A 57,201-nucleotide genomic window follows, 5' to 3' on the forward strand; every position below is an offset into this window, starting at 1 on the left:
CACCAATCCATGAACTACGCATCCCGGACTTGACGAAAGACATAGAGGCACCCCCCGGCGGCGCGATCGAAGGGCCGACGGCCGGGCGGGAACCTCGCCCGCCCGTCGGCCGACTATCTCTCCATGGGCGGTGGACGGCGGTGACACGGGCCTGGCGTGGCCTCGCCCGCGCCCAACTCGCGCTGCTCATGGGCGGGTTCCTTGTCAACGTCGGCACCTTCGCCGTCTACCCGTATCTGGCCGTCCTGCTGCGCGAGCGGCTCGGCGCCGGGATGGCCCAGGTCGGCGTCGTCCTCGGCGCGGCCACGCTCCTCCAGTTCGCCAGCGCCCCCTTCACCGCAGCGTTCGCCGAACGCGTCGGGCTGAAGCGGGCGTTGTCGCTCGCCACGTGCCTCTACTGCCTGGGCGCGCTGACCTACCTCGGCGGCGCGGACCGCCCCGCGCTCATGGTGCTCGGCCTCTTCCTCAGCTGCGGCGCGGGCGCGCTCTACTCGCCCGCCTACCGCGGCTACCTGGTGCACGCGGCCACGGACGCGCAGCGCCCCCGGCTGGTGTCCGCGGGCAACGCCGCGGGCCAGCTCGGCATCGCCTGCGGCCCCGTGGTGGGCGCGCTGTTCCTGCACGAGCCGGGGCGGCTGTTCGCCGCCACCACCGCGCTCTACGCCCTGCTCGCGCTCGGCCACGCCGCTCTGCGGCCCGAGGAGCCCGTGCGGCCGGGCCTGAGCCCTCCCGCGGTCGAGCCGTTCTCGCGGGTGCTCCACGGCCTGGCGCGGGTGCCGTTCGCGGCGACCGTCCTCACCCACTACCTGTACATGCAGTTCTACCAATACCTGGCGGTCTACGCGGAGGGCCGCCTGCCAACGGCCGTCTACGGCCTGGCCATGACGGGGTACTCGCTCGGCCTCGCGGTGCTCCAGCCGCTGGTGGCCCGCCGCGTCGGGCGGGCGGGCCACCCGGCGGCGATGGCGGTCGGCTTCCCGGCCATGGCCGTCGGCATGGCGGCGTTCGCCACGGGCCACGCGGCAGGAGTGGCGTGCGGCGCGGCGGCGATGAGCGTCGGCACCGCGGTGCTGTTCCTCAAGAACGACCTGGAGGCGCTGGCGCTCTCGGAGCGGTCGGCCACCGTGACCTTCGGCCAGCAGCGCCTCGCCGTCGGCGTGGGCGCGTTGCTCAGCGGGGTGATCGGCGGCGCCGTGTACGGGATGTTCGAACGCGCCGACGCGCTCGGGGCGTTCTGGCTCGCCGTCGCCGCGCAGTGCGTCCTGCTGCCGCCCCTCGCGCTCGTGGCGGGACGCCTTGTCAGAGGAAGGAGGACAGCGCCACGATCAGCGCCACGACCAGGATGAGCGGCACGACCACCGCCGCCGCCACGAAGCCGGTCAGCCGCGGGCGCGCCTCGAAGAACGGCACGATCCCCGAGGAGGTCACGGCGAGTTGACGGGCGGTGACGGGCGCGGCGGGCCCGCTCACCGGGAGCCCCAGGTGAGCGGCCAGCCGGTCCAGGTCCTCCCCGGCGTAGGTGCCGCCGTTGAGCCTGACGACGCCACCGCCCTCGGCGTTGAGCACGAACACCGCGGGAAACGGCAGCCCCCGGGCCGGGACGAGCCTCGCCCGCACCGCGCGCGCCGCCTCAGCCCGCGCGTGGACGCGGCTCCGGAACACGCCGAAGGACTCGACGCGCCGCTCGGACACGACGACGCGGACCCGGGACACGCGCACCCACAGCAACGCGCACACCGCCGCCGAGACCACGGCGGTCACCAGCAGCGCGGGCGCCCCGCGGCCCCCGTGCCTCAGGAGGGCGGGCCCTTCGGCTTCTCGTAGACGGTGACATGGGTGCCCTCGGCGCGGAACGGCTCATGGCGCCAGCCGCCCCACCGCTCGCGCCGTTCGAGACCGGCGAGACGGGCCATCAGGTCGAGCTCGCTCGGCCACGCGTAGCGCATGAACGCGGGGGCCAGGCGGATCCCCTTCTCGGTGATCAGCACATGCTGGCCCTCGAAGCGCTGCTCGACGGGGTCGTGGCGCACGGCGGTGAGCCTGACGTGGCCCAGGCCCACCTGGTGCGCCGCCACGCGCTGGTTCCGCTCGTAGCGCCCCACGTCGGGCATCGGGCACTCCAGCACGAAACGGCCGCCCGGCAGCAGCCGCTCGGCGACGCGCGCGAAGCAGCGGACTTGGTCCTCCTGCGTCATCAGGAAGAAGAACGTGGAGAACACGACGAAGACCATGGCGAAGAGCTCGTCGGTGCCGGGGTCCACATCCGCCATGTCGCCGATGGCCACCGGGATCCGGTCGCCGCCCGGCTTGGCCCGCAGGCGGGCCACCATCGCCTCCGACGCGTCGATGCCCCTCAGGTCCACGCCGAGCGCGGCCAGCGGGAGCGTCACCCGCCCCGTGCCCACGGCCAGCTCGAGCACCGGGCCCTTCGGGCCCTCGTCGATCAGCTCGGCCAGGCACCGCACCGCGTCGGTGGGGTCGAGATCGGCGTGCCACTCGTCGTAGACGTCGGCGTTCAGCTCGCCATAGGTATGGGGACCGTAGTTCTCCATGCGGCGTCCTCCCCGAAGGTAAGTTCAGCGGTAGACGTGCGGTACACGGCGGAACAATGAAAGGGTCGGCCGCGAGCGTCGTGGAGTTCCGCGGAGGCCGGGCGCGTTTCGGATTTCCGTCGGCTTGAAAAGACGGACACATCGGTGGGAACTTTTCCGCACGTCCCCGCGACGGCGGGGACGTGCGGAAAAGTTCCCGCGGCGTCAGGCCCGGTCGGCCGACTCCTCCGCGCGGCCCTCCGCCGGGGTGGCGGGCCGCGACGCGGCGGTGGCCCGTGGCCGCAGGCGCAGGACGACCGCGACGACGGTGAGCGTGAACAGCAGCAGGCCGACCCAGATCACCCACTTCTCAGGCCAGGGCGCGAGCGAGCCAGCGTCGGGGGAGCGCCCGCCATCCACGCCGGTGACGACGACGGCCACGAGGCCGACGACCGTGGCCGCCGCGGCCAGCCTCCCGGCCACGCGCGCGCCGACCGGCAGCGCGTGTTCGCGGCGCCTAGGGCCGCGCGGCCTGAGCCGTTCGCCCGGGCGGGCCGGGGCCATCAGCCGGATCAGCAGCAGGGCGGCGAGCGGGATCTGGAGCACCCACAGCAGCGTGCGGAAGCTGCCGTCGTACCACGCCTGGCTGCTGAACAGCAGCGTGTGCCAGATGCTCAGCACATAGACCACGATCACGAAGCGGTGCAGCGCCAGCCACAGCCTCGACCCGGTCCTGTGCCGCAGATAGAACGCCAGGCCCAGCGGGATGGCCAGGTAGAACGCCAGCAGCCCGATCAGGATCGCGACACGGCCCGTGCCGGTGGCGTAGCCGCCCGGCACCCAGACGTCGACGAACGCGGTCCACACGCTGCGCCCGAACGACCACCTGGTCTGGTTGTCCCTGATCTGGTCGGTGAAGAAGAAGAACGCGTGCATGAACGTCAGCCCGATGGTGGTCAGGCTCGTGGTGCGGTGCCACTTCTCCAGGCGCGCCGCGGGCAGCCAGCCCCAGCGGGGTCGCGGACCCGAGCGCAACAGGCCGAATATCACCGTGATGTAGGCCCACAGCATCGCCGACCAGCCGAACGCCTGGCACATCCAGTACATCCAGAACTCGTCGGCGTCCGCGAGCATCGGCATGATCTTGACGGTCGCCGACGAGCCGTTCTCCACCCGCGCGTAGAGCAGCCAGTAGAGCAGCCCGGTGACCACGAGGGCCAGCGAGGCGTCGGGCACCGCGCCGCGCAGATCGGCGCGCAGCCCGGCCCAGTCGAAACGAGCGCGGCGTTGATCGCCCTGCCGGAAGGAAGGCGTCGTGGACCCGGAGACCTCTGCCATCACTCAACTCCACTTTTCGTATGGCGCGCCGACGGGCCATTCGAAGGGGAACGGCCCGCGGCGACGTTGTCGGTCCCGCGCTCCCGGACAAGAAGCGTAACGGCGATGTACCCGGGGCGGAAGATGTTGATCCGGTTCCGGAATCCACGGCAATCCCGAGAAAATCATGCCTGAATTGCGGGCATGGGCGGCCCGCGAAAAAAATGGCTCCGAACGGGAACTGATCGGCCGTTCCCGACGACGCGGGGGGACGGGCCCCGCTCCGCCGCGCGCCCAACCCGTGGTCGACGGGTGGTTGACAGAGGGCGGGTCCTTGCCCGAAATCTACTGCTGTCCCCCCACGACCGTCCGACAGCGGCAGAACGAACGAAACGCGAGGTGAGGGCCTTGGCCTCCGCTACCGAAAGGGCACTGGGCAGGCTGCTGAGCAAGCATCGGACCGACAACAGGCGCAGAGGCAGGGCGGCGCTGCGCGCGCTCGTCCCCGGCGCGCTCGCCGTGGGCGCGTCCGCCGTGGCACTCGCCGCGGGGCTCCCCGGATACGCCGCCGGGCTCCTGCTCGCGGCTGGCCTGGTGGGAGCGGTCCGCGGCACCCTTCTGGCCGTGGACCACCGGCGTCTTGGCGGCGAGGTGTTCGCGGTCCGCGAGCGCGGCGCCGTCCACCGCCGCGGGGGCAGGGTCACGGCCATCCCCTGGCGGGACATCGCGGCCGTCCGTATCAACGACCGGGCCCGCGCGCTGCGTTGGCTCTCAGGCCGCGACGTGGTCGCCCGCGTGGTGCTGGGCGGCGGCCGCTCGCTCGCCATCACCGGCTTCACGCACGACGCGCTGTCCCTGGCCCATGAGCTGGCCGCCCGCGCGGACGCGGGCGCCGACGCCGACACCAGAGCCGACGCCAGCGCCGACGCCGTCCCGCGGCGGTCCTGACCGCTCGCGCCAACGGCGTGCCAGCGGGATCAGCGCGCGCTCCCCGGCGAGGTCGCCAACTCCGGGATGCCCAGGGCTGTTTCGCAGCCGTAGAGCAGAACGCCCACCGACCAGGCGTGCGAGAGGGTCAGCAGCATGCCCTTCGCCTGGAAGCAGTCGGTCTGGTAGAAGCGCTCGCTGACCATCCCTCGGTAGGCGTTGAAGTCCCCGTCGGCGCGGGCGACGAACTGCCGGAAGCAGTCCAGGTTCTCCCGCGCCGAGCGCAGCAGATACGGGTCGCCGAGGTGCCGGGCCAGCCGGATGGTCTCGGGCAGGCACACGAGGCCGAACGCGTGCAGGTGCTGGTTGGACGGCGACGCGGTGTCGGCGCCCCTGGTGCGGAACCCGTAGTGGCCCAGCAGGGTGTGCGGGGCGAAGTGCACGTCGTAGGTGTAGCGGAAGGTGAGCGTCCAGTCGGCCGCGCGGCGGGCGAGGTCGAGCCAGCGCGGGTCGCCGGGGTCGGCCTCGTGGAGCAGCGTGTAGGCGATGATCGCGTTGTAGCCGTCCTCCGACGTGGGCGCCAGGGAGACGTCCTCGGGCGCCCCGCACAGGAACTCCGCGCGCACGTCCGCCGCGTGGGCCGCCCCGGCGTGCCGCGCCGCGGCCAGCGCCCCCGGGTCGCCGAACGCCTCGGCCGCCTCGACCAGCGGGGCGATCCAGGCCAGACCAGCGCTGCCCTCGTACGACAGCGGCGCGCCCGTCCGCGTGTGGTGCGCCGCCGCCATGCGGCCCGTGGCGGCGTCCTGGCCGCGCACGGCCACGGCCAGGTTGGAGCGGATGGCGCGCTCCCACGCCGGGTGGTCATGGCCACCGGCGCGTTCGGCGCGCAGGGCCCGCAGCAGGAACAGCGTGGCGTCGCCGAGGGTACGGGCGTGCAGCCGGGCCGGGTCGCCGGTCCAGCCCGCGTCCCAGCCGCGGTCCTCGGTCCACTGGCCCCAGAACGTGCCGCCCGGGGTGAGCCGCCCCGCGATGTGGTCGAGCACGGCCTTCGCCGCCCGCGCCTTCGGCCCGTCGCCCGTGCGGCGGGCGTGCAGGAGCAGCGCGTGCGCGTACGGGGTGCCGCTGACCCACGAGACGTGCATGGCGCGCCGGTCGCCCGCCGCGCCCAGCGCCTCGCGGTCGAACGCCGCCGTCTCAAGCAGCACAGGCGGGTCCGCCCTGTAGTGCCAGCGGTGCAGGCCGTGCGCCGCGAGTTCCGCGGCCCGCGCCACCCCGACCCATGCGGCGGGCGCGGCGGATGGGCCGTCCCCGGCGCGTTCGGCCAGCTCCCGCAGGACAGCGGCGTAAGCGTGCGGGTCGGCGTCCAGCAGGTGGACGGTGAAGCGCAGCGTGTGCGCGGCGCCCGGCTCCCAGTAGTGGAGCGGGGTGTCGGGCGGCAGCGGCGTCGCGGAGCCGTAGTAGGTGATGGGCTCCTCCCGGTAGGGCGCGTGCAGGCGCAGCGCGGGGCGGTCGCCTTCGAGCAGGGCGAACCCCACGCCCTGCCCGCCGAGTTCGCCCCGCTCGGCCAGCGCGAGCGCCGCGCCGCCCGCGCGGTCGCGGGCGAAGACCGCGGGGGTGGCGCAGCGGTCGGCGCGCAGCGACCAGGCGTCGGCGGTCATCGCGCCGGGGTCGTGGACGCCCCGCTCGTACCTGGGGTAGCGGCGGGTGCAGTGCGGGAGCCGGTTCTGCCCGTAGAACGCCCCCGGTATCAGCCAGCCGGGGTCGTCGGCGGGGCCGAGCCGCAGCTCGACGCGCAGCCCCGCGTCCACCGCGCCGCGCCCGGTCCGGCGCACCACGAGCTCGGCGTCGCGGGCCGACGCGCCCTCGGCGGGCGGCGGCCCGAGCAGCAGCCGGGCGGCGAACCCGTGGGCGGCGCCGGTGAGTTCGGCCGAGCCGTCGGCGCGGGTCGCCGCGCGCCCCACCGGGATCGGCAGGCACTCGCCCTCGCCGGTCAGCAGCGCGGCCACATAGGGCAGCACCGCCTCACCGCCGCCGCCCCGTTCGCGCAGCGCCACCGCGCCAGGCGCCCCGCTCACGCCTGGCCCGGCCTCTCCAGCAGGTCGGTCTCGACGACCGCGCGCTGCGGGTCGCGCGGGACGCGGAACGTCTTGATCTCGCACGGCCCGAACGCCGCCTCGATCACCCGCCCGCCGAGCATCGGCAGCGCGATGCGCGCCGTGGTCGCCCGCCCCGCCGACTCGTGGGCGCGCACCACGACGTCGCCCGCCCGGTCCTCGTCCTCCTTGACCACGGTGACGACCACGCTCCCCGCGCCGTCGTCGGCGTGCGCGGCGCGCTGCGGCAGCGGGCCCTCGTGGAACGACTCGAGCAGCGCGAACGCCGGCTGGTTCAGCTCGGCCGCGCGGCGCACCGGGTCGGCCGCGCGCCAGTCGCCGCCGTGCGGGATCAGCAGCAGCCTGAACTCCTGCCGCCCCTGGTCGAGGTACTCGTAGACGCCGTCGGGGTCGAGCTCCTTCGGCTCGTGCCAGGCGTAGGCGGGGCTGCGCAGCGCCGTCACCCCGATCTCGCCGCCGCGCACGTCGTGCCCGTGCTTGCCGTCGTTGGCCACGGTCAGCCCGGCCCGCCCGCCGCTTGGCAGGATGCCGCTGACGTCCACCCACGCCTGCGTGGGCTCCTCCGTGCCGTCGGGCACGCGCTCCAGGTGGCCATAGGGGATCTCATGGGTGGCGGTGACCTCCGCCAGCGCGGTCGGGAAGCGCAGCTTGAGCATCCTCAGCCGCTCGTGCCAGTCCACGGCGACGCGCACCTCGACCTGCCGCGACCCGGCGGAGAGCACCAGCTCCTCGGCGAGCGTGGAGCGTTCGAAGCGGCTCTCGACGCGCAGCACCGCCCGCACCGGGCCCGTTTCGACCAGGCGCACGCGCGTGCAGCGGAACGAGCCCGCGACCCGGTCGTAAGCCCGCACCCGGTGGCCCCAGGTGTCGGACGGGTCGTCGATGACGACGGCGTGCGGCCCGGGGCGCGGGGGCAGCAGCTCGGTGCCGCTCGCCTTGTCGTACAGCGAGGACAGCCAGCCGGTCGCGGGGTCGACCGCGAGGCGCACATGCTCGTTCTCCAGCGTGGTCGCCGTCGCCGACACAGGGCCCCGCGCGTCGGGGGCGTCTTGGGCGCCGCCCGGCAGCAGGTGGTAGACGCGGTGGCCAAGCGGCGGAACGGTGGCGCGGAAGGCCACGCGGCCCCGCGCGCCCGCCATGGTCGCCTCGGAGCGGGTGAGCTGCACGGGAACGGGCGCCCCCGCCTCGTCGGCGAGCCGGGCCCCCGCGGCGCGGCCGTACTCCACCTCCACATCGGCGTTCAGCTCCCACGGGTGCGGGTTGAACACCACAAGCGGCTCGGTCGCCTCGCGCAGGGGGATGTCGATGCGGCGGGCCACGGCCTGCGCCGAGCGGTTGAACACCTCGGCCGCGAGCGACCTGGCGCGGCCGTAGTCGTCGCGGGCGTCGTCGTAGGCGGAGCGGATGGCGGTGCCCGCGAGGATGTCGTGGAACTGGTTGAAAAGGACCAGCTTCCACGCCTCGGCGAACTGCCCGTGCGGATACGGCTCCCCGGCCACGGCGGCGGCGACCGCGGCCCACTTCTCGGCGCGTTGCAGCTCGTTCTCGGCGCGGCGGTTCCACGCCTTGACCCCGGAGTGCGAGGAGTAGCAGCCAGGCCCGTGGTGCTGGAGCTCCCCGGCGTGCACGGGTATGCCGTCGCGCCCGCGCAGGCGCGCGAAGTACGCCTCGGGGTGGCTCAGCGCCAGCCGCGGGAGCCCGCCGAGGCGGCGGATGGAGTCCAGGTTGGCCCTGGTCGGGCCGCCGCCGTGGTTGCCGACGCCGTAGAAGACCATCAGCTCGGGCTCGTCGGACGGCATGAGGGCCAGCGCCTTGTCCAAGTGGTGGCCGATGTCCTCGCCCGGGGCGCAGTACTCGTTGGGCAGCCGGTAGGCCAGGACGCGGGAGCCGTCGGGCGACTCCCAGTGGAAGAACTGCCCGGGCAGCGCCATCTCATGGGGCCCTGGGCGCAGGAACAGATAGCCTTCGAGGCCCGACTTGCGCAGCAGCTGCGGCAGCATCGCATGGTGCCCGAACGGGTCGACGTTGCAGCCGATCGTGGCGATCGCGCCGAACTTCTCCAGCAGGTAGCGCTGCCCGTACAGGGCCTGGCGGACGAACGACTCGCCCGACGGCACGTTGCAGTCGGGCTCGACCCACCAGCCGCCGACCATCCGCCAGCGGCCCTCGGCCACGCGCGCGCGGATGGCGGCGAACAGCTCGGGGTCGTGCCGCTCGATCCACTCCAGGTACATCACGGAGTCGCACGTGAAGACGAAGTCGGGGTACTCGTCCATGCGGTCGATCGCTGAGCGGAACGTGGCGCGGATCTCCTGAAGGCCCTCGGGCCAGCGCCACAGCCACACCGGGTCGATATGGGCGTTGCCCACCAGGTGCAGCGTGCGCCGCGTGGCGACGGGGCCGGGCGCGGCCGGCTCGGGCGTGGCGGGCTCGGGGGCGGCCGGGCCGGGGGCGGCCGGGGCGGGGGCGGCCGGGGCGGGGGCGGCGGGGTCGAGGGAGGTCATCTGGTCTCCAGCCGGTCGTGGTCGGTCGCGGCGGCCCACGCGTCCACCTGCTCGCTGAGCAGGTGCAGCAGCGTCAGGTGCATCTCCTGGACGCGGGCGGTGGCGGCCTCGGGAACGATCAGGGCGTGGTCGGCGTGCGCGGCGGCCGGGCCTCCGCCCTCGGTGCCGCCGCCGAACAGCACGGTGACGGCACCGGCGGCGCGCGCCGCGGCCAGGCCGCGCACGACATTGGGCGAACGGCCCGACGTGCTGAAGCCGATGACCATGTCGCCGGGCCGCGCCAGCGCCTCCACCTGCCGGGCGAAGACGTCGTCGAACGCGTGGTCGTTGCCGATGCAGCTCACCACGGACGGGTCCGTGGACAGCGAGACCGCGGGCAGCGGTCTGCGCTCGCGCAGATAGCGGCCGATCAGCTCGGCGGCGAGGTGCTGGGCGTCGGCGGCGCTGCCCCCGTTGCCGAACGTGTAGAGGCGCCCGTCGCCCTGGTAGACGGCGATCAGCCGGTGGGCCACCTCCTCGAGGGCGGGCAGCAGGGCGCGCGTGCGGGCGGCCGTCGCGAGGTGGTCGGCCAGCTGCCGGGACGGGGGAACGGGCGGGGTGGGCGGGGCGGACATGGAACTCCAGGGTGGCGCGTGGCGGTTCGGCGGGTCGGTACGACGGAGATCGGGGTCGGCGGGCTCATCGGGGCGGCAGGCGTTCGAAGGCGATGGCGGCGGCGCCCAGGACCCCGGCCTGGTCGCCCCCGGCAGCCGTGGTCAGGCGGACGGTGGCGGCGGCCGGGCCCATGGCCCGCTCGGCGACCCGGCGGCGCAGCGGCTCCATCAGCAGCTCACCGGCGCGGGTGACGCCCCCGCCGAGGACGACGAGCTCGGGCTCGAAGACGTTGACGAGGGAGACGAGCCCGGTGCCCAGGGCGTCCAGGGTCTCCTCCCACACCGCGGTGGCGACGCCGTCGCCCGCCCTGACCGCCGCCGTGACATCGGCGGCGGTCAGCGGGTCGCGGTCGGCGAGCGCCGTCGCCACGCCGCGCGCGCGGGCCTCGGCGACGGCGGCGCGGGCGCGTTCGGCTATCGACGTGCCCGAGGCGTACGCCTCCAGGCAGCCGGTCCGCCCGCAGCTGCGGCACGCGCGGTGGCCGTCGGAGCGCACGGTGAGGTGCCCGGGCTCGCCGCCGTTCCCCGCCGCGCCTCGGTAGGTGCGGCCGTCGAGCACCATGCCGCCGCCGATGCCCGTGGAGACCGTCAGATACACCAGGTGGCGGGTGCCGCGCCCGGCGCCGAAGCGCCACTCTCCCGCGGCGCCCGCGGTGCCGTCGTTGTCCAGGACGGCGGGCAACCCATGGGCGTCCTCGGCCAGTTGGACGATGGGCACATCCGTCCAGCCGGGCAGGTGGGGCGGGGCGAGCAGGACCCCGGCGGTGGAGTCCAGCGGCCCGCCGCAGCCGATGCCCGTGCCCCGCAGATCGCACGGCGCGGCGCCCGCCGTGCCGAGCACCGCGCGGCCGAGGTCGAAGAGCCGCTTGAGCACGGCCCGCGGGCCGTCCCGCACGGCGCTCGGGCACTGGGCGAACGCCAGCGTGGTGCCGTCAGCCGTGACGACCCCGGCCGCGAGCTTGGTGCCTCCGATGTCCAGGGCGAGGACCGCGTCGGCGGTGTGGGGGTGGTGGTGCGTCATCAACCCTTCCGTCCTGTGGTGGCGATGCCCGAGGTGAACTGCCGCTGGCACACGAGGAAGACCACGATCATCGGCACGGTGACCACGACGCTGGCCGCGCACACGATCTCCCACCGCATCTCGCCGCCCTCGCCGAACTGGTCGAGCACGGTCTTCAGCCCGCGCGGCACGGTGAACAGGTCGGGGTCGCGCAGATAGATCAGCGGCCTGACGAGGTCGGTCCAGGCGGCCTGCACCTCGAAGACGAACGTGACGACCAGCGCGGGTCGGCACAGCGGCACGGCGATGCGGCGGAACATCAGCCACCAGCCCGCCCCATCGATGCGGGCCGCGTCGAACAGCTCGCGCGGCAGGCCGAGGAAGAACTGCCGCAGCAGGAAGATGTAGAACGCGCTGCCGAAGAGGTTGGGCGCCCACAGCGGCACCTGGCTGCTGGCCAGGTGCAGCGAGTTCCACACGAGGTACTGCGGCACCATCAGCACGACGGCGGGCAGCATCATGGTGGCGATGACCAGGCCGAACAGCGCGTTCCTGCCGGGGAATCGGAAGTAGGCGAAGCCGAAGGCGACCAGCGCGCTGCTGATCGTCACGGCCACGGCGGCGGCCAGGGTGACGGTGACGCTGTTGACGATCCACGTGGCCAGGGGAACGGCGTCCCAGATCTCGGCGTAGTTGTCGAAGCGCCAGTCCCCGGGGAGCAGGGAGTTGTCGAAGACGGACTCCGAGGGCTTGAGCGAGGCGCTCACCAGCCAGAAGAACGGATACAGGAAGATCGCCGAGGCGCCGGTGAGGGCCAGCGCGCGCAGCGCCCCGCCGATCGGCCCCGCCTGGCGCCGCCCCGGCGCGTGGCCGCGGCGCCCTGGGCCGCGCCCGCGCGGCGCCCGGTGGCGGGCGGGCGGCGGCGGTGGCGGGGGAGTGGTGGACACCGGGGTCGTCGTCATCGCGTGTCCCCCTCGTACTCGTAGTGGACGAAGCGCTTGCTGAGCCGGGCCTGGAGGACGGTGATCACGAGGATGACCAGGAAGAGAAGCCAGGAGAGCGCGGACGCGTAGCCCATGTGCATGAACTGGAACGCCTGCTGGAAGAGGTAGACGACGTAGAAGAGCGCCGCGTCGCTGCTGTACGTCTGGGTGTTGCCGGTGCCGTAGAAGGCGGTGTACGCCTCGGTGAACGTCTGGAGCGAGGCGATCGTGTTGACGATCAGCGTGAAGAACAGCGCGCCCGATATCTGGGGCACCGTGACATGGACGAACGACGCCCAGCGGCCCGCGCCGTCGAGCTCGGACGCCTCGTACAGCTCCCTCGGCACGTTCTTGAGCGCGGCGAGATAGATGACGACGGTGGCGCCCACGGCCCACAGCGTGGTCAGGACGAGGCCGGGCTTGACCCACGAGCTGTCGGTCGTCCAGCTCGGGCCCGTGACGCCGATCAGTCCGAGGGCCTTGTTGACGACGCCCGCGTTGCCGTTGAACAGGAGCAGGAAGAGGATGCCGACGGCGACGGACGGGGTCATCACCGGCAGGTAGAAGACCGTGCGGAAGAAGCCGGAGGCGCGGCCGACGCGGAGCAGCAGCATCGCGAGGGCCAGCGCGAGCGCCATGGAGAGCGGCACGCGCAGAGCGGTGAAGACCAGGGTGTTGAGCAGCGAGGTGGCGACCGAGGGGTCGTCGAAGAGCTGCCGGTAGTTGTCGAGGCCGACGTTGCGGGTGGGGCCGATGCCATCGTAGTTGGTGAACGACAGGACCAGGCTGGCGATCATCGGGCCCGCCGTGAGCAGGGCGAAGCCAACGAGCCAGGGCAGGATGAACAGGTAGGCGGCGCGCGTGTCGCGGTGGCGCCACGAGGCGAGCCAGCGGCGGGCGCGTGCGCGGGCGCGGCGGTCAGGCGGCGCGGCGGGGGCGATCGGGTGGGCGGTCACGGCCGGTTCACCTCTCTCCCTGGTAGGCGAGGTCAAGGGCGGTCTGGGCGCGGTCCTGGGCCTCTTCAAGGGCCTGGCGCGGCTCCTTGTCGCCGGAGAGGACATGGTTGACCGCGCTCTGCCACGCCCTGCGGAACTCGGTGCCCGCGCCGTTGGCGGGGACGGAGAACGAGGCGTCCTGCACCGCGTCGATCAGGAGGCTGGCCTCGTCGAACGCCGCGCTGCCCGTGGGCTCCCAGATCTCCTCGCGGATGACGCGGTCGGCCTCGACATTCCCTGTGAAGTCGCCGATGTAGGGCGACCCGGCGGCCCTGATCTCCCCCGCCTTGGCGGTCGCGGCCTCGATCCAGGACTCGGCCGCGGTCATCGTCGTGATGAACTCGCACGCCTCGTCGGGGTGCGCGCTGCCCTTGGGGATGGCCCAGCTGGCGCCCGAGACGAAGTTGATCGGGCGCCCGTCGCGGCCCAGGAAGGGCTCGGTGCCCAGGGGCACGTCGGGGGACGCCCCGGCGAGGACATTGATGTACCAGTCCTCCATGGGGTAGGCGCCGATCTGGCCCTGGGCGATCTGGTTCTCCGCGCCGAACTGGTCGAACGAGTCCCGCAGCGACTTGAAGCGCCCCCAGCCGCCCTGGGCGTCGATCAGGCCCACGGTGTACTCGAGCGCTTCGACGACCTCGGGGCTGTCCAGGCGGGCGGTGCGGCCGTCGTCGCTGATGAGCGAGCCGCCGTTGGCCTCGACCCACAGCGGGAAGAACTCGGGGATCTTGGGGTCGAACCCGATGCGGGTGAGCAGCCCGCCGTCGCGGGTGTGCAGGTCGTCGGCGAGCCGCCGCAGGCCCTCCCAGTCGGAGGTGTCGACCTCGGTCCTGCCGTCGCCCGCCTCGGCGAGCACGTCCTGGTCGACCAGCAGCAGGCGGGTGTCGTAGGAGTCGGGCAGGCCGTAGACCGTGCCGTCGAGCGTGGCCTCGTCGATGGCGCCCGCGCGGTAGTCGGCGGGGTCGACGCCCTGGTCGTCGAGGCAGTCGGTGAGCGGCACGAGCGCGCCGCGGGCCGCGTAGCCGCCGATGAGGGCGCGGTCCATGCGGACGGCGTCGGGCGGGTCGTCGGCCGCGACGGACGAGAGGAACTGCTGCTCGTCGAACGCGCCTTGGTTGACCTGGACGTCCAGGGGATCGAGGGCGGCGGTGGCCAGCTCCACGCGGACGGCCGAGAGCGCGTCCCCCGCGGTGAAGCCCATGGTGCTGAACGTGTCGGGCTCGTCGGCGAACGTCACCCCGCCGCAGGCCGCGAGCGTCAGCATCCCGGTGGCCGCGGCCAGGGCCGGGAGGCTCCGGCGCGAACGCGGGCGCGGGCGCGAACGTCGTCGAGCGCGCCCCGAAGTGCGCCGGTGTGGTGGTACCGCCATGGTCACTCTCCCTTGAGCCGGGGTGACGGACGCCATATGGCATCGATCCCATGTGGGAACGTAGTCATATCGGGTCGCGGGCGTCAACAGCCGGGACACGGCGGATTGTCGGGGCGGATGGTGGGGATGGATCGTCGGGGCGGGAGGCGCGTCAGCTGGTGCCGACGTCGGCCCCGGGCGCGCAAGCGGGTGCCGCGGTGGAGCCACGCAGCACCAACTCCGGGCGCAGCGTGCGGGTTTCGGGGCGGCCATGGCCGCCGTCGACGCGCTCGATGAGCAGCTGGGCGGCGCGGTGGCCCATCTCGTACACCGGCTGGCGCACCGCGGTCAGCCCGGGCTCGACCACCCGCATCCACGTCAGGTCGTCGAAGGACACCATGGAGCAGCGCCCCGGCACCGCGGCACCGCGGCGCTTGAGCTCCTGCCAGACCGCCTCGGCCATGACGTTGTTCGCGGCGAAGACGGCGGTGACGTCGGGGTTGGCGTCGAGGAACGCCGCGACGTCGCGCCGCGGGTCCTCTGGGTGCAGGCCCAGGTCGAGCACCAGGCGGCGCGCCAGCGGGACCCCCGCGGCGCGGTGGGCCGCGCGATAGCCCTTGAGGCGGTTCCTGCCGGTGTCCCACACCGTCTCGTCCACCACGACGGCGATCCGCCGGTGGCCCAGGGCGAGCAGGTGGCCCACGGCCTCGCGGGCGCCGCTCTCGCTGTCGATGATGACCGCGTCGCAGCCGCGCGCGCCCGAGCGCCGGTCCACCTCGACCACGGGCGTGCCATGCCCGACCAGCAGATCCGTGGCCTCGCGGCCGACCGGCGCGAGCAGCACGCCCGCGGCGCGCATCGCCAGGAACGCCTTGGCCCCGCGCACCGCTTCGGCCTCGTCGCCGTGGTCGTCCACGAGCACCACCTGGTGCCCCGCCGCGGCCACGGTCTGCTCGACGCCCGCGGCGAGCTGGGCGTAGAACTGGTTGCGCAGGTCGGAGACCAGCAGGCCGATCAGCCCGCTGGAGTGGCCCTTGAGCGTGCGCGCCGAGATGTCGGGCACATAGCCGAGGCGGGCCGCGGCCTCCTCGATCCTGGCCTTCAACTCGGGCGCGACATAGCCGTGTCCGGCCAGCGCGCGGGACGCCGTGGACTGCGAGGTGCCGACCTCGTCGGCGATCTGGCGCAGGGTGACGCGCGCACGCCTGCCCCGCCCGCCGCCCGGCGCCTTCCCACCGGTCAACGCGGCTCCCCCCGCGCCTCTTTCCGCTCCTCGTCCCCGCCCGCCGCGCGCCCGGCCCGCCAGCGCGCCCAACCGGCGCGCAGGGCCGCGTAGTCGCTCTCCTCCAACGGCTCGCCCGTCCTGTCGACATGGGTGGCGGCATAGAGCGCGGGCACGCCCAACTCGTGCTTGACGGCGGCGTAACGGCGCCACTGGTCGCGGTCGGGCGCGCACCAGTCGTCGGTGTCGACGGGCGTGCCGGGGCAGGAAGCGGCGGCCACGGCGGCCCGGTAGCGCATCTGGGGAACGACGGGCGCCCAGGGCTCGGGATCGTCGAGGCGCAGCATGTCGTTGAGCCGGATCATGTCGGTCACCGCGGCGAACGCCGGGTGCGGGGTGTGGGTCACCACCAGCGCATCCCGTTTCGCCTCCTTCGCCGCACCGTGGATCACGGTGAGCTGATCGTACAGCAGCGCCACACCCCACCCCGTTCCATGGCCCGTGAGGCAGGCCCCCGACGGGGTGTCAGCGGTGAAGTCGATCTTGAGCCCATCGGCGTCGAGGCCATCGGGGGAGAGCATGCGGGCGACGTTCTCCGCGAGCCTGGCCGCGGCCCCGGGATGGCCCGGGTCGAGGGCGACGGGCCGCCCGTCCGGCGTGCGCACGCAGTGGGCCGCGGGCGCCCCCTCGGTGGCCCAGGCGCGCCACCACAGCAGCACCCGCTGGCCTGTGGCGTGCCGCTCGGCGATCCAGCCACGCAGATCGGGCCACTTGGCGGGGTCGGGGTGCCAGGAGGCATACACGCGCTGCCACTTGTCGTCGATGACGACCGTGCCGGGCACCAGGCCATGGGCGCCGAGGGCCGCGAGGTGGGCGTCGTACTCGGCCCGCGTGGACAGCTCGGGCGCGGGCCGTCCCGTCTCCGCCGCCCGGTGGCACTGCGCGCCCCAGCCGCAGAACATCGGCTCGAACCACCAGGCGGGGCGCTCGCCCCGGCCCTGCGCGCCGTCCGCCGCCTCGGGCGCCCACGCGCGGGCGGCGAGCCAGGCCCGGTGGGCGCGCAGCCCGGCGTAGGGGTCGCGGTGGCCGGGCGAGAGCAGCAGGGCCGGGGTGCGGAAGGAGCCGGAGACGCGCGTGTGGCCCTCGTAGGCGAGCCTGAGGTGCCAGCCCTGGTCGGATGGCACATAGTCGCAGGTGGTGAAGGTGAGTTCGCGGACGGGGGCGCCGAGGCCCGCGGTCAGCCAGGGCCGCGCGCCCGCGGTCTCGGGCGGGGCGTCGTCCGGCAGCGGCGTCGCGGTGAACGCGAGGCAGAGCGGCGCAGGGGTGAAGAACCAGTGGCCGCGCCCGGGGCCCGCGTCCCCGCACACGCCCAGGGTGGCGCTCTCGCCCGCGCCGCGCACCAGGCGGCGCGGCGGCCCTGGATTGGGCGTGAACAGCGTCGACCAGGCGTGGCCGCTGGGCCGCGGGCCCCCGCCGCGCCCGCCGAACGCGGCGCGGGTGGCCAGCAGCGCGACCTCGTCGAGCAGCCCCTCCCCCCGTACCTCCCACGTGAGTTCGGGCCCATCCGGCGTGCACACGACGCGGGTGGCGGCCGCCTCCCACGCGGTGCCGCGGCGGGTGACGGTGACGACCGGGTGCGGGCCCGCGGTGTCCAGCTGCGGTGGGTCGACGGACAGCGTCTCGTCGCGGACGCCGACGCGGTCGAGGGCGCCGCACAGCTGGAGTTCGAGCCGATGCCCCTCGGCGTCGAGCACGGCGGTGCGGCCATGGGGCGCGACGGTGAGCCGATAGCCGGGCCCGACGATGCGCAACGACCCGTCGTCGGCCCGGCGCGCGTCGCACGTCTGTTGTTTCCTCGCTTCTCCGCCCGCCGTGCGAGGAGCGGCTTCCGTGCCAGGCCGCCGCCCGTCGGCCCGGCCCGCGTCGCTCGTGCGCTGTCCCCTCAACGGACGTTCACCAGCGCCTCGGCCTGCTGCCCGAACCGCGTCCGCCCCACGGTCAGGTCCGCCGCCACGCGCAGCCGCTCGGCGGGGGGCGTTCCCATGGGCACCCGCAGCGTGAACTCCACGACCGCCTCGCCGCGCGGGCCCAGGTCCACGCGGGCGAGCGGCGGATCGGCGTGCCAGCCGTCGGGCAGCGCGAGGCGCACCTCGGCGCGCTCCCCGCGGGGGAAGGGATTGCGCACCTCGACCTCGAAGCGCGCCTTGCCACCGGGCGGAACGGTCGAACGGTACGGCGCGATCCTGGCCCCGAAGCCCTCGGCGCCGAAGTCGACATCGGCGGGCAGGATCTCGCGGTGCAGCCGGGCCAGCTGCTCGCCCTTGGCCAGCAGCATCTCGAGATAGGCGTCGGTGACCGCGCGCGGCGCCCAGTGGCCGCTGATCATCAGCTCGGGGCGCAGGCGCAGGTACAGCTCGGCGCTCCTGGTGAAGTCGTCGACGCGGAAACGGTTGCGGTACTGGTAGTTGAGCACCTCGGGCCGCAGGCCCGGCTCCCACTCGGTGGTCTGCTGGTCGCCCGTCGCGATGACGCGGCGGCCGTCCACCGTGAAGGAGTAGGCGGCGGCGTAGAGGGTGTGCCCCGGCAGGTCGTGCACGCCGATCTCGTACTCCCGCCAGCGCACGGGCGCGTCGAGCCGCAGCCCGCGGTCGACCGGGATCGGGTCGTACCACAGGCACGGCAGGTCCCAGTGCTCGGGCCGCGCCAGGACGGGCGCGATGTGGGCGGGCGCCCAGACCTCGGTGGAGTGGACCTCGCGCAGCAGGTTGAACCCGGCGACGTGGTCGTCGTGGTAATGCGTGGGCAGGGCCACCTCGACCCGGTCGACGCCGTGGTCGCGGCGCAGCGCCTCGATCGAGGCGAGCAACGGGCGGCGCGAGGCGCGGTCATGGCCGCCGGGCAGGCCCGTGGTGAGGTCGTAGCCGAAGTCGAGCAGCAGCGCCGCGCCCTGGTCGGAGAGCAGGGCGTAGGACGTGGCCACGCTGGTGGTGTTGCGCAGGAGGTGCGGCGTGACCTCGGCCCAGGGGTGGGCCAGGACGCGCTCGGGGTCCCATGGCGTGCGGCGGTTCATGTCGAGCAGTTCCGTCAGGCGCGAGCGGAGCCTGGCCACGGCCCCGGGCGGGTCGGTGACGGGCTCGCCATGGGAGGGGAGCAGCAGATCGGGCCCGTGGCCCAGGAGCTGGAGGCACGACAGAACGGTGGCGGCCACGCCCTCCTTGCCCTGGTTCTCGTGGAAGCCGGTGTACGCCCACTGCGTGGCGGCCAGCGACCACAGGCGCCCCTCGCCGTGGATCAGATCGCCGACGAACGCCAGGCGGCGCCCCTCGACGTCCACCAGGTAGCCGACGGAGCCCGGGGTGTGGCCGGGCAGCGGCAGCGTGTACACCTCGGCGTGCCCGTAGCGCGCGGTGCGGTACTCGGCCGCGGTGCCGGTGACCGGCACCTGGCGCAGCAGGGAGAAGCGGTCCTGGCGGACGTCGTAGTCGTTGTCCAGCGGGCGGGTGCGCCAGTGCTCGTCCACGCCGGCGATCAGGTCGCGCTCGACCGGCGGGACCCAGACGCGGATCCCCGCGGCGTGGGCGCGGGCGAGGCCCTGCACCTGGTCGCGGTGGTGGTGGGTGACGAGGACGTCGGTGACCTCGTCCACGCCGTAGTCGGCGAGCCGGTCGAGCACGGCGCCGTCGCCGAAGTCGATCAGTACGGCCCGCCGTCCGCTCCGCAGCACATAGACGTTGCAGGTGTCGCGGAAGCGGAAGACATCGGTGGCGACGCGCACGAAGAAGGCCCCTCCCTTGGCACTCCGGGGTCGGTCACCGTTATGGGATCGATCCCAGATGGGAACGATGTCATCTGCTTTCCACGCGCGTCAACAGGCCGCGAAGCGCGGCGGCGGGGCGTTGCGCGCCAGGGCTCCCGCCCCGAAGCTCAGACCCCGCGGTGTCCCTCGGCGTCGCGCAGAAGGTGGAAGAGCGTCGCGTCGAACGCGGCCTGCCCCGCGCCGACGGCCACCGGCACCGCCGCGGGTCCCTCGCTGGGGCGCGGGGGGCGCAGCAGGTCGCCGATGCTCGCCGCGAGGCTCATGGCCAGGCCCTCGTGCCCCTCGTCCCACGCCTGGTCGACGGCGGCGCTCAGCGCCGCGCGCTCCGTGTGGAACCACGCGAGCGGCGCGTCGATCAGCTCGTGCGGGTCGGCGGCGAACCGCGCCCCGCGCGCGGCGCCGTGCAGCCGCGCCCCGGCCTCGGTGGCCAGCGCGAGCCACGCCTCAAGCGCCCGCAGCACGGCCGAACGCCGCTGGGCCGCCGGGATCTCGGCCTCGGCCCGCTCCCTGGCGTACAGGCGCGCCAGCGGGTGGTAGCGGTAGCGGGGGTGCCCGGCGTGGTCCCAGCCCGCGATGGCGACGAGGTGGGCGTCGACCAGGCGCTCGATCCGTTCCTCCGCCTCGCCCTGGTCGGAGCCGAGCAGGGGCGCGGCGGCCCAGGCCGCGAAGTCGGGCGCGCGAAGCAGGCCGAGGAGGGCGAACGTCCGCCGCTCGCGCGGCGCCAGGTCGCGATAGCCGCTGGCAAGGGTGGCGCGGACGCCGAGGTCCCCTGCCTGGAGGACGTCCAGGCGCCGCCGCTCCTGGGCGAGGCGCCGGGTGAACCGCACCAGGTCCCCGCTGGTCTGCTGTGCGAAGCGGGCCGCCGCGATCCGCAGGGCCAGGGGCAGCCGCCCGCACAGGGCGGTGATCTCGCGGATCGCGCCGTGCAGGTCGGCCCGCTGGCCCGCGGGCATGACGCGCTCGAAGAAGACCACGGCGTCGTCCACGTCGAACGCGTCGAGCGTGAGGTGCTGGGCGGCCTCGAGACCGGCGAGGCGCCGCCTGCTGGTGACCAGCGTCGCGTTGCCGGGATGGCTCGGCAGCAGCGGGCGGACCTGGGCCTCGTCAAACGCGTCGTCCAGGACGATCACCAGGCGCCGCCCCGCGCACCCGGCGCGGAAGAGGTCGCCGCACTCCACGGTGTCGTCGGGGACGGCGTCCTCGGGGACATCGAGCGCGCGCAGGAAGCGTTGCAGGACGGCGAGCGGCGGAACGGGCCCGCCCTCGCCGTCGCGCAGCCTGGCGTAGAGGTGCCCGTCGGGGAACGCCTCGGCGACGCGCCGCGCGGCGTGCACCGCGAGCGTGGACTTCCCCACCCCCGGCATGCCCGAGACGACCAGGAGCGGGGGCGCGTCACCGCGCGCCGTGGTGAGCACGTCCCCGATCCGCGCGAGCTGGGCGGCCCGCCCCGTGAAGTCCGCGATGCCCGCGGGGAGTTGCGAGGTGGGCGGGGTGGCGCGGCGGGGCTCGGGCGCGCCGTCGTCGAGGTCGAGCCAGGGCTCCCTCGTCAGGATCGCCTCGTGCAGCCGCCGCAGGTCGGGACCCGGGTCGAGGCCCAGCTCGTCGGCCAGCAGCTCCCGCCCCTCGCGGTAGGCGCTCAGCGCCTCCGCTACGCGCCCCGACCGGTAGAGCGCCAGCATCAGCAGGCCGCGTAACTGCTCGCTCAAGGGGTGGTCGGCGACGAACGCCCGCAGCTCGCCGACGAGTTCGGCGCACCGCCCGAGGGCGAGCTCCGCCTCGGCCTTCCTGAGGAAGGCGTCGACCCTGCGCTCCTCGAGCGCCGGGGCCTCGCTCCTGATCAGCTCGTCGGTGCCGTCCGCCAGCGGCCGCCCCCGCCACAGCGCCAGGGCGGTGCCCAGGATCCGGACGGCCTCGGCCCGCCGCCCGGCCGCGACCGCCGACCTGGCCGCGGCGGTCAGCCGGTCGAACTCCGCGAGATCCGACTCGTGTTGGCGTAACGGCAGCAGATAGCCGCCGCCCCGCCGCGCGATGCGGTCGTGGCCGAGCCTGGCGCGCAACTGCGAGACATACTTGTGCACCTGCGACATGGCCGTCGGCGGCGGGTCCTCGCCCCACAGCACGGCCACCAGGTGCTCGGCGGGGACGACGCGGTCGGCGCGCAGCAGGAGCGCCGCGAGAACGGACCTGACCTTCCTGCCGCTGAGCCTGACGACGGCGCCCCCTCGGCGCACCTCGATGGGGCCGAGGATCCGGAAGCTCAATCTGTCTCTGGTCATCTCGATTCCGGCCGGGGGGGCACGGCGAAGTCCGGGGGAAGTCGGGGGACTTCCGGGAAATTCCGTGCCGACAATCTTCATGGATCCGCCGAGCCGCCACTTTATCCGCGCTCGGGGAACGCTACAAGTCCGCCGTGCGACAGGGGCGTTGCCGCGGAGGAAGCCACGCGTGCCACGGGCGCGGCGACTTCCGCGAACACCGGGCCCGACAGAAGCCGATGGGAAGGATATGGGTAGCCGCCGCGCCTAGGGTTGCCGTCGATCAATGGCGAACGCGCCCGTGCGCCGTCGTCCGCGCGGTCATCCGCGTGCGGGCGGGGGAGCGCGCCGCGGGCGTGTGACGGCGAAGGGGGATTGCGGGTGTCCAGGGTCGTGGTGGTCAGTGGAGGCGGAACGGGGATAGGCCGTGCCATCGCCGAGCGGTTCGCCGCGGGGGGCGACGAGGTCTTCGTCCTGGGGCGGCGCCCCGAGCCGTTGGAGGCGGTCGCGGCGGCACACCCGCAGTCCGCGGTGCGCGCCGTTCCCGTCGACCTGACGGACACCGACCAGGTGATCGAGGTCGGCAAGCGGCTGGGCGAGCGGACGGTCGACGTCCTGGTCAACAACGCGGGCGGGATCGTGCGCGACGAGGAGCCGGGCCTCGCGGGCGCGTTCGACGGCTTCCGCCGCACGCTGGAGCGCAACCTGCTGTCCGCCATGATGCTCACCGAGGCCGTGTGGCCCTCGGTGCGCCGCCCCGGCGGGCGCGTGATCAACATCAGCTCGATCGCCGGTCAGCGGGGCGGCGGCGACGCCTACGCCGCGGCCAAGGCCGGGATCATCGCGTGGGGCTACGACCTGGCGGCCAGGGGCGGCGGCGAGGGAATCACCGTCAACACCGTGTCACCCGGCTATGTGCAGGACACCGAGTTCTTCAACGCCAGGGGCCGCTCCGCGCGCCACGACGCGCTCGTCGGCCAGACCCTGCTCGGCCGCGCGGGCACGCCCGCGGATGTCGCGGGGGCCGTCCACTTCCTCGCCTCACCGGACGCCTCCTGGATCACAGGGCAGGTGCTCGGCGTGAACGGCGGCGCCCTGCTGGGCCGCTGAGATGACAGCTTCGGCGGCAACACGCGGCAATCCCGCGCAACGCATTCTCTATGTTTTCCCCGACCGCGGTTCACGGGCCGCGGGCGAATGGGAGCGGAACGAGTTCTGGCCCGTTTACCTGAGGGCCGCCGACGACGTCGGGCTCGGATTCGGCGTGGCCAATCCCGAGCACATCGTCCTCACCGGAGGAAAAGCCCTCTGGAATGGCGAGGAGCTGCGCCCCGAGCGCGATGTCATCGTCTACGACATCCGCTCGGAGCCCGCGCTCGACGTCGACCTGTGGACCAGTCTCACGCTGGTCTGCTCGCTGCGCGAGATGGGCTTCTGGCCCGCCATCCCCCTCTCCGCCGCGCTGCTGTTCAACGACAAGTTCGCCACCGCCGAGGCCCTCGCCGACTCCCCGGTCCCGCTCATCCCCTCGGTCAGGATCACCACGGGGCGGGACCTGGCGCGCGTCGACTACCAGGCGCTGGTCCCCGACGCGTGGTTCCCGGTCTTCGTCAAGCCCGCCTCGTGGGGGCGCGGCCTCGGCTGCGTCCGCTGCCCCGACCGCGCCACCCTCGACGCGGTGCTCGGCCTGGCGTCGGGCAGCGGCGCCGCCATGCTCGTCCAGCCCTCGCTCGGCGACCGGGTCGCCGACCTGCGGGTGGTCGCGGTCGAGGGCGAGATCGTCGCCCTCTACGACCGGGTCGGCGGCGGCGACTCGCACGTGGCCAATGTGAGCAGGGGCGGCTCGGTCCGGGTGCGCACCGCGGTCGAGCCGGGCGTGCGCGAGCTGGTCGAGCTGGTCCACCGGCGGTTCGACCTGCCCTATGTGTGCGTCGACCTGCTGCGCACCCCTTCGGGCGAGCTGTGGCTGTCCGAGCTCGAGCTCGACGGCGCGGTGTCGGCCCTCTTCGACTCCCCCCAGGCCGTCAGGCGCGTGGTCGGCGGCCGCTTCCTCGCCTATGCGGCGCGCCTGCGGGCCCATCGGCGCCGGACCGGTGAACCCGGTGCGTCCCTACGGCAGTTGGCACCCACAGGAAGGCACGAGCGATGAGCACGAGCATCGGTTCGGCCGGGACGCCCGACGTCCTGGCCGACGTGGACAAGGCCGCGCCCTGGAGCCACGCGGACCTGAGGGCGGCCACCGCGGAGCGGGCCCGCCGGGCGGGCGGGGTCTTCGTGGTGAGCGGCGGCACCAGCGGCGCCCCCAAGCTCACCGTCATGGCCCCCGACCTCGGCGTCCCCAAGGTGGTGGCGCACTGGCGGCCGCTCGGCCCGGGGGACTGCCTGCTCAACCTCTTCTCCACCGGCAAGATGTGGGGCGCCCACTACTTCTACAACGCCCTCGCCACGGCCTGCCACGCCACCGTGGCGCCCATGGGCGCGCTCCACCCCGAGGAGTTCCGCCAGTGGGTCGACGTGATCGTCGACATGGGCGTGAACGCGCTGGCGGGCGCCCCCAATGTGCTGGCGCGCTTCGCCGAGACCGCGGCCGAGGCCGGGGTGCGGCTGCCGGTCCGCGCGGTCATCTGGTCGGGCGAGCCGATGACCAGGGCCAGGGTCGCCACCCTGAAGGCCGTCTTCCCCGAGGCGGGCCTGTGGGGGAACTACGGCTCGATCGAGACGTTCGTCATCGGGACCAGCACGCCCGACTGCCGCCTCGGCGCCCTGCACCTGCTGCCAGGACAGCTCGTCGAGCCGCGGGACGAGGGCGCGCTGCTGACCCGCGTCGGCGAGGGCTGGCCCACCCCCGCGCGGCGGTTCAGGCTCGGCGACCGGCTGCGCGCGGCCGAGTGCCCCTGCGGCGCGGCCGACGCCTTCGAGGTGGTCAGCCGCGCCGACGACAACGTCAAGCTCCACGGCGGCATGGTCTCCATCGGCGAGGTACACGACCGCGCCTCGCGCCTCGACGGCGTGCGCGACACCCAGCTCCTGCTCTACCGCGACCCCGAGGTGCCATCGGCCGTCGTGGGGATGCGGCTGCGCTACACCGGCCACGGTGACGCCGCGGCCGTCCGCGCGGCGCTCGTGGGCGCCATGGAGGACCTTCAGCTGTGCGACCGGCACACGCCCGAGGCGTTCGCCGTCGAGCACGTGGCCGACGTGGAGCGGAGCCCCCGCACCCACAAGGTGCTTCCCGTGCTGTGGCGGTCGGCCGAGGACCTCGCCTCGGTGGTCGGGGGCGCGGTGTGAGCGCCGACCTCGTCGCGGAGAACGCGCCCACCCGCGCCTACCTCGCCGCCAGGACCGGCGGCGCCCACCCGCCGCTCGACCCCGAGCTGCCCGGCTACCGACGCTTCCGCTCGTGGTTCACCCGCCCCCTGCTCTCACGGCCCGCGATCCTCGACGCCGACCAGGCGCGGCGCCTCGACCACGACCTGCCGCTGCTGCTGCGCACCCTCCAGGCGCTCCCCGACCGGCTGTTCGGCGGCGACCAGGAGAGCTTCGCGCGGGCGCTCGGCTGGACCCAGCCGAGCGCGCGGGTCGCGCTGCGGAAGCTGTCGGGCCCACCGGTGCCGCTGGGCCGCGCCGACCTGGTGCGCGGCCCTGACGGCTTCCGCCTCGTGGAGTTCAACACCTCGAGCTCGCTGGGCTCGATGGAGTTCGGCGAGCTGTGCAGGGCGGTGCTCGGCGACCCCGGGTTCACCGGCTTCGCCGCCGCGCACGCGCTCGACTTCCACGACCCGATGCCCCTCATGGCCGCCACCCTGCTTGAGACGGCGGGCTGGCGCGCCGCCAAGCGGCCCACGATCGCCCTGGTGGACTGGGTGACCTCTCCGGTCACCGTGAACGCCTCCCTCTTCATCGACCTGCTCGCCGAGCTGGGCTTCCCGATCGTGGTCTGCACCGTCAAGGACCTGGAGTTCGGCGCCGGCGGGCTCACCGCGCGGGGCGAGCGGATCGACATCGTCTACCGGACGTTCCTCTTCAAGACCGTCGCCGAGGACCCGGCCGCCGACGAGCTGCTCGAACCCCTGGCCCAGGCGGTGGCGCACGGCGCGGCCCGGGTGTTCTCCCCGTTGAACGCCGACCTGTTCGGCTCCAAGCTCTGCCTGGCGATGCTCAGCGACACCGACGCCCACGCCACCGATCCGCTCACCCCAACGGAGCGCGAGGTGGTCGACCGGGTCTTGCCCTGGACCCGTTCGATGCGGGGCGCCGACGCCACCCCCGCCCCCGCCCCCGGCGGCGGCTCGCTGGCCGAGTACGTCCGCGCCCACCGCGGCGAGCTGGTGCTCAAGCCCAGCATCGGGCACGCGGGCCAGGGCGTCGTCGCCGGGTGGCTGACCGAGCAGGACGCGTGGGACGCGCTGGTCCGCGCCGCCTGCGCGGGCGACCACGTGGTGCAGCGGCGCGCCGAATCGGTCGCCGAGCGCTTCCACGCCCCGGGCGCCGCGGGGCCCGCCACCGCCACCTGCCATCTGCACTGGGGCCTGTTCGTCACCGCCGCGGGACTCAGCGGCGGCTTCGTCAAGGGGCTGCTCGACCGCGAGCAGGACATCCGCTTCCTGGGCGACGGCTCCCACGTGGGCTGCGTCTTCCACTCCGCCGTCCGACCGACGCGCCAGCAGTGAGGGATCCTCGTGATAGTCAACTCCAAGGAACGGCTCGAAACCGTGCTCGAGGCCGAGCGGCAGTTCCGCGAGGCACGCGGCTCCGTTCCCGCCGAAGGCTTCTACCGCGACAAGATCGCCCAGGCGTGGGGCCGGGCCAGCGGCGCCCCCGCCTACCGGGACATCGGCGACTTCAGCTGGCCCGCCTTCACCGCGCTGCCCGCCACCCCCAAGGAGCGGCTCAAGGCCGACCCGTGGAGCTTTGTCGCCACCACACTCCAGGAAAGCGCCAAGTACTACGAGACCACCGGTACCACGGGCAGTGCCACGCCCACCCCGCGGCTGGCCGAGGACATCCTGTGGAACGCCGTCTCCGTGGCGGGCGCCTGGCGCGACCCGCTGGGCGATGAGCCGCGCGTCCTGAGCCTGCTGCCTTCGGACATCGTGCCCGTCGGCGACCTGGTGGCGTCCGTGTGCGAGTACCTGGGCGTGCCGCACGCCCGTGCCTACCCGTTCGCCACCGGCATCTCCGACTGGGACCGCCTCGTCGGGCTGCTCACCGCCTTCCGCCCGACGGCGCTCTTCCTGGCCCCCGGCGTGGCCCTCCAGACCACGCGCCTGCTCCAGCAGCGCGGCCTGCTGGAGCGGGCGCGTGCCTCGGTCACCACCCTCATGCTGCTCGGCGAGGTCAGCGTGCCCGCCATGCGCGCGCGCCTTGGCGCCTGGTGGGGCGCGCGGGCCTACGACGCCAGCTACGGCAGCACCGAGACCGGGACCCTGGCCGCGGCCTGCCCGGCCGACGGGCTGCACCTGCTCGCCGCCGCCCACTACTGCGAACTCGCCGACGCCGAAGGCCGGGTGACCCCGTTGCGCCCCGGCGCCTCGGGCCGCCTCGTGGTGACGCCGCTCAACCTCCACGCGCGCCCCCTGCTGCGCTACGACACCGGCGACGAGGTCACGGTCGCCGACGGCTGCCCGTGCGGCCTGGCCACCCCCACGCTCACCGTGCACGGGCGGGCGGGCGACGCCGTGGTGATCGGCGGGGCGGCGCTCGACCCCAGGTCGGTCGAGGAGGTCGTCTACGGCGAGACGACCGCGACCGGCTATGTGCTCGAGGTGGACAGGGCCGCCGGGCGCCTCCGCGTCCTGCTCGAACGCCAGGTCGGCTCCGACCGGGCGGGGGAGGACGCGGTCGCCGCCGCGTTCAGGGGCGCCTTCGCCCGCCGCACCGGTCTTGCCTGCGACGACGTCGTCTTCGTCAACACGCTGCCCGCCGCCACCAAGAGCGGTGGCTCCCAGAAGAGCTGGAAGCGCTCCAACATCCGCTTTGTGGAGCCCCGGTGACGGCCCCCGCGGCCTCCCGGGCCACCGGGGCGCGGCTGCCCGTCTCCGGCGCGCCCGACCTGTGGTGCACCTACGCCGCGGTGCGCACGCTCGCCTGGCTCGGAGCAGCCGGGCGGACGCCCCACCGCGCGGCCACCGCCGCCTATGTGCGCGGGCGGCGCAACGCCGACGGCGGCTACGCCTGGAGCCGCGGCATGCCGTCCGACGCCTGGGCCACGTTCTACTGCGTGGCCACCCTGGCCGACCTCGGCGAGCCGCCCGAGGAACGCGAGAGGACCGCCTCCTGGGTGCGCGGCGTCTGGTCGGGCGAGGCATACGCCATGACCCCGGGCCAGCGCCCCGACGTGTGGGCGACCCACTTCGCCACCCGCACCGCCGTGGAGCTGTGCGACGACGACGTTCCCGACCGCTCCGGGCTGCTGGCCTGGCTCGGCGCGCTCCAGACCGGGGACGGTGGCCTGAGCTGGTCGCCCGAGCACGCCGAGGCCGGGGACGCCGACGCGCGGGCCTGCTTCTACGGGGTGGCCGCCTGGCGGGCGTTGAACGCCCGACGGCCCGCCGCCCCGCCGTGGGACGTGCCCGCGCTGGTCCGCTGGCTGCGCGGGCGGCAGACCCCGTCGGGCGGATTCACCTTCGCCCCCGACGCCGCCGTGCCCTGCCTGTGGGCCACGTACCGGGCCACCGGCGCCCTGGCGGCGCTCGGCGCGGCGCCCGACGCCGACCCCGCGCCCTGGGTGCTCGGCCAGCGGCTCGCCGACGGCGCGTTCACCCGCTGGCCCGGCTACCGGGTCGCCGACGTGTGGGCCTCCTTCAGCGCGGTCGGAACGCTGCGCACCGCGGGCGGCGTCACCCCCGAGGTCGCGGCGGCGGTCGAACGGCGGCTGGCCGAGCTCGCGTTGCCCACCGGGGGGTTCACCTACCGCGAGGCCGATCAGGCCGCCGACGCCCTGCACATCTCGGCCACCGCCCTGGCCGCCGAGCCCGACGCCCCCGAACTCCCCGCGCTGCGCCGCTGGTTGGAGGGCTGTCGGCTGCCCAACGAGGACGGCGTGATGTACATGCCTGGCCGGGGCGCCGAGATGCGCTGCACCCTGTGGGCCCTGGCCGCGGGGGCGTTCCGCGACGACCCCGCGGGCGCGGGCGCGATCAGCGCCTGGCTGACGCGCCTCCAGAACCCCGACGGCGGCTTCGGCTACTGGCACGGGCGCGGCTCCGACCTGATCTCCACCGCGTCGGCCGTCGAGATCCGGCGGCTCGTGGGCCGCCGGGGCGACCCCCCGCTCGACCTCGGCGGTCTCGCGGCGTTCGTCGACGGCTGCGACCGCGCCCGCCACGGGGAGCGGGGCCATGGCAACGTGCCCGGTGCCCCCGCCACCCTGCGCTCGGGGCTGCACGCCGCGCGCGTGCTCGACTTCATCGGCCGCGCCGACCGCGCCGCCGTGAGTGACACCCTCGACCGGCACCGGGTGCGCGGCGGCGGCTGGGCCAACCAGGGCGCCAGGCTGCCCGACCTGCTCTCCACCTACGAGGCCATGGCCACGGCCGACCGGCTCGGCATCGCGATCGACCCCGGCCACGTCCGCGCGTTCCTCGACCGCACCGCGTCCGAACGCGGCGCGTCCTGGTCGCCGCTGGCCCCCGCCGCCGGGGACCCGCTGGCCGACTGCCTCCACCGGCTGCTGCGCGGGCGCCTGGCCGCCCCGGCGGCCGCCCTTCCTGCCCTGACCCTGTCCTGAGAGCCACCATGCCCACCATCACGATCGACACCCCCGAGCTGCCCGTGCCCCGGCGCAGGGCCGTCGCGGTCCGCCTCACGCGCTGGCTCTCCCGGCACGGCGTCACCCCCGCGCACGTCGTGGTGCGCTTCGTCGACACCCCGCCCAACAGCGCCTTCAGCGGCGGCATGCCCCTGGACGCCCTGCCCCAGGGCGACAGCCAGGTGCGGCACGCCTCGGTCGTCTGCTGCGTCGGGCCCGAGCGCGACGAGCGCTTCAGGGAGGCCCTGGCCGACGAGGTGGCCCAGGCCCTCGGCACCACCGAGCAGACGCCGTTCCTGTACGTCGAGTTCCGCCCCACGCCGCCCGCCCAGGTGTACCTGGCCAGGGCGGGGCGGCTCACCAGGGCCGACGGGGCGCCCGTCGCCGACCGGCGGGACGTCACCGACCACCAGAGAGAAGGGGAACGATGAGCGAGACCGGCACGCGCGAGACCGGCGCGCCCGAGACCGTCGCCCGGGTACGCGAGGTGCTCGGCCCGTACCTCGGCGACGAGATCGCCGCCCTCGACGCCGAACGCGACCTCGCCGAGGCGTTCGGCGAGCGCTACGACAGCCTCACGGCCATGGAGTGCGTCACCGCGGTCGAGGCCGCATTCGGGATCGAGGTGGACTTCGTGGCGCACGACGTCCGCTACTGGTTCGCCTCCGTCGAGCGCATCGCGCGGTTCGTCGACGGCGAGCTCGAGGACCGCGTGCGCCTGGGGAGCCACGGATGAGACCCGGGGACGACAGGGCCGAGGCCGACGTGCCCTTCGCCACCTCGGGCCAGTCGGGCGCCCCCGTCGTCTGGCTGCGCTCCGTCGCCCAGCTGCGGGCCGAGGCCGCCGTGGTCGCCGACGCCGTGGTCGGCGACGTGGACCGCGTCGTCAGCTACGCGCCGCCACGGCACCTCTACGGCCGCGTCTTCGGCGAGGCCCTGCCGCGCCATCTGGGCGTGCCCGTCCAGGCGTTGTGGGAGAGCCCGTTCACCCCGCCCGACCTCGCGCCTGGCTCGCGCACTCTCGTCGTGTGCCTGCCGTCGACCTGGGAGCTGCTCGACCGCATCGTCGACCGGCTCAGGACCGCCACCGTGGTCGCCGTGCACAGCACCGCCCCGCTGCCGCCATCGGCGCACCGGGTCATCGCCGCGCTCGCGGGCAGCGCGTTCCGCGCGGTCGAGATCCTGGGCTCCACCGAGACCGGGGCCGTGGCCCACAGGACGCTCGCCCCCCGCCCGGCGCTCCCCGCGCTGTGGACGCTCTTCCCCGACTGCTCCCTCGTCAGAACGGTGGGCCCGGGCGACGAGCAGCCGCTGCGGGTGGCGGGGCCCCGGCTGGCCAGGATCAGGGAGGCGGCCGTGCCACCGGCCGCGCTCACCCTGGACGACCTGGTGCGCCCCGTGGGGGAGCGGTCCTTCGAACTCCTCGGGCGCGCCTCCCGGATGATCAAGATCAACGGGCGCCGCGTCGACCTGGCCGAGGTGGAGCGCGCGGTCTGCGAGGCGTTCCCCAGGACCGACATCGTCTGCGTGCCGCGCCGCGACCGGCTGCGCGCCGAGCACTACGACCTCTACTACGCCCAGGGCCCCGTCGAGGTGCGGCCCGCCGAGGTGCGGGACGTGCTGGCCGCCGCGTTCCCCGGCGTGCCGGCGCCGCGCGCGGTGCGCCGGGTCCCCGAGATCCCCCGCAGCGTCGCGGGCAAGGTGCGCGTCGACCGCCTCCCTGCCATCGGGGAGAGCGGGCCGCCGCCGCGCAGGGCACCGGGGGGAGCCGGCGGCCGTGCTCACTGAGACCGAGCCCGCCACCGTCGCGGGGATCCTCGCCGAGGCCGGCTGGGAGCGCCGCATCGAGCTGACCGACCGGCGGCGCCAAGCCCTCGCCCACGGGCGGGCGTTGCTGGCCAGGGCCGTCAGGCGGCGGCCCGTCTACGGCGTGAGCCGGGGCTTCGGGCCGCTCGCCGACCGCCCAGCCGACCCGGACGCCGCCGTCCAGGCCAGCGGCCTCATCGACCACCTCACCGTAGGCCAGGGCAGCCCCATGACGCCTGCGGTCACCCGGCTGATGGTCTGGCTGCGGCTGCGCGGCATGGCCCTTGGCCACTCCGGCGTCGAGCCGGAGACATGGGAGGCGCTGGCCGCCCAGTGGAACGCCGGGTTCACCCCGGTCGTGCCGCGCGACGGCAGCCTCAGCGCCAGCGGCGACCTGATCCCGCTCGCGCACGCCGCCGCGGCCGCCGCGGGGCGCGGCCAGGCATGGCTGCGCGCCGACGCCGACGCCGGTGCCGGTGCCGGTGCCGATGCTGACGGCGACCCGCGCCGCGAGCCCTCGGCCGCGGCCCTGGCCCGCCGTGGGCTGACCCCGGTGCGCTGGGAGGCGAGATCGGCCCTGGCCTTCGTCAACGGCACATCAGCCGCGCTCGCCACGTCCCTGGTCAACCACGCGCGGCTGCTCGGGCTCGCCCACGCGGCCGCGGCCGCCACGGGGCGCCTCGCGCTGCTGCTCGGCAGCGACCCCGTCCCGTTCAGCGACGCCCTGGCCGCCGTGCGCGGCCACCCGGGCCATCGCACCGCCGCCGCGCTGATCCGCAGACAGCTGTCGGGTGCCAGGGCCCCCGACCCGGACCGGCCGCTCCAGGAGCCCTACTCGCTGCGCTGCGCGCCCCAGGTCATCGGCGCGGTCATCGACCAACTGCGCCTCCAGGAGAAGGTGCTGCTCACCGAGGCCGCCGGCTGCACCGACAACCCCGTGCTGGTCGACGGCGAGCTGTACCACGGCGGCAACTTCCACGCCGCGCCCGTCGCGCTGGCCGCGGAGCAGCACGCCGTGTGCGTGCACCAGCTGGCCTACCTGCTGGAACGCCAACTCGCCCTCGCCGTCGACCCCCAGCGCAACGGAGGGCTGCCGCCGCTGCTCGCCGCGCGCCCCGGGCGCGACAGCGGGCTCGCCGGGGTGCAGATTGCCGCCACCTCCCACCTCGCCGCGATCCGCCAGCGCGCCTACCCGGCGTCCTGCACCCCGCTGCCCACCAACCTGGGCAACCAGGACCATGTGCCCATGGCGCTCAACGGCGCCAACGCGGTCGCCGACATGCTCGACCGCGCCTGGTGGGTGGCGTCGTCGCTGTGTCACGCCCTCGCCCAGATCCGCCGCCTCCAGCGGCTCACGCGCCTGTGGCCGCACACCGCGGAGGGCGGCCTGTGGGAGCGCCTTGCCGAGCACACCCCCCAGCTGACCACCGACCGGCCCATGGCGGACGCCGTGGCCACCCTCGCCGCGCGGCTTGAGGAGGAGTTCGTCCCCCGCGCGGCCCGTCCCCCCGGAGGGCCGCACCGATGACCCCACCGACGACCCCACCGACGACCCGACCCATGACCCCACCGAAGACCCCACCCCTGACCCCACCGAAGACCCCACCCCTGACCCCACCCCTGACCGATGTCGCGGGGGCGCCGCGCCCGCCCGCGCAGCAGCCGCGCTGGGCGGGCGGCGTTCCCCTCGCCGAGGTGGTCGGGGAGCTGGCGACCCGCCCGCCCCTCGTGTCCGCCGATTCCTGCTACGCCCTGCAACGCGAGCTGAGCCTGGCGGCCGCGGGCGGCGCCGTGGTCGTCCAGGCGGGCGACTGCGCCGAGCCGTTCGCGGACGCCGCCCCTGAGCGGATGACCCCCAAGGTGGAGCTGCTCGGCGCGATCGCCGACGCGGTGGAGTCGGTCACCGGCCTGCCCGCCGTCCGCGTCGGCCGCTTCGCCGGGCAGTACGCCAAGCCCAGGTCGCGCGCGACCGAACGGCTGCCCGACGGCCGCACCCTGCCCGTCTACCGCGGCGACGCGGTCAACGGCCCCGCCCCCGACGCCGGGGCCCGCACCCCCGACCCCGCCCGCCTGCTCGCCGCCTACGACCACGCCGCGCGGGCCCTCGACGCGCTCCACCTCGCCGACTACCTGCCGGTCTTCGACGGCCCTGCGCCGAGCCTGTGCCTCACCTACGCCAGCCACGAGGCGCTGCTGCTCGACTACGAGAACGCCCTCGTCCGCGACGACGAACGGCGGGGCCGCGACTACGGCTCATCGGGGCACCTCCTGTGGATCGGCGAGCGCACCCGGCAGGTCGACGGGCCGCACATCGCCTTCGCCGAGCGCGTCACCAACCCCGTCGGCGTCAAGGTGGGCCCCGACGCCGCGGGCGCCGACGTCGCGGCGCTGATCACCCGGCTCACCGAGGGCCACCCGCCGGGCCGCCTGTCCCTCATCGTCCGCATGGGCCCCCGCATCGTCGACGAACTGCCCCGACTGCTCGGCGAGTTGGGGGACCTGGCGGCGCGTGCGCTGTGGGTGTCCGACCCCATGCACGGCAACACCCGCCGCAACCGCCACGGGCAGAAGACCCGCCTGCTGCCCGACATCGAGCGCGAGATCAGGGCCTGCGGCGCCGCGCTGCGCGAGCACGGGCTCCCCCTGGGCGGCGTGCACCTGGAGACCACCCCCGAGCCCGTCGTCGAGTGCGTGGAGACCGAGGCCGACCTGGCGGCGCGCCTCGACCGCTACACCTCGACATGCGACCCGCGGCTCAACGCCGAGCAGGCCATCGCCGTCGCCCGCGTCGCCGCCGAGGTCCGCCGCGACTGCCCGCCCGCCCCCACTCCTCCCCTAAGGCCACCGACGTGCTGACCTCCCGTGACTCCGGCGCGAAGACCCCGCCCGCCGCCGAGGCGCCGCCAAGCCTGTGGCGGCACCGCGACTTCCTGCTCTACTGGTTTGGCCAGACCGTCTCGCGCGGCGGCACCCAGGTCGCCGAGCTGGTGCTCCCGCTGGCCGCGATCTACCTCTTCGAGGCGTCGGCGGGCCAGCTCGGGGTGATCAACGCCATCGCGTTCGCCCCCTATCTGCTGGTCACCCTGCTGGCCGGCGTCTGGATCGACCGGTCGACCAAGCGCGGCATCCTCGCCGTCGCCGAACTCGGCAGGATCGTCGCCCTCGGCTCGGTCGCCGCCCTCACCCTCGCCGACGGCCTTGAGCTGTACCACCTCTACCTGGTCGCCGCCGTCATGGGCGTGTGCGCCGTGCTCTTCGACGTGTCGGGAACGGCCTATCTGCCCTCGCTCATCGAGCGGGACCAGCTCCTGGACGGCAACAGCAGACTCCAGGGCAGCATCGTCGTCACCCAGGCGGGCGGCCCGGCCCTCGGCGGCGTGCTGGTCCACCTCGCCAGCGCCCCGGCCATCCTCGCGGCCAGCGTGATCAGCCCGATCGCCTCTCTGGCCGCGCTGTTCGGCATCCGCCACAGGGAACGCCCGCCCGAACGCCCCGAGCGCCGCGACACGTTCGCCGAGATCGGCGAGTCCCTGCGCTTCATCGCCCGGGACCGCTATCTGCGCTTCCTCGTGGTCAGGTCGGGCGTCAACAACCTCTTCTTCATGGCCAGAACCACCATCCTGCCGCTGTTCGTGCTCGATGTCCTCGGCATGAGCAGCGCGCTGCTCGGCCTGGTCCTGGCCGCGGGGGCGGTGGGCGCCCTCACCGGGGCGGCCCTCGCCAAGCGGACGGCCCTGCGCCTGGGCCCCGGCCGGGTGATCGCCTTCGGCTACGGGGGCGCGTCGCTCGTGCAGATCGTCCTGCCGCTGACCATGGGCCCCACCCCGCTGGCGCTCGCCATGCTGCTGACGATGTTCTTCGTCAGCGGCACGCTGATGACCATCGGCAACACCAATGTCGCCACCTTCCAGCAGATGGTCATCCCGCGGCGGAAGATCGGCCGGGTGGTCGCCGGGATGCGCACGGTGACCTGGGGCGCCATGCCGCTGGGCGCCCTGCTCGGCGGCTGGCTCGGCTCGACCGTCGGCATCCGCGAAACCCTCTTCGTCACCGCCACCGGATTCTGCCTCTCCGCGCTGTGGATCGCGCTCTCGCCCATCGCGAAGCTGCGCACCATGCCGGAGCCCCCCGAGGACTGAGGCGCACGGTGGACCGCCCCCGAGATTCCGACCGGAGGAGACAAGGTGGAGCACGATCACGAGCACGAGACAGGCGGGCGGCGGGCGCCGCAGGGGCCGACCGGGCCCACGGGGCCGTCTGAGCCGCGGGCGGCGTTCCTGCTGGCCGGTGCCTTCCGGGTGATCTGCCGCAACCCCCGCTTCGTCACCGAGCTGGCCGACCGCGGGCTGCGCGTCCTGGTGTTGACCCCCGAGTCGTCCAGGCCCGTGGTCGAGCGGGCCAGGGCTGTCGCGCCCGAGATCACCCGGAGAATCGGCGACATCCGCTACGCGTCGGGGGCGATGGACCGGGAGGCGTCGTTCAACGCGGACGCCTTCGCCGCGTTGCAGGAGTGGCGCGCCCACCACCGGATCGTCGGCGCCTACGCCATGGAGGAGATGCTCGTCGAGCCGACGGGGCTGATCTGTGACGCGCTCGGGCTCCCGGGCCCTGGGCTGCGCGCCAGCCGCGTGTGCCGGAGCAAATACCTCCAGCGGGCCTACGCCCGCACGTTCGGGCCCCTCTCCCTGACGGTGCCCCCGGGGCGCCGCGACCGCGTCGACCTGGCCTCGCTGGTCTGCCCCGTGGTGGTCAAGCCCGCGGCGCGGCACGCCAGTTCGGGCGTGGTGGCCTGTGCAACGCCCGACGAGGTCGCCAGGGCGCTGCGCGACTACCCCGCGCACGAGACGGTCCTGATCGAGCGTCAGGTGATCGGCGAGGAGTTCTCCGTGGAGTCCCTGGTCCAGGACGGCGAGATCCGCTTCGCCTCCGTGACGGGCAAGGAGACCACCGAGGAGGCGGCCAGGTCGTTCGTCGAGCTGGCCCACTCGGTCCCCGCGGGCCAGCGGCGGATCGGCGGCGTGGACGTGACCAGGGCCGTCACCGAGGCGAACCGGCGCGTCCTGGCCGCCCTGGCCTTCGAGAACGGCGTCGCCCACTCCGAGTGGCGGGTGACCGACACCGGGGAGACGCACCTGATGGAGATCGCGTGCCGCACCCCTGGCGACGGGCTGACCGCGCTCTACCAGCTGGCCTGCGGCGAGCCCCTGGAGTCCCAGATCATCCGCGTCGCCCTGGGCGAGCCCGCGGCGTTCCCCGCGCCGCGCCGCCGCGCCCGGCAGGTCTATCTCGACCATCCCCCCGGCGTCCTGCGCGACGTCACCGTCGACCTGCCGGGCGCGCGGGTCCACTGGGTGGGCGGGGGCGGCCTGTGGCCCGAGCCGGTCCCCGGCGCGCCCGGCGACCCGCCCGCGCTGCGCGCCGTGCTGGTCCTGAAGGAGCGCGGCGCCCCGCTCGGCCCGTTGCGCTCGTCCGACGACCGGGCCGTGACCTTCCTCATCGACGCGGACACCCCCGCGGAGCTCGACGCCCTGGAGAAGCGGGTGCGCGCCGCGATCGCCGTGCGGGTCGATCCCGTGGACCCTGTGGACCCCGTGGACCCCGTGGACCCCGTGGGCCCTGTGGACCCCGTGGGCCCCGACGCCCTGGAGGCGCCGTGCTGATCGGCACCGTGGTGGCCGACGCCTGGGGCACCAAGTGCTACTACGTGGCCCGCGGCCCGGGCCAGGAGTGCGTCGTCGTCGACCCCGGCATGGGCGTGACGGACCGGCTGAGGGAGGCCGTCGAGGCGCATGGCCTGCGCCCCAGGGCCGTGCTGCTCACCCATGGGCACCTCGACCACACCCACTCGGCGGCCGCCGTCTCGTCGGCGTTCGGGATCCCGGTCTACCTCCACCCGGCCGACCACGGCATGCTCGTCGACCCGATCCCCGGCCTCGGCGACGAGTTCGGGCCGCGGTTCGAGCGGCTGCTCGGGCCGCGCTGGAGGTGGCAGGAGCCCACCGATGTCCGCCCCCTCGTCGGCGGCTCGGTCCTCGAATGCGCCGGGCTCGCCCTCGGCGTCGACCACACCCCTGGCCACACCCCTGGATCCGTCATGTTCAACCTGTCGGGCGACGCCTCGATCCGCTCCTACTGCCTGGTGGGCGATGTCGTCTACGCCGGGAGCATCGGCCGCACGGACATGCCGGGCGGCAGCCGCGCGCAGACCCTCGCCTCGCTCCGCGGGCTGCTCGCCAAGCCGGACGACACCGTGCTGCTGACCGGCCACGAGGAGGACAGCACCGTCGGGGTGGAGCGCACCGCCAACCCGTTCATGCGCCAGGCCGCCGCCTCAGGCCCCGTCGGCTGAGCCGGGCGCCGCGGCGGCGGTGCGGCGGCCCTCCGCGTCGCGCCGGGTGACGCCCGCGGCGTCAAGCGCCTCAAGCAGGGGCAACGCCACCCTGCGGCTGGTGCCAAGCGCGCGGGCGCACTCGCCGACCGTGAACGGGCCGGGCAGCGCGCCGAGTCGGGCGGCGGCGCGGGCGGTGGCGCCGGGGGCGAGGTGGAGCGGCCCGATCCGCTCCAGGTGTCCGCGCCGCACCAGCAGGGCCAGGGCCTCGGCGGACAGGCCGAGCTCGTCGAGGCGGTGCCGGGTCGGGGCGTGGAACGGCGCCTCGCGCAGCTCGGCGAGCAGCGCGTCGAGCGCGGCGGCCACGGGCGCGGGCAGCCGCTCGGCGTCCGCCGCGCGATAGAGCCTGCCGTCCCGGACCACCAGCTCCTCCCCGGTCAGGGCGGTCGGCGGGGCGGCGTCCGGCAGGCCGAGGAGCCGCCCGGCCTCGGCGAGCGGCAGCCCGGGGTCGGCGGGGTGCGCGGCGGCGTGCCGCTCGACCGCGTCGCGCAGCGCGTCGCGCAGCCAGGCCGCGTGCTCGCCGTCGATCAGGCAGGGCCCTGCGACCAGCGCGCCGGGCACCTCGGTGCCCGACCGGTAGCCCATGGCGGCGAGTTCGGCGCGGTGGGCCAGCCCCGTGGCGCGCAGCCTGGCGGCCGGGTCGGCGGGGTCGGCGACGGAGGCGAGGAGGCGGGCCCGCGCCGCGGCGGCGCCCCTGCCGCGCAGCGCGGGCGGTGCCACGTCGAGCACGGTGGCGCCGAGCAGCAGCCGCGAGCCTGGGTCGCGCACCAGCAGCCGGTCCCCGACGTGCAGGTCGAGCGGCGTGCGCAGGGCGAGGCGCGCGGCGTCGGGGCCCAGCGGGCGGAGCCTGGCGCTGGTGGCGGCCGTGCCGCAGTGGACCAGCGGCTCCGCGGGCGGCCGCGGGGGGCGTTCGGCCGGCGCGGCGCCGCGCTCGAAGCGGACGTCCACGGTGGAGGCGCGCCACCAACGCCCGGGCGTGACCAAGGCGTTGCCCCTGCGGACCTCGGCGGCGGCCACGCGGCGGAGGTTGACCGCGACCCGGGCGGGCCCGGTCACCAGGGGAACGCGCCGCCCCAGGCACTGGAGGTCGCGCACGGCGGCAGGGGTCCCCGCGGGGGCCAGCTCCAGCACGTCGTCCACGGCGAGGGTGCCAGCCATGAGGGTCCCGGTGACAACGGTCCCCGCCCCGGCGACGGTGAACGCGCGGTCGAGCCACAGGCGCACGGGCGCGTCGGCGTCCGGCGCGGTATGGGCGTCCGCCAGCGCGTCGACGCGGCGCGCGAGATCGTCGAGCCCTTCGCCGGTGCGGGCGCTCACGGCTACGGCGGGGGCGCCTTCGAGGCCGGTGCCCGCGGTCCGCTCGCGCGCCTGCGCGAGGGCGGCGGCCGGGTCGGCGAGGTCGGAGCGGGTCACCACGAGCAGCCCGGCGCGCACGCCGAACGCCTCGATGGCGGCGAGGTGTTCGCCGGTCTGGGCGCGCCACCCCTCGTCGGCCGAGACCACGAGCAGCACGGCGGGCGCGGTGGCGACCCCGGCGAACGTGGTGGCCAGATAGCGGTGGTGGCCCGGCACGTCGACGAACGCGAGCCGCCGCCCGCTCGGCGCGGTGGTCCACACGAAGCCGAGGTCGAGCGTCAGGCCGCGCCGCCGCTCCTCGGCGAGCCGGTCGGGGTCGGTCCCGGTGAGCGCGCGCAGCAGCGTGGACTTGCCGTGGTCGACGTGCCCCGCGGTGGCGACCACGAACGTCCCGGGGCCCGTCATGGCCCCCCGGGCCGCGGCTCCGCCCCGGCGTGCGCGGCGAGAACGGCAGCCAGCAGGGCGCCGTCGTCCTCCTCGGGCACGGTGCGCAGGTCGAGCAGGAGCCGGTCCGCGTGGAGCCGCCCCACGAGGGCGGGGCGCCCGGCGCGCAGCGGCGCGGCCAGCCCCGCGGGCAGCGCGACGGCGGCGCTCGGCAGCACCGCCTCGGGCGCGCCACCGCCGCCGACCCGGGCCTCGGTCGGCAGCGGCAGGGCGTCGACGCCCCGGGCGCGCAGCGTGTCGGCGAGCCGTGAGGCGCGCGCGGCGAGGTCGGTGGGCCGGGCCGTGAGGGCGCGTTCGACGGGGGAGTCGGGGCCCCTGAGCGTGGCCTCGAGGGCGGCCAGGGTGAGCTTGTCGACGCGCAGGGCGCGGGCCAGCGGGTGGGTGGCGAGCCGGGTGACCAGGTCGCGGCGGCCCAGGAGCAGGCCGGCCTGGGGGCCGCCGAGCAGCTTGTCGGCGCTCGCGGTGACCAGGGCCGCGCCCTCGGCGAGCGAGGTCGCGGCATCCGGCTCGCCTGGCAGCGCGGGGTGGGGCCGCAGCAGCCCCGAGCCGACATCGTGGACCACGGGCACGTCCAGGGTTGCCAGTTGGGTGACAGGCACCGATGAGACAAAGCCGGTGGTGGCGAAGTTGGAGGGGTGGATCTTGAGGACGAACGCCGTCCCCGGGCCGATCGCGTCCCGGTAGTCGGCGAGGTGGGTGCGGTTGGTGGTGCCGACCTCGCGCAGCCTGGCCCCGGTGCTCGCGAGCAGGTCGGGCAGCCGGAACCCGTCGCCGATCTCCACCATCTCGCCGCGGCTGAGCACGATCTCGCGGCCCTGTGCGAGGGCGGTCGCGGCGAGGACGAGGGCGGCGGCGTTGTTGTTGGTGAGATGGACCGCCTCGGCCCCGGGGACGGCCTCGGCCAGGGCGGCGAGCGCGCTCGTGCCCCTGCGGGCCCGCCGCCCGGTGGCCAGGTCGAACTCCACGTCCGTGTGCCCCGACGCGGCGAGCAGCGCCTCGCGGGCCGCCTCGGAGAGCGGCGCCCTGCCGAGGTTGGTGTGGACGACCACGCCGGTGGCGTTGAGCACGGGCAGCAGCGCCGTCGCGGTCGGGGGCAGCGCGGCCACCGCGGCGTCGGCGGCCCGCTCGGGCGCCAACGCGCCACGCCGCACCCGCTCCTGGGCCCGCGCGACCGCCCCGCGGACCAGGCTGCGGCCCAACCGCCCGACGGCGGTGGCGAGTCGGGGGTCGCTCAGCAGCGCGTCGGTGCGTGGAACGCGCCGTCTGGCGTCCGTCATCAGCTGAACTCCCCGCGGAGGCGTATGGGAATCGAACCCACCCGGCCGGGATGCCCGACCGCATCGGTGTTGAAGACCGTGGGGGCCACCAGGCGCCCGCCCGCCTCCGCGGCGGAGTCTAGATGCGCGACGTCCCGATCCGCCAACCCCCCGTCCGCCACCCCCCGTCCGCCCCCCCCCCCGTCCGCCAACCCCTCTGTACCGACCGGCCCTTCGGCGGATACCTTCCCGTGGTGACCACGCTGCGCCTGACCCAGTACGCCGGTGGTGGCGGCTGCGCCTGCAAGATCCCGCCCGGTGAACTCGACGACCTCGTCGCCGCGTTGGCCCGGCCCAGGAGCGAACCCGTGGACTCCGCGGCCGAATTGCTCGTGGGCCTTGAAGGGGGCGGGGACGACGCCGCCGTGGTGCGCCTGGACGCCGAGCGGGCGCTCGTCACCACGGCGGACTTCTTCACCCCGGTCGTGGACGACCCCTACGACTGGGGGCGGATCGCGGCGGCCAACGCGCTCTCCGACGTGTACGCGATGGGCGGCACACCCTGGGCAGCCGTCAACCTCCTGGCGTGGCCGAGGGAGACACTGCCCATGGACGTGGCGGCCGAGGTGCTGCGCGGCGGGCGCGACGTGGCCCACGCGGCGGGCTGCCAGGTCTCGGGCGGGCACAGCGTCACCGACCCCGAGCCCAAGTACGGCATGTCGGTGGTCGGCGTCGTCCACCCCGACCGGATGCTGCGGCTCGACGCGGCCGAGCCGGGGCGCGCGCTGACGCTCACCAAGCCGCTGGGCAGCGGCGTGCTCAACGCCCGGCACAAGGCGACCGGCACCGTCTTCCCCGAGGCGGTGGCGGCGATGGCGGCGCTCAACCGGGACGCGTCGCACGCCGCCGTCGCCGCGGGGATCAGGGCGGGCACCGATGTCACCGGCTTCGGCCTGCTCGGGCACGCCTACAAGCTGGCCCGCGCCTCGGGCGTGACGGTGGCGATCGACGCGTCGGCGGTCCCGTTCCTCGCGGACGCGGCGCGGGCCGTGGACGACGGGTTCGTCAGCGGCGGCACCCGGCGCAACCTCGCCTGGGTCGCGCCGCACGTGGACTTCGGCGCGGCCCCCGAGGCCAGGCGGCTGCTGCTGGCCGACGCGCAGACCTCGGGCGGGCTGCTGCTCGCCGGTGAGGTGCCGGGGCACCCGGTGATCGGCGAGGTGCTGCCGCGCGGCGCCGCGCCCGTGGTGGTGCGCGCCTGAACGGCGTTCTCCCTGGACGTTTGACTGTACATTGACATGGCGAGCGGGTAGGGTGAACGCCCGTTAAGGGCAGTCGATATGGGGCACCGCCCTCCGGGAGGAACGCCGTGGCGCCATCCGCAAGCGTCGAGCACCGCGCGTTGGACGGTGTCGCCTACCATCTCGCGGGCGGCCTCGACCTGACCCGCGAGGCCACCTCGGTCGTCGAGATCGTCGCCGAAGGGCGCCTCCACGAGTTCACCTCGGGCCCCCTCGGCCTCGCCGACGCCGTCGCCGCCTCGCTGGGGATCACCGCGTTCGACTCCGAGCTCACGTTCCAGGGCGGCACCCTGCGCACCGTCACCACGAGCGAGTACGACCCGCAGGCCCGGCAGGTGGAGAGCCCGACCCTCGCCGTCTGGCAGGGCAGGCGCTTCAGCCTGGTCACGCGCCTGTACCGCGCCGCGCTCACCGACGTGCTGCTGCTGCTGCGCACGCTCGGCCTCGCCGAGCACGCCGACGGCATCACCTTGACGCCCGACAACGCCGTCGGCACCCGGTGGGCGAGGCCCGCCACCGTCGTCAAGGAGGTGCCGGGGCTCGGCCTGGTCGAGCTGTCCCGGCGGACGCGCGAGCACGCGGCCCAACTCCCGCCCTGGCAGGGCGCGTCGGTCGCCGCGGGCGAGCTGTTCCGCGACAGCCTCTCCGACGGCAGCCCGTTCTTCGTGGTCTCGGGCGCCGACGTGTGGGCCACGATCGTGCCGCTGGCCGACACCGACGTCGAACGGGTGCCCGGGCTTGTCGACGGGCTCGACCTGAGGGCCGCGGGGTGAGGCGCGGGTGACGACCCTCATCGCCGCCGTCGCCACCGGGGTGGTGCTGCTCGCCCTCGTCGCCGGCTGCGCCGCGCACCTCACCAGGCCCGCCGCCCTCCCCGCCGCGCTCACCGCCCATGGCGTGCTGCCCGCCCGCGCCGTGCCGCTGGCCGCCCGCGCGGCCACGCTGGCCGAGGGACTGCTCGGCGCGGCCGCAACAGCCGCCCTGCTCGCCCGCCACCGCGCCGCGCTCGCCGCGGCGCTGGCCGCCGTGGCGGCGCTGTTCGCCTGCTACGCGCTCTACGCGCGCCACACGCTCGCCACAGGCCGCGGAGGCCCCTGCGGCTGCTCGCGCGCCGAGGTGCCGCTGAGCGGCTGGATCGTCGGCAGGGCCTGGGCGTTCGCCCTGCTGGCGCTCGGCGCCGCCCTCCTGGTGCCGGGCCGGGCGGCGCCGCCCGACAGCGCGGCCGACGCGGCCACCGCGGCCCTGGCCGCGCTCGCCTTCGCCACCCTGCTGTGGGCGCTGCCGACGGCCATGGCACAGCCCGACGCCCCGCCACGCCCGACCCTCAGGGCGCGGCCCGACGGATCCATGGAAGGAGGCCACCTGCCGTGGACTTCATGACCAGCGCCCTGCTCGTCTCCTGGGTCGCCATCGCCCTGCTCGCCCTTGTGGTGTCCGGCCTGGTGCGGCAGGTCCACCAGCTCTCCAGGGGCGGGGTGGCCCGCATGAACGGCCGCCTCGGCGTCACCCCGGGAAGCGCGGCGCCGCACGCGGGGGAGCTGCTCGCCGAGGGGCGCGAGACGCTGCTGCTCTTCCTCAGCGCCGAGTGCGGCACGTGCGCCGACGTGCTCGCGGAGGCCGACCGGCTCGGCCAGCGCGGGTCGCCCGCGGCGCCCCAGGTGCGGGCGGTCTACGCGGGCGCCGCCCCCGCCACCGCGGCCGCCACCGTGCCGGTCGTCGACCACAGGCCCGACCTGTTCACCGCCTACGACGCGATCGCCACCCCGTTCGCCGTCGTCGTCGGCGCGACCGGCCGCGTCGTGCGCTCCGAGCCGCTCGGCTCACCGGCCGCGCTGCGCGAGCTGTTCGCCGCCCCCCACCCCAGCAGGCCGAGGAGCGCGTCATGACCCGTCTCGACGAGGTGCCCGAGCTGCGTCGCCCCGGCGCCGCCGACCGGCCCGCCAGGCGCGAAAGGGCCCGTGCCCTGCCGCGGTTCGCGCCCTCCCGGCGCACCGTCATCCAGTCCGCGACGGCCGTCGGCTTCGCGGCGCTCGGCGTCTTCGGGGCGGCCCGCGAGGCCTACGCCGACGGGTATGACATCTGGACCGGCGCGTGTCCCTCCTACGCCTCCGAGCACGACTGCTCGCCCGGCTGCGGCCCGAGCACCGTGTACGCCGCGTCGTGCGAGACCAGCGGCGCGAACGCGGGCTTCCACCGCAACGACGGCGTCACCTGGACCCTGCGCCCCAACCAGTGCTACTCGGGCTCCTACGACGGCTGGCTGTGGCGGTTCACCGGCGCGTGCGGCGCGTGCGGCTGCGGCATCGAGCGGCGCTGCCACGACGGCTACTACAACTCCGGCTCGGGCTGGGTGCGTTCGATCTGCCGCTGGACCACCGACTGCGGCTGCGAGGGGACCGTCACCTGGCCCACCGTGCGCTCGGGCGCCCGCGGGCCCGACGTGTACACGGTGCAGCACCTGGTCTCCCACCACGGCTTCCCCACCGACCCCGACGGCATCTTCGGGCCCGCCACCGAGGCGGCGGTGCGCGAGTTCCAGGGGGCCGAAGGGCTGGACGCGACCGGCGTCGCCGACCCGGTGACCTGGCCACGCCTCGTCGTCACGGTCCGCAGGGGCGACAGCGGCGAGGCGGTGAACGCGGCCCAGCGGCAGCTCGTCAAGCACGGCCACCCCCTCACCGTCGACGGCGCCTTCGGGCCGCTGACCGCCGAGGCCACCGTGGCGTTCCAGGAGACGGCCGGGCTCACCGCGGACGGCATCGTCGGCCCGCAGACCTGGCGCGCGCTGACCGGCGGGGCGTAGTGGCCGACGCGCGGACGGGCGCGGCCTGGCCGGTGTGGCGCGGCCGCCTGACGGACCCCGCGGTGCCGGTGCTCGCGCTCGTGTGCGGCGCCGTCGCCGCCGCCTGGTACACCCCTGTCCTGACCTGGGCGATCGTCGGCGGACTCGCCGGATACTCGCTCTCGGGATCCGTTTGAACGCGCAACAGCGCGCACGCGCTTGCCTCGCCAGGTTGGCGGGCGGTACATCGACAGACCACCGTGCTCGGGGTCTTCACGGCGGGACTGCTGCTCGGCGGCACCCTGTCGGCCACGGTCCTGTGGCTCGCCTCGGGCCTTGTCACGCCCGTACCCGAGGTCGTGCGGGCGCCCGCCGCGATCGGCGTCGCGCTGCTCGGGGTGGCGCGCGACGCGGGCCTGATCGCGCTGCCGCTGCCGCAGAACGCGCGCCAGGTGCCGCAGGACGTCCTGCAACGCGATCTCGTGCGCGGCGCCCTCCAGTTCGGCTTCGAGCTGGGCACGGGCGTGCGGACCTATGTGTCGGCGAGCCTGCCGTACGCCGCCGCTGCCGCCGTGCTGCTCGCGGGCGACGCGGGCGCGGCGCTGCTGACCGGCGTCGGATTCGCGCTCGGCCGGGCGGCCACGCCCGCGCTGCGGCTCGCCTCGGGCACGGGCGAGGAGTGGGACGGGCGGCTGCTCGACCGGCTGTGGCTGCTCTCGGTCGGCGGCGGAACGGCGCTGGCCGGAGCCCTGACCCTGCTGGCGCTGCGCGGGTGACGTCCGTCGCCGCGGCGTGTCGACGCCGCGGCGACGGACGGCGCGCGCCGACATGCCGCGCGCGGCGTAATGCGCCGATCGGCGGGTCGCTCGGGTCACGTTGTGCGCTGATGGTCCACGGGTGGTGACCGTGGGCGAGGGCGGCGAGGAGGCCAGGGCATGGACCAGGAGAACGTGGACAGGTCGGAAGGCTATGGCGAGCGGCTGCTCGGCCTGCTCCTCGACCGGGTGCGGCAGATGCCGCCGCAGCTGATCGCGCCGCTCGTGGCGGAGGAGGTGGGGCGGATGGGCGGCCGCGACGTCTCCATCCTGCTCCAGGACTACGCGCAGGAGACGCTGGTGCCGCTCCCCGGCAAGGGCCTGGTGGTCGGCCAGCCGGAGCCGGTGGCCGACTCACCGGCCTGGCGGTCCTTCCTGCGCGGCGAGGTCGTGGAGGTGCCTCAGCACCCCTCGGGCGTCCGCATGTACCTGCCGCTCCTCGACGGCAGCGACCAGGTGGGCGTGATGACCCTCACCCTCGACACGGTGCGCGACGACGACCGGCGCCTGCTGCGCAGGCTCGGCGGCCTGGTCGCCGACATGCTGGTCACCAAGAACGCCTACACCGACCAGTTCTTCCAGGCCAGGCGCCGGGAGCCGATGAGCGTGTCCGCGGAGATCCAGTGGAGCCTGCTGCCCCCGCTCTCGATGTCCATGCCGCAGATCGCGCTGGCCGGCATCCTGGAGCCCGCCTACCGCGTCGCGGGCGACAGCTTCGACTACGCCCTCAACGACACCATCCTGCACGTCGCCGTGATCGACGCGATGGGCCACGGCCTCGACGCCGCCACGATGGCCACCGTGGCCATCGGCGCCTACCGGCACGCCAGGCGCGTGTTCGTGAGCCTCGCCGAAAAGTACGGGTTCATGGACGACGCCATCTCCCGGCAGTTCGGGCCCGACCACTTCGTCACCGCCCAACTGATGCACCTCAACGTCACCACGGGCCGGATGGAGCTGGTCAACGCGGGCCACCCCGCCCCGCTGCTCATCCGGGAACGCCGCGTCGTACAGCAGTTGGAGAGCGCGACGACGCTGCCCGTCGGCTTCGGCGGCGAGGCGCCGCGCGTCAGCGAGCACATCCTCCGGCCCGGCGACCGGGTGCTCTTCTTCAGCGACGGCATCATCGAGGAGCACGTCTCGGGCGGCGCGTCGTTCGGCGAGGAGCGCCTCATCCGCTGCATCGACCACCTGGGGCGGCGGCCTTCCGAGGGCATCAGGGCGGACCTGCGGCGGCTCTCCCACACGCTCAAGCGCGAACGGGGCGGGCACACGAGCGACGATGCCACCCTCTTCATGATCGAGTGGCGCGGGGGCCCCGCCGACCCCCTCGGCGTCATCGACTGATCCGTGCTTCGGGAGGACCGTGAGCACGAGGCCGAACGCCTGCTCGCCGCGTCGGCGCGGCACTCCTGAGCGCCTGCGGCGCGCCGAAGCGGAGGAGGCGGCCGACGGGCGCGCGCCGGTAGTCCAGGTGCCGGAGGAGCGCGTGAACGGCCGGTCTCCACGGAGGCGTGAGTCGCCGGACGGTGTCGCCGACACACACCACCCGCGGTGAGGATCATCCCGCATCATGTGATCGCCACTCACGCGTGAAGAGGGTCACCTTGCTGAGCACGGTGGCGTGTTCGCCGGGGCCGATCGGGACGATCTCGTCGACCTCCCAGCCGCAGGCTTGGTAGAAGGTGACGGCATCTCCCCCCGTGGCCACGTAGATCCTGGCCGCACCGAGTCTCACCGCGTGACGCTCCAGATGGGTGAGCAGAAGAGCGCCGACACCGGCACGGCGGAAGGCCGGGTCGACAACGGTGCCCACGATCCACGGACCGCGATCACGACGTTGCGCGAGATCGTGGTCAGCGAGCCCAACGCCACCAAGCAGACCCTGATCGCCTGATGCGACAAACGTGACAGGCAGGCGATGGCGACCGGCCTCTCCGGCCGTGACCGTGACATAGTCCGACAGCCGTTCACGCCCTGGCTCAGGCCCCCACTCCCGGAACCGGAGTGTCGCCAGTGGTTCCACGAACTCCGGGTGATCCGCGAGCAGCCCCACACGCACACCGGCATCGGCCATGGCCCGATCATCGCCGACCACTTCCCGGCCAGCCACGGGATTTTGCGCCCACCGCACCGCACCACACCACGCCGCACGCAGCCACACGGACGCCGCTCCCCGCCTGACGGCCATGGCCTCCCCCAGGCCGTCTGCCCCGGCCCGCGCGCCGCCGCCCGACAGCTGCGATAGCGTACGGCGTTGAGCCAGGGGAAGCCGAAAACGGCGCGCACGGTGGGCCGTTGGCGCCGCCTCCGCCCCGGCGCGCGCGGCGGCGCGGCTGGCTCGCCGAGTGAGGGAGTGGTCGATGAGCCTGGCGCAGCTGCACTTGACCTCGGCCCTGCCCGCGCCCGACGGCAGCGGGTTCCGCCTCGTCGCCGCCTCGCCCGGTGTGCCCGAGGACGTGGTGCGCGAGGCCGGGCGGCTCGTCTCCTATGTGCCGCGCGCCGCCGCGCCCGCGCGGCCCACCAGCGCCGACCTGGCCGCCGAGCCCGTCGCGTTCAGCCACAGCCTGCTCGCCGACGGCGGGCGGCTGCTGGTCCGCGCGGTCCGCGCGGGCGCCGACCGCTACCACGCGCACGCCCTGCACGTGCCGCCCGGCGCCCAACTGCCAGGCGGCGCACCCCCGGTGGCGGCCTGGGACGCCCCCTGGTGGACGAGCGCCGCCCCGCCCACCGGGGCGCCCGACCCGCTCGGCGCCCCGCCGCCCGAGGGCTTCCGCGGGGACGCGCTGGCCAGGTTCGCCGCCTCGCGCGCCACCTGGCTGCCCGCGTTCTTCGCCGACGTGCGCCGGGCGAGCGAGGACGAGGACGCGCCGCGGGTCGTCGTCGTCGAGCGCGGCAGCGGCGACGTGGCCCGGTGGATCGCGCTGGCCACCGCGGCGCTGCCGGGCCCGCGCGCCCAGCGGCTGACGTTCACCACCTACGCGGGCCGCCCCTCCGACGCGCCCCAGCGGATCGTCGGCGCGCTGCCCGAGCACGCCCGCGCGTTGACCGGGCACCGGCACCGCATCAGGCTGCACGACGCGACGGGGAGCGCCGCCGCCGCGCCCGTCGACGACACGTGGGCGCGCACCGCGGCGCGCGTGTGGCGCGGCGCCGCGCCCCACCTGTTCGACGAGGCCGAGGCGCTGCCGGGCGGCGACTTCGCGGCCGGGCCGCTCGCCGCCCTCGCCCTCGCGGCCGGGATCGAGATCGACACCGACGGCAGGACGGCCGCCGCCGAGTGGGCCGCCGACCACGTGGACGCGCTCGACGCCGACCGGCTGCGCCGCCTCGTCGCCGCGCTCGGCGAGCCCACCGCCCACCGCGGCGCCGCCGCGACGGCCGCCCTCATCCGGCTGCTGCCGCGCCTCGCGCCCCGGCTGCGCGCCCCCGCCGTCGCCTCGCTCGCCGCCCTTGTGCTGCCCGACGCCGTCCGCGCGCCCGGCGGCTTGCTGGCCGCCGTCCTCGACGCGCTGCACGAGGCCGCCCCCGACGACCACAGGACCGGCAACCTGGCGGCCGAGCTCACCACCGAGCTGCGCGCGGGCATCGCCGACGCGGGGCACGGCGAGGTGCGCACGGTGGAGCTGGTCGGCGTCGCGGGACTCCTCGGCGTCGACTGCGCCGACCTGCTGCCCGCGGTCGCGCGCCGCCTCGCCCCCGCCCTGCTCGCCGCGCCCGACGCCGTGTGGACGCCCGCCGTGCGCCGCACGGTCGAGGACTCCTTCGACCTGAGGGTCCCGCTGCTCGGCGAGCTCGAGGAGCGGGCCAGGACCGATCCGGCCGCCGCGGCCGCGACGCTCGCCCGGGTCGGCCTGCGCTTCCCCGAGAGCCAGACGCTGCCGCACCTGCGGATGTGCGCCGCGGCCCGCGGCGCCGGGGGCGACCGGGTCGCCGAGGCCAACGCCCTGCTGCGCGCGGGACGCGTCTCACCCGTCGACGACCCGGCCGTGCTGCGGACCGCCATCCGCCTGGTGTGGCGGGGCGAAAGGCCGGGCGCGGCCGAGGCGGCGCGGCTGCTCGCCCAGACCGGCTCCGACCCGCACCGCGCCGCGGGCACCTGGGCGGAGCTGGTGCGCGCCGCGCTCGACGGGCACGCCGCCGACCCCGACGTGCCCGAGCTAGCCGCCCACCTGCTGCGCCACTTCTCCCTCGATCTCGACGCCCGCGCGCGGGGCGCGCTGCGGCTGCTGACGTTCGCCCGCGACCTGGAGACGGGAGAGGCGCCCCCCGGCTGGGTCGAGGAGGCGCGCGAGCGCAGGGCCGCCGCCGCACCCGTTGAACCCCCCGTGCTCGAACGGGCGTTCCTGGCGGTGGCGCACCGCGTGCTGGCCGACGACAGCCCGGACGACGAGCTGTTCGCGCTCATCCACAGCGACGACCGCGAGCTGCTCGCCGCCTACCGCGAGGCCGCGGCCTCGGCCCGGGTCCGCGAGCGGCTGCGCGCCTCGCCCGCCTATGTCGCCCGCTGCTTCGCCGCCTGGAACTCCTACCAGGACGCGGGCGCCGCGTGGCGGGAGACCTGCGCGGCGCTGCTCGACCAGGTGCTCTCCCCGGCCGTCCGCGATCTCTCGGGCGCGGACCTCGCCGCGGCGCGCGGCGTGCTCGGGGAGGCGAACGCCCGCCGCGCCGAGGAGTTCAGGGCGTTCTGCCGCAGAGGCGCGTTCGAACGCATAGGCCGCCGCCTCTCGCTCCGCGGCCGGGCCACGGGCGACCCCGCGCCCCCGCCCCCGCCGACCGATCCGCCGCCGGGTCCCGCGACTCCGCCGATGCCCCCGATGCCCACGGTGCCGCCCACGGCGCCGCCGCCCCCGCCCGCGCACCCGCCGCGCGGCGGCTGACGGCGCCGACGGCGCGGGTCGCGCGGCGCCGTGGGGCGGCCAGCGGGGCCGTAGGTGGTGGCGCGACCGGCGCCATCCCCGCCGCGAGACCGGAGCGTTCCCCGTGACCGTCCGCTGACCGGGACGCCGCCCTGCCACCCGAGCGGATCGACCGCCTCGGCCGCACCCTGACCGCGGCGGGCGTGCGCCACCGCGCCGGGGTCTACCCCGGCGCGGAGCACGGCTTCGCCCAGGCCGACACCATCTCCTACGACGTTGAGGCCGCCGGGCGCCACTGGGCCGCGCTGCTCGACCTGCTGCGCCGCGCCCTCTGACGGCGCAACGGGGGGAAGCCGCCCAGGAGTTCGAAATTTTCGACGCCATATCCCGGTGCCGCGCGCTCCATTGACGGAGCTGTGGCCCGCGCTTAACGTTTCCGTACGTTCAACGCTGGCTCTCCACCGAGCTGAACTTCGAAATTTTCGGGACCCTTTCGAGGCATGAGCCGCCTCAGCTCACCCCCCACAGCATTCGGAGAAGTCCATGGCCAAGACAACCGTGAGGCAACGCCGTTCGTTGATCGCCGCGACGGCCCTCGCCCTGAGCGCCCCGCTGCTCGCCGCCCCCGCCGCCGCCCAACCCGCCCCCACCGCACGGCCGTTCGCCGACGCGCCCGAGGGCTTCGCGGCCACCCAGGGCGGCACGACGGGCGGCGAGGGCGGGAGCACGGTCACCGTCACCACCTATGCTGACCTCGAGCGTTACGCCACCGCGTCCGAGCCGTATGTCATCAGGGTCGCGGGGACGATCAACGTGGACCCGTTCGGGCGCGAGCTCCGCGTCGCCTCCGACAAGACCATCGTCGGCGTCGGCACCCAGGGCCACATCGTCGGCGGCGGATTCTTCCTGGACGAGGTCTCCAACGTCATCATCCGCAACCTCACGATCCGCGACACCCGCATGCCCGACGACGACCCGGACGACGACGCGTACGACTACGACGGCATCCAGATGGACGGCGCCAGCCACGTCTGGATCGACCACAACCGCATCGAGCGGATGAACGACGGCCTGATCGACAGCCGCGAGGACACCACCAACCTGACCGTGTCATGGAACATCCTCAGCGAGGGCAACAAGTCCTTCGGCATCGGCTGGACCGACAACGTCACCGCCCGCATCACCATCCACCACAACTGGATCAGGGACACCAACTCCCGCAACCCCAGCATCGACAACGTCGCCCTGGCCCACCTCTACAACAACTACATGCAGGACATCACCGGCTACGGCAACTACTCGCGTGGCTCGACGCGCGCCGTCATCGAGAACGGCTACTTCGACAACGTCCGCGACCCCTACTACCGGGACTCCACCGCCACCCTCAGCGAGAGCGGCAGCATCCTCGTCGACTCCCAGGGCCGCCGCGAGGAGGGCGGCACCACGTTCAACCCCCGCGACCACTACTCCTACACCCTCGACCCGGCGAGCGAGGTCCCCGGCATCGTCGGCGCGGGCGCCGGGCCCCAGGCGTCCATCGGCCGGTGAGCCAGGAAGGACCGACGCAGCCATGAGCCGCACCCGCCGTCCCCGTCCGCCCCGCGTGGTGCCCCGCCGCACGGCCGCGCTCGCCGCGGGCCTCGCCCTGTCGGCCACCCGGGGCGCCTGGACCGCCGCCCCCGCCGAGGCGCACCAGCCCGCCAGGGCCCACCTGGTCGTGGACCGGGACGGCGGGGGCGACGGCACCTAGGGCACGAGCGGCAGCGCCACGTTCGCCGCCGACGCCGACGACTTCCACGCCGAGAACCTCACGTTCGCCAACGACTTCGACGAGGTCGCCCAGGGCGCCAGGTTCGCCGAGTACCGCAACACCGGGCCCGGCTCGGGGCCCGCGGGCGGTGAGCGCCCCCACCTCACCGACGCGGGGGCGGCGGCCCACGAGCCCGCCGACTGGCTCGGCGACTGGACCCCGCGGGCCCTCGACTGAAACGCCCCCCGAGCACGCCCCCCGAGCACGCCCCCCGAGCACGCCCCCCGAGCACGCCCCCCGAGCAGACCCGGGCACGACCCCGAGGAAAGGCGCTCACGTGAGCGATCGGTCGGCCGCACCCGGCTACCGCGCCCCCGTCCTGCCCGCGGACTGGTCCGACCCCGACGCCATCCGCGTCGGGGAGGACTTCTACCTCACCGCGTCCAGCTTAAGGCGTCCGTCATTCCTGCGGGCGGAGGGGAAAAAGCGCTCGGCGCGACCACCGTGCGGCGGACGACGTGCAGGGCCGAGTGAACGAGGTCCGCTCGGCGGTGCTGTGATGCGCTGGGTGGCCTCGGCCAGCAGATCGCGGGTGGCATGGTGCACGATCGGGTACGCGTAGACCTCCTGCCTCGCCCCGTCCGGCGTGTGTGATCTCAGCACCACCCGGCCGCGCTGATGGGTCTTGATCTCGTCGCGGACCAGCTCGATCTCCCAACGCTGGGCATAGAGAGTCACGAGTTCGGCGGCTGGGTACTTCTCGTGATCGGTGAGACTGGTGATCAGCCGGATGACGTCCGGCTGTCCGTCGACGCGGTACTCGATCACCCGGGCTCCGCCCTCGGCTTCCGGAACCTCACGAACTGCATCGCCGGTCACTGCTCGAAGCCGGCGGCTTCAGACCACTCCTACACCCTCAACTGCGAAGCCAGAGATTTTGACAGGTGCTTCAAGTTAACATAGGCTTCTTGACTATGAAGTCAAATAATGGAGTGGTCGAAGACCAGGCCACTGCCGAGCCCTCGTCCGCAGAGACGTCCGACGATGCCAATCAGACTCCTGCGCCGTTCGATTTCCTCTCCCCGGAGGAGACGTTCGGTGTGTGCGACATCAACGGAGTGTGTTCCTGATGAGCGGCGAAGCGTTCGGGCAGACACAGGACCGCCTCATGGTGGACGTGTGGAGCGACGTGATGTGCCCGTTCTGCTACATGGGCGACACCCTGCTCGGCCAGGCGCTGGAGAGCTTCCCCCATAAGGAGCATGTCGAGGTGCGGTACCACAGCTTCCTGCTGGTACCGGGCCTTCCTGACACCCCGGTCGACATCGACGAGGTGATGACCGGTCGGCGCAGCACACCTGGGGGCCAGGTCAATGCGACCTTCGCCAAGTACGCTGATCGCTTCCGTCGGATCGGGCTAGAATACCAGTACGAGCGGATCCAGGCCGTGCAGACGTACACCGCGCACGAGCTCAGCCACTTCGCCGCTTCCCATGGCAAGCAGCACGAGATGCTGAAGCGTCTGTTCAAGGCCTACTTCGTCGATGGTCTCAACGTCGCCGACCACCAGGTGCTCGCCGACCTGGCGACAGAAGTCGGGCTGGACCGTGACAGTGCGCTGGCCGCGCTGGCGAGCGGCGGGTTCACTGGTGCTGTCGACGCGGACCTGCAGCGGGCCCGGGACATGGGCATCAGCGGGGTGCCGTTCTTCGTGTTCGCCGGGAAGTACGCCGTCTCCGGCGCACAGTCGGTGGAAGCATTCGGTCAGGCGTTGGAGACCAGCTGGAACGAGACCGTCGGAGCGCCAGCCGGGGCGGAGCGATGACCGAGCCCGCCCCGCGTCTGCGAGCGGACGCCCGACGCAACGTCGAGGGCATCCGACAGGCTGCTCTCAAGGTGTTCCGCACGGGTGGGCTGAACAGCCCTCTCGAGGAGGTCGCACGCGCGGCAGGAGTCAGCAAAGGCACCATCTACCACCGATTCGGCGGCAGGCACGGCTTGATCGGCGCCGTCGTGGAAGACCTTGTCGCTGAGCGCATCATCGGAATCATTACCGCCGTGGATGCGATCGCCGACCCTGTGGAACGGTTTGAGGAATACCTGCGTCGCATCTGGCTGCTCCAGTACGACGAACCGGCTGCCAACGACGTGCTCCTGAGGACACTCCCCGGCTGCGAATCAGCGAACGTGCTCTGCAAGCGTGCCAGCGAAGCCGCCACGCGACTTCTGGTCGACGCTCAGGCAACCGGACGGATCCGTGGCGACCTCACCCCTGAGGATCTCCATCTGCTGATCTGGGAACGCGGGATCATCGCCAGAGCCTGCGGCCATCATCAGCCCCGCGAAGGCTACGAACGCCGACTCGAGTACACCCTCACCGGGCTCCGCACCGCTCGCGGCTGATTTTCAGGCGCCCTTGCTCGGGCTCGACAGCCATAGGTGGCTGCCTCCCCAGGGAGCGTCAGCGAGCCCATTCAGGCTTGAGCTCGGCCTCGGTCTTCGCCTGTCCAGTAGCGCGCGCATTGTCCTCACTCAGCCCCTTCTTCGCAGCGATTGCCTTCACCAGGATGTCGGCTCACTCAGGCCGCGTCGTCCACCTCCAGCCCATGACGTGGGACGACGACGGCTGGCCGGTCATCGGCGACGGCGGCGAGCCCGTCGAAAGGCACCGGCTCCCCGTCGCGGGCCAGCCGCGGTCGGCGCCCGCGACGGACGACGACTTCCCAGGCGGCGCGTTCGGACCCCAGTGGACCTGGCTCGCCAACCCGGGCCCCGACTGGGCGCCGCCGCACGGCGGCGCGGGCCCGCGCCTCGCCTGCCTGCCCACCCCAGGCGCCCACGACCCGCGCACCCTGCCGAACGTGCTGACCCAGCGCCTGCCCGCCGGCCCCCGCACCGCCGGGGTGGAGCTGCGGCTCGGCCCCGGGGTGCCGGGGGCCAGGGCAGGACTCGCCGTGGTGGGCGACGCGTTCGGCTGGATCGGCCTGGAGCGCGCGGCCGACGGCGGCGTGCGCCTGGCGCACCGCTTCGGCGAGCCCGTGGCCGAGCGCGAACGGGACGCCGCCCCCGCGCGCCCCGCGCCCGAAGGCCGCGCGCTGCTGTGCGTGCACATCACCGACGACGGCCGCTGCCGCTTCGCCGCCCGGCTGCCGGACGACGACGGATTCCGGCCCTCCGGGCCGGAGTTCGCCGAGCGGAACGCCACCCGCGGCCAGTGCGGCAGCCGCCCGTCGAGCGCCAGCGCGAGCGCCAGGGCGAGACCGATCTGGAGCGTCACCGCGAGCGCCATGAACAGCAGCGTGTTGGTGAACGACACCAGCACCGTCGAATCGGCGAACACGTCGCGGTAGTTGTCGGCCCCGGCCCAGCGCGGCGGGTCGATCACGTTCCAGTGGAAGAAGCTCAGCAGCACCGAGCCCACGATCGGCACCACCGTGAACACCAGCACCCCGACCACCGTCGGCGCCAGGAACGCCGCGGCGAGCAGCCTGGCCGCGCGGCGCTCCCCGCGGCGGGTCCGACCGCGCTCCCGCGCCCGGCTCACGGCTCGCGCTCCATTGGTACTCCGTCGACGGCGGGCGCTCGTTCGCCCCGTACGGCACGGACCCCGTGCTCGCCGACCCCGGCGTCAGGGACTTCCGCGACCCCAAGGTGATCAGGGACGCCGAACGCGGCCGCTGGGTCCAACTCCTCGCCGAGAATGACAAGATCGGGATCTACACCTCGCCCGACCTCAAGGCGTGGACCTTCGCGAGCGGCTTCGTCCGCGGCGGCATCGGCGTGCTCGAGTGCCCCGACCTGTTCCGCATCGAGATGGCCGATGGCGAGGCCCGCTGGGTCCTCGGCGTGAGCGCCAACGGCAAGGCGTCGGGGCTGCCCAACACCTACGCCTCCTGGATCGGCGACTTCGACGGCGCGACGTTCACCGCCGAGACCGAGCAGCCGCGTTGGCTCGATCACGGCTTCGACTGGTACGGGGCGGTGACGTTCGAGCGGCACACCGACCTCGCCACCGGGGCCGTCGACCCCGCCACCCGGTATGCCATCGCCTGGATGAACAACTGGGACTACCCGCACACCACCCCGACCCTTGAGGCGGACGGCTTCAACGGCACGGACTCCCTCGTCCGCGAGATCACCCTGGGCCGTGAGGCATCGGGTGAATGGGCTCTGTTCTCCCGGCCTCTGGCCGCGCTCGCGGACCGGGTGACGCGCACGGTGCGGATGGGCGACGTGGTGGTCGACGGCCTGCTGGTCCTCGAATACACCGGCGTGGCCTACGAGTTGGCCACCACCGCGCGCTGGGACGCCCCCACCACGCTGGGCGCCCAGGTGCGCCGCTCGGCCGATGGCGCCCGGCACGTCGATGTCGGGGTGCACGGTGACTATTCCTTCCTCGACCGCGGCGGCGTCCCGGGGCCGGACGCCTCGGGCGCCTGGCAGGAGAGCCGCACCCCGTTCGACCCGGCGCGCCGCGAGGTGTCGCTGCGGGTCTTCGTGGACCGGGTCAGCGTCGAGGTGTTCTTCGACGACGGCCTTCATGCGCACTCGCACCTGGCGTTCCCCGAACCGGACGACGCGGGGATCGCGCTGTTCACGGTGGGCGCGGCGGCGACGTTCGGGGACGTGGTGATCCATGAGTTCGGCCTCGCCTGACGGCGGCCCTGCCCACGCCACGACGGCGGCTCCCGCCCCCCTCCGGCGGGACGCGGGGGCACGCCCGCTAGGGTGTTAAGAACGCGTCAAGACGCGTGGTGTGCCGGGAAGTCTGGTCGGCGTCGCAGGGCCGGTGTGCCCGTACGTCGATCTCCCGGAGGCCCCCCTTGTCCCTCGGCCCGAGCGAGCGCCCACCCCACGGCGGCACGCCGTTCCCGCCCGCGGAGGGGCAGGGCGTGCGCGCCCGTGACCTCGCCGAGCCCTTCCCCGCCGTGACCACCGACGACGCCGCGATCGACGCCGCGCGCCTGCTGGCCGAACGCTCGCTTCCCGCGCTCCTGGTGCTCGACGCCGACGGCCGCCCCGACGCCG

48 protein-coding genes, 1 tRNA gene and 5 pseudogenes (1 of these 54 only partly in view) are annotated in these 57,201 nt (G+C 74.7%); 34 read left to right on the forward strand and 20 right to left on the reverse strand.

The features are described from left to right. Positions 1 to 140: 140 nt before the first annotated feature. Positions 141 to 1,346, forward strand: a complete 1,206-nt coding sequence (locus DEH69_RS10670) for an MFS transporter (protein WP_220131220.1) — start codon at positions 141 to 143, stop codon at positions 1,344 to 1,346. Here DEH69_RS10670 and DEH69_RS10675 read toward each other — a convergent pair. The 3 genes from DEH69_RS10675 to DEH69_RS10685 form a co-directional block, all read right to left on the reverse strand. Then, positions 1,300 to 1,761: a hypothetical protein gene (locus DEH69_RS10675; RefSeq protein ID WP_113686704.1), complete on the reverse strand. Its 462-nt coding sequence runs from the start codon at positions 1,759 to 1,761 to the stop codon at positions 1,300 to 1,302. The two genes, DEH69_RS10670 and DEH69_RS10675, sit on opposite strands and share 47 nt — an antisense overlap. Before the next feature lie 32 nt (positions 1,762 to 1,793). Continuing rightward, the gene (locus DEH69_RS10680) at positions 1,794 to 2,552 is read right to left on the reverse strand and encodes a class I SAM-dependent methyltransferase (RefSeq protein WP_113686705.1); all 759 of its coding nucleotides are present in this window, start codon (positions 2,550 to 2,552) and stop codon (positions 1,794 to 1,796) included. Between the two features lie 204 nt (positions 2,553 to 2,756). Then, positions 2,757 to 3,869: a ferric reductase-like transmembrane domain-containing protein gene (locus DEH69_RS10685; protein WP_113686706.1), complete on the reverse strand. Its 1,113-nt coding sequence runs from the start codon at positions 3,867 to 3,869 to the stop codon at positions 2,757 to 2,759. Between the two features lie 387 nt (positions 3,870 to 4,256). Here DEH69_RS10685 and DEH69_RS10690 point away from each other — a divergent pair, with 387 nt between their 5' ends. Continuing rightward, entirely contained in the window at positions 4,257 to 4,796 is a 540-nt protein-coding gene (locus DEH69_RS10690) for a hypothetical protein (RefSeq protein WP_147255513.1), read from the forward strand. A 29-nt stretch (positions 4,797 to 4,825) separates the two neighbouring features. Here DEH69_RS10690 and DEH69_RS10695 read toward each other — a convergent pair whose 3' ends face one another. From DEH69_RS10695 to DEH69_RS10745, 11 genes are all read right to left on the reverse strand, one after another. After that, positions 4,826 to 6,850 (reverse strand): hypothetical protein, encoded by a 2,025-nt coding sequence (locus tag DEH69_RS10695; protein ID WP_147255515.1) that lies wholly within the window; start codon positions 6,848 to 6,850, stop codon positions 4,826 to 4,828. Next, positions 6,847 to 9,393, reverse strand: a complete 2,547-nt coding sequence (locus tag DEH69_RS10700; protein WP_113686709.1) for an alpha-mannosidase — start codon at positions 9,391 to 9,393, stop codon at positions 6,847 to 6,849. Before DEH69_RS10700 ends, DEH69_RS10695 begins: the two co-directional genes overlap by 4 nt. Further along, complete coding sequence (locus DEH69_RS10705) at positions 9,390 to 10,007, reverse strand: SIS domain-containing protein (protein ID WP_113686710.1); 618 nt, start codon at positions 10,005 to 10,007, stop codon at positions 9,390 to 9,392. Before DEH69_RS10705 ends, DEH69_RS10700 begins: the two co-directional genes overlap by 4 nt. A gap of 64 nt (positions 10,008 to 10,071) precedes the next feature. After that, positions 10,072 to 11,067, reverse strand: a complete 996-nt coding sequence (locus tag DEH69_RS10710) for an ROK family protein (protein ID WP_113686711.1) — start codon at positions 11,065 to 11,067, stop codon at positions 10,072 to 10,074. Continuing rightward, entirely contained in the window at positions 11,067 to 12,008 is a 942-nt protein-coding gene (locus tag DEH69_RS10715) for a carbohydrate ABC transporter permease (RefSeq protein ID WP_113686712.1), read from the reverse strand. Before DEH69_RS10715 ends, DEH69_RS10710 begins: the two co-directional genes overlap by 1 nt. Beyond that, positions 12,005 to 12,985: a carbohydrate ABC transporter permease gene (locus tag DEH69_RS10720; RefSeq protein ID WP_220131221.1), complete on the reverse strand. Its 981-nt coding sequence runs from the start codon at positions 12,983 to 12,985 to the stop codon at positions 12,005 to 12,007. Before DEH69_RS10720 ends, DEH69_RS10715 begins: the two co-directional genes overlap by 4 nt. A 7-nt stretch (positions 12,986 to 12,992) precedes the next feature. After that, positions 12,993 to 14,393, reverse strand: a complete 1,401-nt coding sequence (locus DEH69_RS10725; protein WP_113686714.1) for an extracellular solute-binding protein — start codon at positions 14,391 to 14,393, stop codon at positions 12,993 to 12,995. Positions 14,394 to 14,544: 151 nt separating this feature from the next. Next, a complete protein-coding gene (locus tag DEH69_RS10730) occupies positions 14,545 to 15,615 on the reverse strand; it encodes a LacI family DNA-binding transcriptional regulator (protein WP_258534581.1) in 1,071 nt (356 codons plus the stop codon). After that, on the reverse strand, positions 15,612 to 17,540 hold the full coding sequence (locus DEH69_RS10735; RefSeq protein WP_220131222.1) for a hypothetical protein: 1,929 nt from the start codon (positions 17,538 to 17,540) through the stop codon (positions 15,612 to 15,614). The genes DEH69_RS10730 and DEH69_RS10735 overlap by 4 nt, the downstream gene beginning before the upstream one ends. Beyond that, positions 17,537 to 19,369 carry an MBL fold metallo-hydrolase gene (locus DEH69_RS10740; RefSeq protein ID WP_113686717.1) on the reverse strand — a complete coding sequence of 611 codons (1,833 nt, stop codon included), beginning with the start codon at positions 19,367 to 19,369 and terminating at the stop codon, positions 17,537 to 17,539. Before DEH69_RS10740 ends, DEH69_RS10735 begins: the two co-directional genes overlap by 4 nt. Before the next feature lie 149 nt (positions 19,370 to 19,518). Continuing rightward, complete coding sequence (locus DEH69_RS10745; RefSeq protein WP_181727362.1) at positions 19,519 to 21,687, reverse strand: AfsR/SARP family transcriptional regulator; 2,169 nt, start codon at positions 21,685 to 21,687, stop codon at positions 19,519 to 19,521. A gap of 360 nt (positions 21,688 to 22,047) precedes the next feature. Between DEH69_RS10745 and DEH69_RS10750 the strand changes: the two genes are divergently transcribed. The 14 genes from DEH69_RS10750 to DEH69_RS10815 all read left to right on the forward strand — a co-directional run bounded on the left by DEH69_RS10750 (position 22,048) and on the right by DEH69_RS10815 (position 37,571). Next, entirely contained in the window at positions 22,048 to 22,776 is a 729-nt protein-coding gene (locus tag DEH69_RS10750; protein ID WP_220131223.1) for an SDR family NAD(P)-dependent oxidoreductase, read from the forward strand. A gap of 154 nt (positions 22,777 to 22,930) precedes the next feature. Further along, entirely contained in the window at positions 22,931 to 23,815 is an 885-nt protein-coding gene (locus tag DEH69_RS10755; protein ID WP_181727363.1) for a RimK family alpha-L-glutamate ligase, read from the forward strand. Continuing rightward, entirely contained in the window at positions 23,812 to 24,954 is a 1,143-nt protein-coding gene (locus tag DEH69_RS10760; RefSeq protein WP_113686720.1) for an AMP-binding protein, read from the forward strand. The genes DEH69_RS10755 and DEH69_RS10760 overlap by 4 nt, the downstream gene beginning before the upstream one ends. Further along, positions 24,951 to 26,336, forward strand: a complete 1,386-nt coding sequence (locus DEH69_RS10765; protein WP_113686721.1) for a hypothetical protein — start codon at positions 24,951 to 24,953, stop codon at positions 26,334 to 26,336. The genes DEH69_RS10760 and DEH69_RS10765 overlap by 4 nt, the downstream gene beginning before the upstream one ends. Before the next feature lie 9 nt (positions 26,337 to 26,345). Then, entirely contained in the window at positions 26,346 to 27,659 is a 1,314-nt protein-coding gene (locus tag DEH69_RS10770; protein WP_113686722.1) for a phenylacetate--CoA ligase family protein, read from the forward strand. After that, positions 27,656 to 29,395, forward strand: coding sequence for a prenyltransferase/squalene oxidase repeat-containing protein (locus DEH69_RS10775; RefSeq protein ID WP_113686723.1), 1,740 nt, complete (start codon positions 27,656 to 27,658; stop codon positions 29,393 to 29,395). Before DEH69_RS10770 ends, DEH69_RS10775 begins: the two co-directional genes overlap by 4 nt. A gap of 8 nt (positions 29,396 to 29,403) precedes the next feature. Beyond that, positions 29,404 to 29,847: a hypothetical protein gene (locus tag DEH69_RS10780; protein ID WP_113686724.1), complete on the forward strand. Its 444-nt coding sequence runs from the start codon at positions 29,404 to 29,406 to the stop codon at positions 29,845 to 29,847. Beyond that, positions 29,844 to 30,152 (forward strand): acyl carrier protein, encoded by a 309-nt coding sequence (locus DEH69_RS10785; protein ID WP_113686725.1) that lies wholly within the window; start codon positions 29,844 to 29,846, stop codon positions 30,150 to 30,152. The genes DEH69_RS10780 and DEH69_RS10785 overlap by 4 nt, the downstream gene beginning before the upstream one ends. Then, positions 30,149 to 31,204, forward strand: coding sequence for an acyl-CoA synthetase (locus DEH69_RS10790; RefSeq protein ID WP_181727364.1), 1,056 nt, complete (start codon positions 30,149 to 30,151; stop codon positions 31,202 to 31,204). The genes DEH69_RS10785 and DEH69_RS10790 overlap by 4 nt, the downstream gene beginning before the upstream one ends. Further along, on the forward strand, positions 31,194 to 32,750 hold the full coding sequence (locus DEH69_RS10795; RefSeq protein WP_181727365.1) for an aromatic amino acid ammonia-lyase: 1,557 nt from the start codon (positions 31,194 to 31,196) through the stop codon (positions 32,748 to 32,750). Before DEH69_RS10790 ends, DEH69_RS10795 begins: the two co-directional genes overlap by 11 nt. Before the next feature lie 32 nt (positions 32,751 to 32,782). Beyond that, a complete protein-coding gene (locus tag DEH69_RS10800; protein ID WP_113686750.1) occupies positions 32,783 to 34,078 on the forward strand; it encodes a 3-deoxy-7-phosphoheptulonate synthase in 1,296 nt (431 codons plus the stop codon). After that, positions 34,072 to 35,361, forward strand: coding sequence for an MFS transporter (locus DEH69_RS10805; RefSeq protein WP_181727366.1), 1,290 nt, complete (start codon positions 34,072 to 34,074; stop codon positions 35,359 to 35,361). Before DEH69_RS10800 ends, DEH69_RS10805 begins: the two co-directional genes overlap by 7 nt. Positions 35,362 to 35,406: 45 nt before the next feature. After that, positions 35,407 to 36,882: an ATP-grasp domain-containing protein gene (locus tag DEH69_RS33385; protein ID WP_181727367.1), complete on the forward strand. Its 1,476-nt coding sequence runs from the start codon at positions 35,407 to 35,409 to the stop codon at positions 36,880 to 36,882. After that, the gene (locus tag DEH69_RS10815) at positions 36,876 to 37,571 is read left to right on the forward strand and encodes an MBL fold metallo-hydrolase (protein WP_113686728.1); all 696 of its coding nucleotides are present in this window, start codon (positions 36,876 to 36,878) and stop codon (positions 37,569 to 37,571) included. Before DEH69_RS33385 ends, DEH69_RS10815 begins: the two co-directional genes overlap by 7 nt. Here DEH69_RS10815 and selB read toward each other — a convergent pair. The 3 genes from selB to DEH69_RS31410 all read right to left on the reverse strand — a co-directional run bounded on the left by selB (position 37,554) and on the right by DEH69_RS31410 (position 40,795). Further along, positions 37,554 to 39,371 carry a selenocysteine-specific translation elongation factor gene (selB, locus tag DEH69_RS10820; protein WP_113686729.1) on the reverse strand — a complete coding sequence of 606 codons (1,818 nt, stop codon included), beginning with the start codon at positions 39,369 to 39,371 and terminating at the stop codon, positions 37,554 to 37,556. The two genes, DEH69_RS10815 and selB, sit on opposite strands and share 18 nt — an antisense overlap. Beyond that, the gene (gene selA, locus DEH69_RS10825; protein ID WP_113686730.1) at positions 39,368 to 40,687 is read right to left on the reverse strand and encodes an L-seryl-tRNA(Sec) selenium transferase; all 1,320 of its coding nucleotides are present in this window, start codon (positions 40,685 to 40,687) and stop codon (positions 39,368 to 39,370) included. Before selA ends, selB begins: the two co-directional genes overlap by 4 nt. Positions 40,688 to 40,701: 14 nt before the next feature. Continuing rightward, positions 40,702 to 40,795 (reverse strand) — tRNA-Sec (locus tag DEH69_RS31410). A 125-nt stretch (positions 40,796 to 40,920) separates the two neighbouring features. Between DEH69_RS31410 and selD the strand changes: the two genes are divergently transcribed. The 8 genes from selD (at position 40,921) to DEH69_RS10860 (ending at position 46,911) form a co-directional block, all read left to right on the forward strand. Further along, the gene (selD, locus tag DEH69_RS10830) at positions 40,921 to 41,928 is read left to right on the forward strand and encodes a selenide, water dikinase SelD (protein ID WP_258534582.1); all 1,008 of its coding nucleotides are present in this window, start codon (positions 40,921 to 40,923) and stop codon (positions 41,926 to 41,928) included. A gap of 107 nt (positions 41,929 to 42,035) precedes the next feature. Continuing rightward, positions 42,036 to 42,740 carry a hypothetical protein gene (locus tag DEH69_RS10835; RefSeq protein ID WP_113686732.1) on the forward strand — a complete coding sequence of 235 codons (705 nt, stop codon included), beginning with the start codon at positions 42,036 to 42,038 and terminating at the stop codon, positions 42,738 to 42,740. 7 nt (positions 42,741 to 42,747) lie between these two features. Then, on the forward strand, positions 42,748 to 43,347 hold the full coding sequence (locus tag DEH69_RS10840; protein WP_258534583.1) for a MauE/DoxX family redox-associated membrane protein: 600 nt from the start codon (positions 42,748 to 42,750) through the stop codon (positions 43,345 to 43,347). Then, positions 43,344 to 43,853, forward strand: coding sequence for a hypothetical protein (locus DEH69_RS10845; RefSeq protein WP_258534586.1), 510 nt, complete (start codon positions 43,344 to 43,346; stop codon positions 43,851 to 43,853). The genes DEH69_RS10840 and DEH69_RS10845 overlap by 4 nt, the downstream gene beginning before the upstream one ends. Continuing rightward, positions 43,850 to 44,770, forward strand: coding sequence for a peptidoglycan-binding protein (locus DEH69_RS10850; protein ID WP_113686734.1), 921 nt, complete (start codon positions 43,850 to 43,852; stop codon positions 44,768 to 44,770). Before DEH69_RS10845 ends, DEH69_RS10850 begins: the two co-directional genes overlap by 4 nt. Next, complete coding sequence (locus DEH69_RS31415) at positions 44,770 to 44,946, forward strand: hypothetical protein (RefSeq protein ID WP_181727368.1); 177 nt, start codon at positions 44,770 to 44,772, stop codon at positions 44,944 to 44,946. Before DEH69_RS10850 ends, DEH69_RS31415 begins: the two co-directional genes overlap by 1 nt. A 63-nt stretch (positions 44,947 to 45,009) precedes the next feature. Further along, the gene (locus DEH69_RS10855; RefSeq protein WP_113686735.1) at positions 45,010 to 45,525 is read left to right on the forward strand and encodes a hypothetical protein; all 516 of its coding nucleotides are present in this window, start codon (positions 45,010 to 45,012) and stop codon (positions 45,523 to 45,525) included. A 159-nt stretch (positions 45,526 to 45,684) separates the two neighbouring features. Further along, positions 45,685 to 46,911: a PP2C family protein-serine/threonine phosphatase gene (locus DEH69_RS10860; protein ID WP_113686736.1), complete on the forward strand. Its 1,227-nt coding sequence runs from the start codon at positions 45,685 to 45,687 to the stop codon at positions 46,909 to 46,911. Between the two features lie 214 nt (positions 46,912 to 47,125). Here the strand turns inward: DEH69_RS10860 and DEH69_RS10870 are convergent, their stop codons facing one another. Beyond that, the gene (locus tag DEH69_RS10870) at positions 47,126 to 47,641 is read right to left on the reverse strand and encodes a GNAT family N-acetyltransferase (protein WP_181727369.1); all 516 of its coding nucleotides are present in this window, start codon (positions 47,639 to 47,641) and stop codon (positions 47,126 to 47,128) included. Positions 47,642 to 47,927: 286 nt separating this feature from the next. Here DEH69_RS10870 and DEH69_RS31420 point away from each other — a divergent pair, with 286 nt between their 5' ends. The 5 genes and pseudogenes from DEH69_RS31420 to DEH69_RS32535 form a co-directional block, all read left to right on the forward strand. Then, positions 47,928 to 50,444: a GTPase-associated protein 1-related protein gene (locus tag DEH69_RS31420; RefSeq protein WP_113686738.1), complete on the forward strand. Its 2,517-nt coding sequence runs from the start codon at positions 47,928 to 47,930 to the stop codon at positions 50,442 to 50,444. A 125-nt stretch (positions 50,445 to 50,569) separates the two neighbouring features. Next, positions 50,570 to 50,758, forward strand: a pseudogene (locus DEH69_RS10880) (dienelactone hydrolase family protein); the annotation flags it as partial. 208 nt (positions 50,759 to 50,966) lie between these two features. Further along, positions 50,967 to 51,971: a polysaccharide lyase family 1 protein gene (locus tag DEH69_RS10885; RefSeq protein WP_113686740.1), complete on the forward strand. Its 1,005-nt coding sequence runs from the start codon at positions 50,967 to 50,969 to the stop codon at positions 51,969 to 51,971. 22 nt (positions 51,972 to 51,993) lie between these two features. After that, the gene (locus tag DEH69_RS30975) at positions 51,994 to 52,173 is read left to right on the forward strand and encodes a hypothetical protein (protein WP_147255517.1); all 180 of its coding nucleotides are present in this window, start codon (positions 51,994 to 51,996) and stop codon (positions 52,171 to 52,173) included. Positions 52,174 to 52,272: 99 nt separating this feature from the next. Beyond that, a pseudogene (locus tag DEH69_RS32535) lies at positions 52,273 to 52,410 on the forward strand (pectin esterase); the annotation flags it as partial. Positions 52,411 to 52,602: 192 nt separating this feature from the next. Here DEH69_RS32535 and DEH69_RS10895 read toward each other — a convergent pair. Then, on the reverse strand, positions 52,603 to 53,001 hold the full coding sequence (locus tag DEH69_RS10895) for a transposase (protein ID WP_258534584.1): 399 nt from the start codon (positions 52,999 to 53,001) through the stop codon (positions 52,603 to 52,605). A gap of 301 nt (positions 53,002 to 53,302) precedes the next feature. Here DEH69_RS10895 and DEH69_RS10900 point away from each other — a divergent pair, with 301 nt between their 5' ends. From DEH69_RS10900 to DEH69_RS31425, 3 genes and pseudogenes are all read left to right on the forward strand, one after another. Next, positions 53,303 to 53,998 carry a DsbA family protein gene (locus tag DEH69_RS10900; RefSeq protein ID WP_113686751.1) on the forward strand — a complete coding sequence of 232 codons (696 nt, stop codon included), beginning with the start codon at positions 53,303 to 53,305 and terminating at the stop codon, positions 53,996 to 53,998. After that, a complete protein-coding gene (locus DEH69_RS10905) occupies positions 53,995 to 54,576 on the forward strand; it encodes a TetR/AcrR family transcriptional regulator (protein WP_113686741.1) in 582 nt (193 codons plus the stop codon). Before DEH69_RS10900 ends, DEH69_RS10905 begins: the two co-directional genes overlap by 4 nt. A 170-nt stretch (positions 54,577 to 54,746) precedes the next feature. Beyond that, positions 54,747 to 55,364 (forward strand): annotated as a pseudogene (locus DEH69_RS31425) (glycoside hydrolase); the annotation flags it as partial. Here DEH69_RS31425 and DEH69_RS32540 read toward each other — a convergent pair. Next, positions 55,361 to 55,717, reverse strand: a pseudogene (locus DEH69_RS32540) (sugar ABC transporter permease); the annotation flags it as partial. The pseudogenes DEH69_RS31425 and DEH69_RS32540 overlap by 4 nt on opposite strands. A gap of 14 nt (positions 55,718 to 55,731) precedes the next feature. On the opposite strand from DEH69_RS32540, the pseudogene DEH69_RS10915 reads away from it, so the two are divergent. Beyond that, positions 55,732 to 56,829 (forward strand): annotated as a pseudogene (locus DEH69_RS10915) (glycoside hydrolase family 32 protein); the annotation flags it as partial. 236 nt (positions 56,830 to 57,065) lie between these two features. Beyond that, a protein-coding gene (locus DEH69_RS10920) for a CBS domain-containing protein (protein ID WP_181727371.1) crosses the window boundary here: on the forward strand, positions 57,066 to 57,201 show its start. The gene runs 332 nt beyond the window's last position; 136 of the gene's 468 nt are visible here — the first part of the coding sequence; it begins with the start codon at positions 57,066 to 57,068; the stop codon falls past the right edge of the window.

It is taken from the genome of Streptomyces sp. PT12, from assembly GCF_003311645.1.
GTDB lineage: Bacteria > Actinomycetota > Actinomycetes > Streptomycetales > Streptomycetaceae > Streptomyces.

What these genes read in the sequence shown, in the direction of transcription:
- DEH69_RS10680 (WP_113686705.1), bottom strand. Translation starts at nt 2,552, where the DNA reads ATGGAGAACTACGGTCCCCATACCTATGGCGAGCTGAACGCCGACGTC.
- DEH69_RS10685 (WP_113686706.1), bottom strand. Translation starts at nt 3,869, where the DNA reads ATGGCAGAGGTCTCCGGGTCCACGACGCCTTCCTTCCGGCAGGGCGAT.
- DEH69_RS10700 (WP_113686709.1), bottom strand. Translation starts at nt 9,393, where the DNA reads ATGACCTCCCTCGACCCCGCCGCCCCCGCCCCGGCCGCCCCCGCCCCG.
- DEH69_RS10705 (WP_113686710.1), bottom strand. Translation starts at nt 10,007, where the DNA reads ATGTCCGCCCCGCCCACCCCGCCCGTTCCCCCGTCCCGGCAGCTGGCC.
- DEH69_RS10710 (WP_113686711.1), bottom strand. Translation starts at nt 11,067, where the DNA reads ATGACGCACCACCACCCCCACACCGCCGACGCGGTCCTCGCCCTGGAC.
- DEH69_RS10715 (WP_113686712.1), bottom strand. Translation starts at nt 12,008, where the DNA reads ATGACGACGACCCCGGTGTCCACCACTCCCCCGCCACCGCCGCCGCCC.
- DEH69_RS10725 (WP_113686714.1), bottom strand. Translation starts at nt 14,393, where the DNA reads ATGGCGGTACCACCACACCGGCGCACTTCGGGGCGCGCTCGACGACGT.
- DEH69_RS10745 (WP_181727362.1), bottom strand. Translation starts at nt 21,687, where the DNA reads ATGACCAGAGACAGATTGAGCTTCCGGATCCTCGGCCCCATCGAGGTG.
- DEH69_RS10760 (WP_113686720.1), top strand. Translation starts at nt 23,812, where the DNA reads ATGAGCACGAGCATCGGTTCGGCCGGGACGCCCGACGTCCTGGCCGAC.
- DEH69_RS10780 (WP_113686724.1), top strand. Translation starts at nt 29,404, where the DNA reads ATGCCCACCATCACGATCGACACCCCCGAGCTGCCCGTGCCCCGGCGC.
- DEH69_RS10785 (WP_113686725.1), top strand. Translation starts at nt 29,844, where the DNA reads ATGAGCGAGACCGGCACGCGCGAGACCGGCGCGCCCGAGACCGTCGCC.
- DEH69_RS10790 (WP_181727364.1), top strand. Translation starts at nt 30,149, where the DNA reads ATGAGACCCGGGGACGACAGGGCCGAGGCCGACGTGCCCTTCGCCACC.
- DEH69_RS10800 (WP_113686750.1), top strand. Translation starts at nt 32,783, where the DNA reads ATGACCCCACCGAAGACCCCACCCCTGACCCCACCGAAGACCCCACCC.
- selB (WP_113686729.1), bottom strand. Translation starts at nt 39,371, where the DNA reads ATGACGGGCCCCGGGACGTTCGTGGTCGCCACCGCGGGGCACGTCGAC.
- selA (WP_113686730.1), bottom strand. Translation starts at nt 40,687, where the DNA reads ATGACGGACGCCAGACGGCGCGTTCCACGCACCGACGCGCTGCTGAGC.
- DEH69_RS10845 (WP_258534586.1), top strand. Translation starts at nt 43,344, where the DNA reads ATGACCAGCGCCCTGCTCGTCTCCTGGGTCGCCATCGCCCTGCTCGCC.
- DEH69_RS10850 (WP_113686734.1), top strand. Translation starts at nt 43,850, where the DNA reads ATGACCCGTCTCGACGAGGTGCCCGAGCTGCGTCGCCCCGGCGCCGCC.
- DEH69_RS10860 (WP_113686736.1), top strand. Translation starts at nt 45,685, where the DNA reads ATGGACCAGGAGAACGTGGACAGGTCGGAAGGCTATGGCGAGCGGCTG.
- DEH69_RS10870 (WP_181727369.1), bottom strand. Translation starts at nt 47,641, where the DNA reads ATGGCCGATGCCGGTGTGCGTGTGGGGCTGCTCGCGGATCACCCGGAG.
- DEH69_RS31420 (WP_113686738.1), top strand. Translation starts at nt 47,928, where the DNA reads ATGAGCCTGGCGCAGCTGCACTTGACCTCGGCCCTGCCCGCGCCCGAC.
- DEH69_RS10885 (WP_113686740.1), top strand. Translation starts at nt 50,967, where the DNA reads ATGGCCAAGACAACCGTGAGGCAACGCCGTTCGTTGATCGCCGCGACG.
- DEH69_RS30975 (WP_147255517.1), top strand. Translation starts at nt 51,994, where the DNA reads ATGAGCCGCACCCGCCGTCCCCGTCCGCCCCGCGTGGTGCCCCGCCGC.
- DEH69_RS10900 (WP_113686751.1), top strand. Translation starts at nt 53,303, where the DNA reads ATGAGCGGCGAAGCGTTCGGGCAGACACAGGACCGCCTCATGGTGGAC.
- DEH69_RS10905 (WP_113686741.1), top strand. Translation starts at nt 53,995, where the DNA reads ATGACCGAGCCCGCCCCGCGTCTGCGAGCGGACGCCCGACGCAACGTC.